Genomic DNA, 57,671 nt, shown 5'->3' on the forward strand with positions numbered 1-57,671 from the left:
TGCCGGGGAAGAGCACCATCACTTCCGAGAGCACATCCTGCAAGAAGCCGAAAGTCTTGTCGGTCGGGCAAAACACGTCGCTGAAGACTCCCCAGCGGGTGGCCAGGGCGTAGGCTTTGGCCGGTTCGCAGCCCAGTTCGGGGTAGGCCGTGAGGGCGGCAAGGGCATGGCCGGGCAGTTCAATTTCGGGCACAATGGTCACGTGCCGGGCGGCGGCGTAGCGCACCACGTCTTTGATCTGCTCCTGCGTATAGTAGCCGTCGGTGGGTTTGCCGTCGTACTGCTGCGGGTAGTTTTCGGCGTAATGGCCAATGATGGTTTCGGGCCGTTTGGCCCCCACCTGCGTCAGTTTGGGGTATTTTTTGATCTCGATCCGCCAGCCCTGATCGTCGGTGAGGTGCCAGTGGAAGGTGTTCATCTTGTGCAAGGCCAGCAGGTCGATGGTTTTTTTGACGAACGACACCGGCATGAAATGGCGGCACACGTCGAGCATCAGGCCACGGTAGGCAAAGCGGGGCCGGTCCAGGATGTCGCAGGCGGGCATCGACCAGTTGGCTGCGGGCGCGGCGGTGGTGCCATATACTTCGGTGGGCAGCAGTTGCAGCAGCGTCTGCACGGCGTAGAAATAGCCTTTGGGGGTTTCGGCTTCCACCCGCACGCCGTCGGGCGAAACGCGCAGCACGTACCCCTCCGGCCCGCACCGGCCCGCCGTATGCCTGTCGAACACGATGGCCTTCGTTTTCAGCAACGCCGCACTAGCCGGGGCTATGCTGATGGGTAGTCCGCTAGTTGTCTTCAGCTGACCAACAAGCAGTTGCGCCGCTGCGGTCTGGGCGGGGTCCTTGCCCGTGGTCAGGATTTTGGTAGTCCCCGTTAGCACAAACCGCCCCGCCCCACCCGAAAATTTGGCTGGGAACGGGATAATGTTGTAGTCGTTTTCAGTGGTTTGGGCAAGGACGTTGGTGAGGCTTGAGAACAGCAGTAGACCGACGAGAAGGGTACGAAGCATGAGGGGGTAGGAGTGAAAAACGGGTAAGCTTCTGGATGAAGACGTGACATGTTACCAACCGCCAAATATAAAGCTACCCGATTTCAATGACCCAATCGTCCTGCTCAACGGTGGTGTTTTCTTTGAGGAGGACCTGTTTGACGGTGCCGGGCTGCTGGGCGGCTACGATGCTTTCCATCTTCATGGCCTCGATCACAAACAGGGGCTGATTCTTCTTCACCACGTCGCCGGGCTTCACCATGATTTTGGTTAAACGGCCCTGTAATGGTGCCCCCACGTCGCCGGGCTTGCCGATTTTCTGATTGCGCGCTTTCTCTACTTTCAGGGCTTTGTCACGCACACGTACCTGCCGGCTTTGGCCGTTCAGTTCAAACGTGATCGTGCGCATGCCGTACTCGTCGGCTTCGGCCATGAAGAGCAGGCGCACCAGGATGTTTTTGCCCTCGGCAATGGGCACAAGAATCTCCTCGTTGGGCTTGAGGCCGTAGAAAAACGCGGGCGTGGGAATGATGCTCACGTCGCCGTACTGCTCCACCGCCTTGTAATATTCCTCGTAGACTTTGGGGTACATTTTGTACGACAAATAGTCGAGGAAGCCGTCGCCCAGGGGGAAAGCGGCCTGAAACTGGGCCACGTCGGCGTCGAAGTCGATAGGGGCGAGGTGCTCGTTGGGGCGGCCCGTGATGGGTGCCTCGCCTTTCAACACGGCCTTCTGAATATCTTCGGGGAAACCGCCGTAGGGCTGGCCCAGAATGCCCTTCATCAGTTCCTTCACCGATTCGGGAAACGACAGCCCCTCGCCGCGCTCCAGCACATCCTCGGCCGTAAGGTTGTTGGCGGTCATAAAAATGGCCATGTCGCCCACCACTTTCGAGGAGGGCGTTACCTTCACGATGTTACCAAAGAGTTGATTGGCAACGGAATAATTCTTCTTCAGCAACTCGAACTTGTCGCCGAGGCCGGTGGCGATGGCCTGCGGTTTCAGGTTGGAATATTGCCCGCCGGGAATCTCGTTTTCGTAGACCTCCGCGCTGCCCGCCTTCATACCACTCTCGAACGGATAATAGTACTCGCGCACGTCTTCCCAATAATTGGAATACGCGTTTAGCGACGGCAGATTGACCGGGCATTCGCGCTCGTGCCCCTGCATCATGGCCACCACCGAGTTGAAGTTCGGCTGCGACGTCAGGCCCGACAACGCACCCAGCGCGCAATCGACAATATCCACGCCCGCGTCGATGGCTTTCAGATACGTGGCCGCCTGAATGCCTGCCGTGTCGTGGGTGTGCAGGTGAACCGGAATGCTGATCGCCTTTTTCAGTTCACTTACCAACAGACTGGCTTCCAGCGGCTTAAGTAAGCCCGCCATGTCTTTGATGCACAGCAGGTGTGAGCCCTCGTCTTCCAATTGACGAGCCATGTCGAGGTAATACTGGAGCGTATACTTCTCGTCGATACCGGTGTAGCAGATGGCGGCTTCGGCAATGGCGTTGGTGCGTTCACGGACGGCCCGGATGCTTACTTTCATGGCCTCGACCCAGTTGAGCGAGTCGAAAATGCGGAATACGTCGATGCCCGTTTCGGCCGATTTCTCCACGAATTTCTCGATCAGATTATCCGGATAAGCCGAGTAGCCTACGGCATTAGACCCCCGGAAAAGCATCTGCAACAGCATATTAGGCATGGCTTCGCGCAGGGCCTGTAGCCGTTTCCAGGGACTTTCGTACAAAAACCGCATCGAGACGTCGAAGGTAGCGCCGCCCCAAACTTCCATCGAAAACAGTTCAGGATGGGCCTTGGCGAAGCCTTCAGCTACGCGTTGCAAGTCCTGCGTCCGTACCCGCGTGGCGAGCAACGACTGGTGGCCGTCGCGGAAGGTGGTATCGGTGTAAAGTACTTGCTTTTGCTCCTTTACCCAGCCTGCAAAACCCTCGCGGCCCAGGTCGCTCAGGCGGTCGCGGTTGCCGTAGGGGTAGGGGCCGTATTGCTCATAGATAGGTACCACGGGTGTGCGGAACACCTTGCTGTCATCGCGTTTCTTCACCTCTGGGTTGCCGTTCACAATCACCTCGCCGAGGTAGCGCAGCACCTTCGTAGACCGGTCCTGCGGCTTGCGGAGTTTAAGCAGTTCGGGGTGGCTTTCAATAAACGACACCCGTGCCTCGCCCCGCTGAAACACGGGGTGGTCAATGACATTCATCAAAAACGGGATGTTGGTTTTCACGCCCCGAATTCGAAACTCGACCAAGGCCCGCTGCAACCGCTGCGTAGCCCCTCGCAACGTCCGCCCCCGCGCCGACACCTTCACGATCATGGAGTCGAAGTAGGGCGAGATTTTCACGCTGGGGTAGCTGCTGCCTTCGTCGAGGCGGATACCGAAACCGGCGGCGTTGCGGTAGGCGATAATGGTGCCAAAATCGGGTTTAAAGCCGTTGGCGGGGTCTTCGGTGGTGATCCGGCACTGTATGGCATAGCCGTTGAGGGGCACCTCGTCCTGGTGGTTGATGTAGATGCCGTTGTCGGAGAGTTTATAGCCCATCGCCACCAGAATCTGCGTCCGCACCAGGTCAATGCCCGTCACTTCCTCCGTAATCGTATGCTCTACCTGAATGCGTGGATTTACCTCAATGAAGTAGATGTTTTCTTCTTTGTCGACCAGAAACTCCACCGTGCCCGCGTTGCTGTAGCCCGCCGCTTTGCCAATTTTTAGCGCGTAGGCATAGAGTTGTTCGCGGGTTTCCTGTTTCAGCCCAAAGGAGGGGGCCACTTCCACCACTTTCTGGAACCGCCGCTGCACCGAACAGTCGCGTTCGTAGAGGTGAATCAGGTTACCGTGGGTGTCGCCAAGTAGCTGAACCTCAATGTGTTTGGGATTCTCTACGAACTTTTCGAGAAAGATCGTATCGTCGCCGAACGCGTTTTTGGCTTCGTTTTTGGCTTCGGTAAAGGCTTTCTCAAACTCGGCGGCTTCACGCACCACGCGCATGCCCCGTCCACCGCCGCCTGCTGCTGCTTTCACCATGACGGGAAAACCAATCCGGGCCGCTTCCTCCGCCGCAAATTCGGGCGACATGTTCTCCTCCCGCGAGTCGGGAATAAGGGGTACGCCCGCTTTGGTAGCCAGGTTTTTAGCCCGCACTTTGTCGCCCAGTGCCTCCATGGCCTCGGGCGTGGGGCCTACGAAAATGATGTTTTCCTCGCGGCAGCGGCGGGCCAGGGTTACGTTTTCGGAGAGGAAGCCGTAGCCCGGATGGATCGCGTCGATCTTTTTGCTTTTGGCCAGCAAAATAAGCCCTTCTACATCCAGATATGGCTTCAGCGGCTCATCGTCGCGCCCGATCTGATAGGCTTCGTCGGCTTTGTAGCGGTGCAGCGAATAGCGGTCTTCGTAGGTGTAGACGGCCACGGTGGTGATGCCCAGTTCGGTGGCGGCCCGCATGATACGGATGGCGATTTCGCCGCGGTTTGCCACCAGCAGGCGTTGGATGGGACGGATGTAGTCTTTCATAATTGGCAACGGAAGCTGCGTAAGGTTGTGAGACGGGCAACGACAGGGCAAAAATGTTGAAAAATAGGCAAAGCGTTTGGGTAAAACAGCCTAATAACTAGCCAATCGCCATTATTCATCCCGCAGTATTGCATTATTTCAATAAATTCGTTTGTTAAAAAAGCAGGCTTATTGTTTGTTGATTATACCCAGAAAGTCGCAACATCAAACTCCTGATACGCACTGATGCCATCGCTTGGAGCGATGGCATCAGTGAGAAGGGCGCTACCGGCTGGTAAGCTAGTAAGCCACACTAAGATACTATTACCGAGAATTCAGAGATTACCCTATCGGCTCAGAAATAATAAGGTGCTGAATCAGGGTTATTTACAGCCACTTGATGCCCTAACACATCCGGTTCCAGGTGAGATGGGTGGAGCAGATACACTTACCAACCAGCCGTCAATTCGCGCAGATCTGGATAAATTTCCAGGGTCCCCAGGTGTCGGTTTGGTCGGGAACCTGACCGGGGTTGATGTACCATTTGCTTTCGAATAGCTTACCGTTATATACCACGCGGGTGCCTGCGGTGGGGTAGGCCTTGGTTGCATCATAGGCCGGTGCATTGCAGCCGGTGGGGTTGGGTGGCGGCGTGGGTGTATACACAGTCACGGCTACAGACGCGGCTGAGGTACCCGCCGATGTTTGTAGCTTGAACGTATAGCTGCCTGCTGTAGTAGGCGTGTAGCTCCACGTGGTACCGGCAAGTTGCTGTGTAGTTAGTTGAACACCGCTGATCAGCACCAGCAGCGTACCTGCCGAGGTCGCGCTGCCCGTAATGGTCGTACCCACCGCTACAGAGGTCGACGTAGGCGTGGGGGCAGGGGGCAGACCGGGTGTTGGTGGCCCACCCGCACAATCCTGAATATATTTCCAGGCACCCCACGGGTCGTTCGGGTTGGGGACATCACCGGGGTTGATCCACCATTTGCTCTCGTAAATTTTCTGGTTGTAGTAGACGCGGGTGCCCGCTGTTGGGTATGACTTGGTCGCGTCGTAGGCTGCATAGCCGCAACCACCGCCACTACCCGCCGTGACCGTCACCGTGGCCGATGCCGCTGAGGTGCCGCCACTTGTCTGAATTCTGAAGCTATAGCCACCCACAGTGGTCGGGGTGTAGCTCCACGACGTACCCGACACAGTTAGCGTAGTGAGTTGAACGCCGTCTTTCAACACCAGCAGCGTACCTGATACCGATGTGCCGATGATGGGGTTGTTGACCACAACGGAGGTACTGGAAACGGTTGGCGGACCAGGTACACCGGGTGGGGGCGTAGTTTGGTAGTCGAAGGCGGCGGCAATGGCGGCGGCGGGCGTGGCTCCGTTCAATACTTTTGCCGCCACGTTCAGGTACGTTACGCCCGTATAATTCGCGTCGGCAGGTAGCGCCGTGCGGGCCAACACCTGCCAGATCATGATGCCATCGCCTTTGCCACCCCGGTTTTCGGCTCCACCATTGCGGATGTATTCGGCTAGAGCGGCGGTGTTCTGCGCTGAATAGGTGTAGTAGGGACCCCAGGGTTCGTTGGGGACGTGGGTACCCGCCGCCAGCCGGAAGCCATATTGGTTGGCATACCAGGCATAGGCATTGAACATCAGGGTCCGGTCTTTGGCTGCTCCGGTGTTATAGCCCTGAAAAGCCACAATGTCGAGGTTGCTGCCTGCCGCCTTGAACACCGGAATCATGTGGCCCGTGGATGAGAAGCCGAAGAGTGAGATACTGTGCAGGGCATCGCTGAACGAGTACAGGTACGTATCAGGCTCACCCGTGATCTGGTTTCGTTTGGCATAGGCGTACTTGGCGGCGGGGTCGTCGTTATTGAGGCCGCCCAACGCCCCGGCACCAGACGGCGCACAGGCGATCAGATACCCTGCCGATTTGGGCATCAGCTGGCGCGACGAGTTGATAAACTGAATAAACCGCGCTACGTTGGCGGGACTGCCAATCTGGTCAAACGACCCGTCGGGTTCAAAATCCCAGTCGATGCCCGCAAAGCCCATGTCATCCACTAAGTCTTTGATCTGCTGGTAGTTGATGCTATAGGCATCTGGTGTGGCCCAGTAGGTCTCGCCGCCAAGCGATAAGATGACTTTAATGCCTTTTTGCGCTACAATAGCAAGGGCCGTTCGGAGCGTTTGGCCGTTGTAGGGCACCTCTATACCCGTTTGTGAGAGGTCATACGAGCCTTTTACATAACGCAGATTTGGTTTGGCAAACGCGAAAAAGAGGTGCGTCACGTGAGCGGGGACGGCCGTAAGCTGACTACTGCTGTTTACCAACTGCGTTTCGCTCCACGACGGAAAATAACCCAGCACAATAGGGGCCGTTGTTGTTGCCGCCAGCCGTGCCCCATTTAGGGTTGTCGGATTACGCTCAATAGCTGGCTGACAGGCCAACAAGGCAGCCAGCAGGCTAATCAGGCAAATAGGTAGCAGCCCAAAATGGCGGCGGTAAGCGTTGGCTATGTTCGATGAACCTGTCATAATGACTTATGATAAAGCAATACCTAACCAGCGCAAGATGTGTTGTTTTGCGAAAAACGTACTGTATTGTTAGTGGATGGATACTAAGGTTTGCTCAAAACACCCGGCTCCAGGCGAAGCGGATGATGATCAGCAGGGCTACGAATCCGAAGACGACATAGCTGAAGGGGACGTAGGTGAACGCCACAAGCTTCAGCCTGTCAACGAACCAAAGAATGCCGATGAGTGCGGCAATAAGGGTCATGAACCCCGACAACCGGCCAAAACCGGGGATGTATTTAAACGGCATTTTCCGCTTGATGAGCATCAACGTGGCCATCATCGTCAAGATAGGCAGTACTTGCAAAGCCAGGTTCATAGTCCACAGGCTTTGCCGTTCAAATAGAAACAGGTAGATGTTTAGTGTCAGGGCGAAGATGCCGGGGATGCAGGCCGCGTAGACCAAACCCGCATAGACGTACCGCCACCGCCAGATTTCGGCGTCGGTGGTGCCCGCCCACAGGTTTATCAGAAAGGCTAACGCGGGCACCGCCAGCAGCAACAGAGCTACAACACCCGGTTGGGCAGCAGCAAAATCGAAGAGGTCGCGGAAGGTCATAAAGAGAGTGGTAAGTGCTGAGCGGTAAGTGGTGAGTTTGCTTCCGCAAGTGTAGTTACTTATGCGGAAGCAAACTCACCACTTACCGCTCAGCACTTACCACTTCTTATCTACTTCAAGCTCAAAAGGTACCCAATCGTGAAGTTGGCGTCCCAGTCGAAGACGAACTGCTGGCAACCAGTGGCGTCGGCAACGGCCTTATAGATGTTGAGGCCCGCCTTTTGCTTGGCATTCTCGCTCTTGTAGTCGGCGGGCATTTTTAGTACGGTGTAGCGTTCTTTGCCGTTGCGCACCTGCTTGGCCAGCTCGAAAGGAATGCCGCCGATGATGAAGCACGTTTTGCGGTGGCTGCTGGGTACGCCCTTGGCTTTGCTTTTCACTTCGTCGTAGACCTTGCTGTCGTCGTCGCCGTTCTGGAAATATTTGGCCCCGAACGTCTCCACGGCCGACACGTCGCTGCCGTTTTTCCACGAGATCTTGGTGTTACCCGAGCCAATATCCACCACAAAGGCGTTGTCGTCAAATTCCGGGGGCAGCACCGACCGCAGACCAAGCCGGCCTTCCTGTTCGGGCGTTACGGTGTTGACTACATAGTTCAGTGCCTTCAGGTTCTTGATGATCTTCTGGGTCGTTTCGGCCTTCAGGGCACCTGAGCTAACCACAAACTGGATCTCGCGGCCATTCACGCCGAAATTGAGCATGTTGGCAATATACTGTTTCAGGCCTTCGCGAATGTCGAGGTCAGAAGCCATGTTTTCCAGCACGAGGCTGTTGCCAAAATCGGCTTTCTCCAGCTTCCAGCGCTTCTGGTCGTCAACGCGCACGATGAACGAGTTGAAGCCGCTGGCACCCAGTTCTACTACGCCCTTGAGCTTGCCGCCCACGGGTTCAGCCGCCTGAAAATTAAACGCCGGACGAGCACCGCCCGTGCTGGCCTCGCTCGATGCACCCGACGACGCGCCACCCGACGATGCTTCATCAGACGTGGCCGTGGCTTCGCTCGTGGCCTCACTGGTAGCAGACCCGTCGGCGTTGGGGGCCGTATGGTCTTCGTTTGAGGGCAGATTGGACGACGTTGTCTGTTCGGTTTTGTTGCCCGCCCGGAATTTCTGGATCAGGTCAATACCGGCCACATATTTCAAGCCTAAATAAATAAGGCCAATAATCAGGGCCGTAATCAGCAGGCGACCTGCGGTAGTTAATCGTTGCATAAGCGAAAGAGTGAAAGAGATAAAGAGTGAATGGTGAAAGAGCGAATGGCGAAAGAGTGAGTTAAGCGCAATAGGTTCGTATAAAACGCTCTTTCACCATTCACTCTTTCACCCATTAGTCCAACAGGCTCCGATAACCCTCGTCTTTGGGGGGATTGATGACGCGGGCTTCCACGGCGCGGTCGGCGGCAGGGGCGTTTAGCTGCACCAGCGAAAACTCGCCTTTATTGTAGGCCTCCAGCAGCGTCTGCCCTTTGTCCGACAGCATACCGTTCTGGATGTCTACCCCGTTGATGAAGTCCATCGACAGGTCCATGGCCCGCTTCATTTCGCCCAGCTTTTTGCTCATGTCGTCCTGGATATACTCCATCGACTCGTCGAAATAAAACTTCTTGTCGGGGTTGCCTTTGAAGATGCTCACGGCGGTCTTCAGGGCATTCGAGCTTTCTTTAACGATCTGGTATTCAGTCTCTTTTAGCTTTACCTTGATATCGGTTTCCTTGATCAGGTAATCGGCCGATTTGTTTACTTTCTCCATAAACTCCAGCACCAGCTTCATGTTGCGTTGCAGGGGGAACAGTTTCTCGTTCATCTCCTGCAAACCTGCGCCTTCCATGGTGGCCAGGGTGGCGGCTTCTTTCATGCCGGGGCGAGTAGCGGCCAGTTCATTGGCCTTGTTGGCCTCGTTGAATTTGGCTTTGATGCTCTCGTTGTTCTCGTTGATCTTCTTGTTCAGCTTCACGAGTTGCCCGGCCAGCGTGTCGATCTGTCCCTGCATTTTCTCGCGCTTTTCGCGGAGGTCCTGCACGTAGATTTTCATGATGGCAATGGGGTCCAGTTGCACCACCACGCCCGTGAGCTTGCGCATGAATGTTTTGAACAGGAAGAACACCGCCGTGCGCACGTCGCGGCTGGTGAACAGGAACACCAGCAACGCCAGCACCCCCAGCAGACCTGCCAGATAGAGCGTATTTTCGGTAGCGCGGATCAGGAATTCCAGAATCCGGTTGAAATAGACCAGGCCAAGTGCGCCCAGCCCACCCAGGGCCAGCATACCCGCAATGCCCTCGGGACGGCTCCAGAAGGAGCCTTTGCTGGCACCCTCCGATGAGTTGCCGCCAGCCAGTTGTGAAAAATCAGGAGAAGCCATGTGTTTAGTTTAAGGAGTAGGGATTTACGAATTACGATGTACGAATTACGATTTGTTGCTGACGCATGGGGTTACTCTACAGCATAGGAGCGCGTCAGCAATAAATCGTAAATCGTAATTCGTACATCGTAAATCATTTTAGGTAAGAGCCGATTTTACTCACGTCGGCTTTGATTTGTTCGGTGAAATTGGTGTAGGTAGCTTCGAAGTTGGCCCGGTTCTGGTTGATCTTGGTACTCTGCTCTACCACTTCGCCGCCAATTTGTGCCAGCCGGTCATTGTTCTTGCCCAACCGTTGTTGCAGTTCCGCAATTTGCTTGCCAATAGCCTCATTGTCGGCCTGTAGCTTTTTTTGCTCAGCCTGCAACCCGCCCACGCGGTCCTGAATAGCTGATTCTACGCTCTTCAGAAACGACTCCCGGTCGGCGGTCAGGGCAGCCAGGTATTGGTTGGCCGCCGTCGATAGCGTTTGGGGGTCTGCCGTGCCGGCCATAGCTTTGAAGCTGGCCCACGCCGCCTGAAACTGCTTATCTTCGGGCAGGCCCAGGCTACTGAGGTTGCGCAGAATCTCGCGAAACTCGAAATAGTCCGGTCCGGGCAGGTTGGCTTTGCCAAGCACCGCTGCAAAGTGGTCGACAAACTTGGTATCTATGCTGCCCGGTCCGGCGGCCACGCTACCCCCTGTGGGCGGCGTATAGCTCGAAACAGGTTGGCTCGCAGGTGCTGACTGCCCCTGCCCGGCGGCGGGCGCAGCCCCGCCCGAATTGCCTTGCGGCGCACTGGAGTCTTCTTTAATGAAAAACCCCATTAACTTTTCACCTAGACTTTTGTCTGTGTCTGCCATACCGATTTGTGGGTGATTGACGGGGCAATACTACAATACTACCCGTAATCTACAACCGCCATCTCTGATAAACGGTTATAGAACCACCCCAATGTGCATGGGAGTAGATGGACGAAAAAACCGTGTTTCAGGCATCAGGTACGATCTATCTCCACACGCCTTTTTACCACATAAAGCTCCACTGACCTTGATTGTTTCTGTTATATCTACTGCCCCCGCCCGAATTTGCCTCTTCGGCGACGATCAGGATTACCTGGGACTGCCTGTGCTGACGGCTTCGCTCACCCTGCGCACCAAACTGACCGCTTGGCACCACGGCCAGCCCGGTTTTCGGTTTCGGTTTGCCCACCCCGGACGGCGCCTGAGCGTTGCCTTCGATGGTATACCGCTCGCTTACGAGACTGACCATGACTACCTCCAGGCCTGTATTAACGTACTGTTGCGCGAGGGATTTACGTTCAGCCGGGGTATCGAAGGCGACATCCAGGACGAGTTTCCGGCCGGCATCGGGGCATCGTCGGCGCTGGTGATAAACTGGCTCAACGCCCTGGCTCAGCTTGCCGATCAGCCCGCCCGGCTTACAGCCGCGCAATTGGCTCAACTGACCTACGCGGCAGAGGTGCTTGAGTTTGGCCATTCGTCTAGCCACATCGACCAGCAGACTACGGCCCTGGGTGGGTTACTTTATTTTCCTCAGGGTGTCGCTGGCACTGCTCAGTCGCTGCCAGTGCCGCTGGGTAGTTTCATGCTGGTCGAATGGCGGGATGCTGTACTGGAAACGGTGGGCACAGCTGACTACCCTCATCAGCGGTCATTATCGGGCGACGTACTGGAGCGTATTGGTCGGGTCAATCCGGGGTTTTCGGTACAGACGGCTATCCCGCCCGAAGCCACGGAATATAAGGATCAGCTGAGCAAGGATGATTACGTATTGCTGAAAGCTACCCTGGCCTGCCGCGACCTCACCACCGACGCCCTGGCACTACTGCACGCGCCCCACCTTAACCACGCCCGGCTAGGTCAGCTACTTACCCAGCTCCATACCTACCTGCGCGATGCCTACCAACTGTCGTCGCCCCAGGCCGACCGGCTGCTCGACGTGGCCCTGCGGGCAGGAGCGCTGGGTGGTAAGGTCATTGCCGGCAGCCGGGCGGGGGCGTTGCTCGTCTATGCGCCCGACAACAGCCGACAGGTTGCTGAGGCCATTGAACGAGCAGGCGGACGGGCCACCGTAGTGCGGCTGGGTGCGGGCGTAGCCTAATTGAAACAGGCTTGCAGACGAATGTGTTACCTTTGTGGCGCTAGATACTGCCACGCTCATGCTCGATTTTCTGACCAATGCCTTTACCGGCGACAAAGCCAAAGCGCCCGCGCTGTATGCCCCCTCGCTAACCGAATACCGCCGCCGCCAGACCATCACGGTCAACATCGGCGATGTGCCGATGGGGTCCGATTACCCCATCCGGGTGCAGTCGATGACCACCATCGACACCATGGATACGAAAGGGTCGGTGGAGCAGAGCATCCGCATGATCGAGGCGGGCTGTGAATACGTGCGCATTACGGCACCCAGCGTGAAAGAGGCGCAGAACCTGGAGAACATCCGCAAGGAACTTCGGGCGCGGGGCTACACCACGCCACTGGTGGCCGACATCCACTTCACGCCCAACGCCGCCGAATTGGCCGCCCGCGTGGTGGAAAAAGTGCGCATTAACCCCGGTAACTACGCCGACCGGAAGCGGTTTGAACACATCGACTACACCGATGCCGGTTACGCCGCTGAGCTGGACCGGATTCGCGAAAAATTTCTGCCCCTGGTTCGTATTTGTAAGGAGTACGGCACGGCTATGCGCATCGGCACCAACCACGGCTCGTTGTCTGACCGCATTCTGAGCCGCTACGGCGACACGCCCGTGGGCATGGTGGAGTCGGCGCTGGAGTTTCTGCGGATCTGCGAGGAAGAAAATTATTACAACACGGTGCTCTCCATGAAGTCGAGCAACCCGCAGGTGATGGTGCAGGCGTACCGGATGCTGGTGCAACGCCTTGACGAAGAGGGACTTAAACCGTACCCGCTGCACCTGGGCGTAACCGAAGCAGGCGAGGCCGAAGACGGACGGATCAAGTCGGCGCTGGGTATTGGCACCCTGCTGGAAGACGGCTTGGGCGATACCGTGCGGGTGTCGCTGACGGAAGACCCGGAGTTTGAGGCCCCCGTAGCCCGCGCCCTAATTGACCGGTATACGCACCGCGCCGAAACGGCCAAACCTATTCCGGCCCTGACCGAACTACCCTACGACCCGTTTCAGTACACCCGTCGGCAGACGCACGAGGTGGCCAACTTTGGGGGGAGCAACGTGCCCCGCGTGCTGGCCGATTATAGCCAGACGCCCGTGCAGGAAGTAGACGTGCTGAAGGCAGTGGGTCATTTTTACCTGCCCCTGCCCGACAAGTGGCGTATGAACGACCTGGGGGCCGATTATCTTTATACGGGTGCTCAAACGGCTGGTTTCATGCTGCCCAACGGCCTGAAAGAAGTGGTCGACTACAGCATCTGGCGCAGTCATCCCGATGTGCTGAACGTGCTGCCCATGCTGACGGCCAGTCAATACCTGTTGGCCCGACAGCAGCAGCAAGGCCTGCACATCCGGCTCAATTTTGTGCGCTTTACCCTCGCCGACCTGACCGATGAACTGGCCAATGCGCTGAACAACGACCGCAACGTGGTAGGGTTGGTGTATAGCGACAACAGCCACGCTATGCCCGAACTCCGGCGGCTGTTCGTTGACCTCACCGAGCGCGGGCTGACCCTGCCGGTGGTAATCCAACGCCGCTACGAAGGCGTACCCACCGCCGAATTGCCCCTCTACGCCGCTACCGACGTGGGTGGCCTGCTCATCGACGGCTTTGGCGATGGTATCCTGCTGGAAGCCACCCGCCCATCCGACCACGATGAACACAAGCAACTGAACGGCCTGGCGTTTGGCATTTTGCAGGCAGCCCGGACGCGCATCACCAAAACCGAATACATCTCCTGCCCCTCGTGTGGCCGTACCCTGTTCGATTTACAGGAAACCACGGCTCACATCCGGCAGCGGACTGAACACCTGAAGGGCGTGAAAATCGGTATCATGGGTTGCATCGTGAACGGCCCCGGCGAAATGGCCGACGCCGACTACGGCTATGTGGGCATTGGCCGCGACAAAATTTCGTTATACCGTGGCCAGCAGGTAATCAAAAAATCAGTCTCGGCAGCCAACGCGGTCGATGAATTGATCGAGTTGATCCGCGAAGATGGCCGCTGGATTGAGCCGGGAATTGAGGTAGATGAATAAGGAAAAATACGCCAGAAACAGGCCATTTCGTAAACCTTTTCGGCCTACAAATGGCTATACTAGAGAAGGGGTTTCCCTCTTCCTTCACACGTCAAAACAACTTTATTGTGAGCCGTTTAGCTGATTATTTCAAAATTGGGCCTGTGTTTAGCTACTTCATCAATGTATTTCGCAAGCCAGACCCCAACAAACCGAGCAACGTGAACCTGCGCATGATGCACGGAATCAACCGGATTTCGATTGTCATGTTCCTGATCTGTTTGCTGGTGATGATCTACCGAGCCTTTATTCGATGACCTTCGACGACCTGCGTACGTATTGCCTGAGCAAACCCGCCACCACCGAATCATTACCGTTCGACGAAACGACGCTGGTGTTTAAGGTGGCTGGCAAAATGTTCGCCCTCAGCGATATGGACGCTCGTCCGGTGCGGGTAAGCCTGAAATGTGATCCTGAACGGGCCGCTCAACTGCGTGAAGAATACGATGCTATCGAGGCTGCTTTTCATATGAGCAAGCGGCACTGGAACACCGTCACCTTCGATGGCTCTCTGCGCAATGCCATGCTCCGCGAACTTATTGATCATTCGTATGAACTGGTGGCAAGCGGGTTGCCCAAGGCTATCCGGGCCACGCTGAATCAGTTGCCCGCCGAATCGTAGCCAGTGGTCGATTGGTTGAGCCGGAATTCGTAAATTAGCTTTCAAAAACGACGCATCAACAGTATGGAAGTCGCAGCGCTGGGATTCCTTTTTATCATCTACCTGATTCTACGCTATTACCTGATCGACCACGAGACGGCAACGGATAAGGATATGCGGCGGTTTCAAGCTGGCATTCAGCAGGTTACGGCCCGGCAGTATAATGAGGCTTTTGATTATTTCAACGATGCCGTAAAGCAGCACCCCAACTCGGCGGTGGCCTATGCGTTTCGGGGCAAGTGTCAGTTGATGCTCGAAAACCATTATTCGGCCATTTATGATCTCACCCAGGCCCTCAACCGCGACAACACCATTGCCGATTGTTACCTGGACCGGGGCGTGGCTCATTACAACGTCGAGCAATACACTGAAGCCTTTCGCGAGTTTGACAAAGCCGTCTGGCACATCCGCGACGAGCGCCCCGACGCTTACCGTTGGCGTGCCCGCGCTCGCATTGAGCTTCGTCAGCTAAGCCAGGCAGAAAACGACCTCCGCCGCGCCGTAATGCTCGGCGATGAAGACGCCTTCCAACTTTTGCGCCAACCGCCCTTCACCAGGCCCCTGCCCGTGGCGAAGCGCCGGTAAGGCGAAGAGTGTTTCGAGTTTTCAGTTTATAAACAGCAAAAGCCCTTCGTGTGAAGGGCTTTTGCTGTTTTAAGGGGGATGTGGTTGGCTTTGCACTCCGATTTGCTGTTGCATGAGGCTACGCGCTCTAAGCCGGAACGCCGGACCGCCTTAGAGCGCGTAGCCTCATGCAACAGTACAACTACATCTTCTCCCCCTTACAACGCCAATTCCTTCGCCGACACAATAGTCAGTACCTCGGTGTCTTTGAGGCGGGCGGCGAGGCCCAGGGTCTTGGGCACCTCGTAGTGGAAGAAGAACTTCATGGTGTGGAGCTTGCCTTCGTAAAAAGCCAGTTCGTCGCCTTGCGGGTTTTGGGTCAGCATGGCCTGCTTGGCTACAATAGCTTGCTTCAGCCACTGCCAGGCAATCACCACAATACCCATTTGCTCCAAAAACAGGGTAGCATCGCTCAGGTAGCGTTCGTAGTCACCAGCACCGGCATGGGGCATTATGGCCTGCAATACTTCCTGAATACGGCCCAGTTCGGTTTTTAGCATCCCAGCATAGGGTTTTAGCTCGTCGTGGGTGGCGGCTTCGGCGATGGTCTTGCCTATTTCGCCCATCAGAATCTGGGCTGCTTTACCCCCCTTCATGGTCATTTTCCGACCCAGCAAATCCTGCGCCTGAATGCCCGTGGTACCTTCGTAGATGGGCGTAATCCGGATGTCGCGGTAGAGCTGTTCCACCGGAAAGTCTTCCGTGAAGCCGTATCCGCCAAACGTTTGCAAACTCTGACTCACCGACTGCACTCCCATCTCTGACGGGTACGTTTTGGCCATCGGCATCAGGATTTCGACCAGCAGGTGGGCATTCTCTTTTTCCTCGCCTTCCGCCACGCGTGAGATGTCATAGGCACGGGCTGCTTCCAATAGAAGTGACAGCGAACCTTCGGTTACGGCTTTTTGGAACAACAACATCCGCCGCACGTCGGGGTGATTGATAATGGCCGTTTGGGGCGTGTCGAGGGCATTTTTCTCGTTTAGTCGGCGGCTTTGAGGCCGTTCGCGGGCATATTGCAGGGCGGCGTGGTAGGCGGCAGTGGCAATGCCGGCGGCGGTCATGCCCACGCCGATGCGGGCACCGTTCATCATCTGAAACATGTAGGGTAACCCCTGATGCGGCTGGCCCACAAGGTAGCCAATACAGTCGTCGGCTTCGCCCATGGTGAGGTGCATGGCGGGTACGCCCTTCTGACCCAGCTTATGATACACGCCCGTGGAGGTAACGTCGTTGCGGACTTTTCCCGCTTCGGTAATGCGGTATTTGGGCACGACAAACAGCGAAATGCCCTTCGTGCCTTTGGGCGCTCCGTCGATGCGGGCCAGCATGAGGTGAATGATGTTGTCGGCTACATCGTGATCACCCGCCGAGATAAACACCTTCTGCCCTTTGATCTTATACGTACCGTCGGGCTGGGGTGTGGCCGACGTAGTCACGTCAGAGAGCGACGAACCCGCCTGTGGCTCCGTGAGGGCCATGGTGCCCTGCCATTTGCCCGACAGCATATTGGGTACAAACTCTTCGGCCAACTCGGGTGAGCCAAACGACACGATCAGATCAGCCGCGCCAGAGGTCAGGCCGGTGTACATCATGCCGTTGTTGGCCGCCATCAGGATGAAGCCAATGCTCGACGTAATGAGTTCGGGGAGTTGCTGTCCGCCATGCTCAAAGGAGAAGCCGGCGCCAATCAGTCCGGCATCGCCCACGGCTTTGATGTACGCCTTAATGCTGGGGTGCACCGTTACCTGACCGTCTTTCAGTTCGGGCTGGTTACGGTCTACATCGCGCACGTGGGGGTACATGAGCGTGTCGGCAATGTGCGTAGCCGAATCAATCGCCATGTCAAATGTACCCCGGTCGTGGTCGGCGAAGTGGGGGTACTGCGTCAGGTCTTCGGCACGAAATACGTCGTGCAGCAGGAAATTGAGGTTGCGTTTGCTGAAATAAGCGGACATGGGAGAGCCTGGAGTAAGTGGAGGATGTATTGATTTACGATGTACGAATTACGAATTACGATTTGTTGCTGACGCGCTCCTATGCTGTAGAGTAACCCCATGCGTCAGCAACAAATCGTAATTCGTAATTCGTACATCGTAAATCAACAGTATGCATGCATACTATTTATGTAAAAGTAGGAAAAAGTTGGATGCAATGGAGACGATGGGTAGAAAACCATATTGGAATGGCTTGCGTTTACGTTTTAATACTGAATCACTAACTAACCAACTCATTCATGAACCACATGAAACGTTCTGTATCATTGCTGCTCGTTGTTCTACTGGCCTTCGCGTCGGCGGCCGTAGCCCAAAATCGGAAGAGTCCGCACACCACCGTCGAAAGTCCCGACAAGAGCATTAAGGTCGTTTACGGCCAACCGTCGAAGAAAGGACGGGTCACGTTTGGCCCTGAAGGCAGCACCAGCATGGAGAAATTTGGTAAGCCCTGGCGCACCGGTGCCGACGAAGCCACCGAAGTGACGTTTAAAAACGACGTGATGTTTGGCGGCAAAATGGTGAAGGCCGGCACCTATACGCTGGTTACGTTTCCCGACCCCAAAGAGTGGGGCGTGGTGCTCAACAGCCAGCTAGGCCAGTGGGGTGCTTATGACTACGACAAGTTCAAGGAGAAAAACGTGGTAGAGGTGAAAGTGCCCGTGTCGGCCAATAAGACGCCCATTGAAACCCTGACCATTACGCCCTCAAACAAGAGCATCGCCATTGCCTGGGACAACATGACCGTGTCGGTTCCCGTTATGGCCCACGGCGCGAGTAATTAGTGACATGGTGGTCATTCAGTGGTCATTATATGACAGCGAAGCGAATGACAGCCAATGACTATTGAATGACAGCGAAGTGAATGACAATTAATGACCAATGACCAAAAAACCCCGATTCTGATTCAGAATCGGGGTTTTTGCTTTTATGTCAATCGGCCAGAAGGTCGATCAGCCGTTGGTTGACGTAGTAGGTAGTGCGGCCAATGGGGTTGGGCGTAAGGATGCCCGCAGCGGCTAATTTTTTCAGGTATGTCGAAGCTGTTTGGCGCGTAGCCAGACCCCGACGCTGGAGCAAATCAATTTTCAAATAAGGGAGCGTAAAAAGTAGTTTGAGCAAAGCGTGGTCATAACTGCTGCCTAAGGCTTGTCGGGTTATTGGCTCTAACTCGTCCATAAGTTGTAACATCCGGCGAATTTTACTCGTGGATAGCTGAGCGGTATCCCGGATACCATTCAACATAAAGACAATCCATTCGGTCCAGTTTTGCCCTTCAGTTACCTGCCGCAACAGCCGGTAATAATCGCTTTTATATACGTTGATATACCGGCTCAGATAAAGAACGGGTTGGGGTAACAGATTTTGCTGAACTAGATATAATACGTTCAAAATTCGTCCGGTGCGGCCATTACCGTCCATAAATGGGTGAATGGCTTCAAATTGATGATGGATCAGTGCCATCTTGATGAGCGGGTCTGTTCCATCAGGTTGATCTTCATTGATAAACCGCTCCAGGGCAGCCAATTTCTGCCGTAGTACGTCTTCACAACAGGGAGGGGTATATACAACGCTATTGCTGCTTGCATTACGCAAGGCTGTTCCAGGTGTATTGCGTACACCGGCACCGTTTTGCTTAAGTGTTTGGACAATGTCTACAAAAAGATTGGTTACCAGCAGGTTATGTTGTTTCTGCATCTTATGTAGGCCCACATAAAGCGCTTCCCGGTAGTTCAATACTTCTTTGGCCATTGCTGAGGTAGCTGCATCATCGGCAATGGCACGGTATAATTCGTCTTGTGTCGTTACGATGTTTTCAATAGCCGAACTGTCTTTGCTTTCCTGTACAACCAGCGTGTTGAGCAATATGGCCGGGTCTGGTAACGAGGCACATAAGCCATTTAGCTCGCCTAAATAGCGTGATGCTTCTGCTAAAGCTCGAAGAATAACGGGATCATCAAGGTCCGTGGCGGGTGGTAGGTCTGGCAGGTCATTATAAGGTAGCAGCGGATCGTAGGCCATGAGTCATGTTAGGTTTCAGGTGCAAATCTAACATAATGGGCTGTTGATGTTAAGCACCTTAACATCAACAGCCCATTATGTTAGAAAAACGACCTCTTTCTAACATCAACCCTCACATCACTTCACCAGCTTATAATTCTTCCACTCGCCGAAGCGGTGCTTGAGGCGGTCTTCGATGGCGTAGATGATTTTGTCTTTCAGGCTCTGCACGTGGTGAATCTTGGTGGGGTCGAAATCATTCGGGGCGGCGGCAATGTAGGGTTGCATCACGGCGGGGTGAGTACCCTCGAAGCGTTTGATGCGGAAGATGTCGTAATAGTCGTACACCTTCGACGGTGCCGCGGGGGCGGGTTTGGTTTCGGTCTGAGCCAGCGTATGCAGGGCGGGTTCATCCATATCGCGACCATAGAACGTACGGAAATAAGCCCATTTCTGAAACATCTGCTCGGCGGGGCGCACGAAGCTGTAATGATGCACCGGCACGGGCACGTACGTCACGCGGAGCTTGGTGCCTTTTTCACCCGCTTCATACGCCGCAAACGAGCTGTATTTCCGAAACCCCTGCGAGTCGCGGTAGGCGTAGGCGTTGATGCCGTTGCGGAACACGCGAATCTCTTTTTTGTGCTGCTTGCGGGTGTTGTTGAGGTAGTCGTAGCTGCCGTGGAAGTTCAGGAAGTCGAACAGCAGCCCGTCGATGTCGGGGCGGTCATTAACGGACTCGATGGCGGCGCGGATGGTAGGCAGGTCCTGCTCGTGCATCACCTCGTCGGCCTGAATATGGAATAGCCAGTCGCCGGTGCAGGCGTTGAGGGCAATGTTGGCCTGCTGGGCGAAGATCTTGCCGTTTCCGCGCATGGTCTCATCCCAAACGGTGTCGATAATCCTGATTTTGGGGTCGTTGAGAGCCACCAGCGCGCCGCGGGTTTCGTCGCTGGAATTACCTACGGCAATGCAAAATTCATCGCAGAGAGGCAAAATCGACTGGATAGCGGCCAGGTATGGATACTGGTAGGTAAAGCCGTTGCGGATATACGAAAAGCCGCTGATTTTCATGTTGCTGTAATTAAGAGGCAGCAAAAGTAAGCAGGTTTTTCTCAGAAGGGGTACCCCACCGCAATGTTAAGCACCAGGTTGTCGCGCCGCCAGTCGCGGTCGCGGAAGTTGATTTTGTTCAGCACCCAGCGTTGCCCTTCGGGCAGGTAGGGAATGCTGAACGGCGTGGCCAGGTCGGCGCGGACCAGGAAATAGGAGAGGTCGATGCGCAGCCCAATGCCGCCCCCAATAGCCAGTTGTTTGGCAAAATCTTTCGTAAACTCCGCTCCCGGACCGTACGTGCTTACCCGTGCGTAACTCCAGACGTTACCCGCATCGACAAAAGCGGCGAGTTGAAGTAACGACGTCAGTTTAGCCCGAAGTTCGGTGTTCACTTCCAGCTTAATATCGCCACCTCCATCCTGGAATAGTGTGCCTTTTGCAGGGGTGTATGTACCCGGCCCAGCCGCTCGAGGACGGAAAGCGCGAACACTGTTGGCTCCGCCTATAAAATATTGACGAATAAAGGGCATCTCGTTACTGTTGCCATATGGAATGCCGACACCTCCGAAAAAGCGATTCGCCCAAGTCAGTTTTGGACTAAGCTGGAAGTAGTGCCGCGTGTCGAGGTCGAACCGGAAGAACTGCGCAAAAGGCAAGCCAGCAATGTTTTTGTATCCCGTATCGTCTGGCTTGATCAGCAAACCTGCCAAATTCCCGGCTGGCTCCATGTTGATAGTGAGGCGGTTCGTGTATCGACGGCGCGTTTGTGGGTCCGAATTGTAATTAAAAGTGTATAGCGCACTCAAAATAAACTGGGCCTTCAGCAAACGGGCATACGTCGGACCGGTCAAGGTGTCAAGCAGTCCAGCAATGAACTTCGGCTGTTCAAAATTGTAGATGTTGACGTAATTGACATAGAAAGGCGAAAACGAATGCTCGACCCTATTGCTTGTACGGAATGCATAGCCAAACGAGGCCCTTGCCGAGCTAAGATTATAGAGCGAGTCGCGCTGAAGAATTTCGTACCCAACCGTCAGGTTTGTTTTGGGCAGAATGGATCGCCGGTCGTAACGGATCTTGAAAGGCGACACCAGCCGGGGGAAACTTAGCGTGGCATCGATACCGTAGCGGTAGTTGGTCACCCCCCGCCCCGCCGCGCCTATTTGCAGGTCTATACCAGCTGTAGCGTTAACCTGCAATTGTTCAGCCCGGCGTAGAAAATTGCGATCTATGTAGCTGGCTGTCAACAGTGTGCCCGCCAGATTGTTCGACCGCGAGTTGCCCGATACCTCCAGTCGGACCGACCGTTTGGGTAGGGGTGTGAGGTAGTAGTTGGCATCCATCAGGGCCGAGTCGCGGCCGTAGCGGCCCACCGGCTCGAACCGGTTGCGGATGTATTTGAAGGTGCCCAGGTTCACCAGCCGCGACAGCGAGAGGTCCTGCGCCCGGCTGTTATAACGCCGCCCCGGCCGGATACTGATCACGTCTTCAAACAACACCGGATTGTACACCCGCGACGAATCGACGATGTAGAATTTGCCGGGCGGGGCCGTCTTGCCCGAATCGGCCGCCGTGGGAATAGGGGCCTGATAGGCCAGCGTGCGGTTGGTGTCGGTGCGGGCCGTGGCCAGAGTGTAATTGGGGAAAATATAGATGTTGCGCAGGAAATAAGGCACTTTGGCCGCCGCCGGAATGTCGGGTTTGATGGCCAGGTAGAACCGCACCCTGTGGTTGCCCACGGCGGTGTCGGTCAGCACGGTCACGTAATCGGGTAGGAAGTAGAAAAATCCCCGCTGCTTAATGGCCGACCCGATCCGCTCTTTTTCGGCCTTGACTACGTCAAGCACAAAGGGGTTGCCTGCTTTCAGAAACGACTGGGGCGAGGCGTTGAACATGGCCCGCGCCACTAGCGTAGAGTCGCCGATAAACGAGACCGAGTCGATTAGGTAGCGCTGTGGCACCTGAATGGTGTAGCGGGCTTTGGTCTGGTAGCCGTTCACGTCGACAAAGTCGCCCTGGAGGCTAGTGCCAAAATAGCCTTCGTTCTCCAGCGTGTTGCCCATGAGCTGCCCGTTGGCGGCCAGTCCCCGCGCCGAGGCCAGTACGGGTGCTTCGCCAAACTTCCGCCGCAGCCCCGCCCGGAAGCCTTTTTCTTTTTTCGGCTCGCCCACGAAATAGTAGAAGGCCACCTTGTACGGAAACCCAAATATGCGCGAGTTGGGCCGTGGCCGCGCCAGCGCCTGCAACTCGGTCACAAGCCGTTCCTTCTCTTTCTTAGCAATGGTCGAATCGGTCTTCAGCACGAAATCGGCTCCGACATATAGTTTCTCTCCTGTCGGCAAATGCTTGGCCACGTTACAGGATTGGAGTATTGTAATGTATAATGTACAATGAATAATCGGTCCGCCGATGCAGTACAATGACCTTCGCATCAACCTACGGATGTGAACTGCCTGACTGGGTGAATGGTATGGTGTACTCGTTGATTTCATTTCGTTGTGTTCACTCGTGTACAATGGTGGTCCCGCGTCTGGGGATACGCGAGCGTCAGCCCAGACGCGGGACCGCCATTGTACATTGTACATTATTCATTGTACATTTTCTTTCTCCTCCTTCCTCCGCCGCACCAGGTCGGCCAGGGTGTTGAAATCGACGGTGATGACGAAGCCCACGCCGGTTTCGATCACGAAGCCCTCCAGGATGGTGCGGTCACTGTTGGACCGGCGGTAGGCCCGGAGTGCATAGCGACCGTCGCGGGTGATATTGTAGTTGAGCGACAGGTTGTCGAACACGGCGCTGTTGTTCTGAGCCTGCTTGATGTCTTCAGAGCCTTGCACCAGAAAATTCTTGCCTACGGCCACCGTGAGTCGTCCCTGCAAAAAGCTGCGCGAGAGGCCAATGTTCAGGTCGGTGCGGCTACCGGTGGCGCTACCCGTCTGGGCCTCGCCCGCCTGCGAATTGAGGTTTACGTCCAGATCGACTCCCTTAATCAGGCCCGACGCGAACTGCTGCAACTGCTGCGAAATGATCTTGCTCACGCTACTTCGGGCCAGGTCGGTAGCCGTGGCCCCCACGTTGAAGCCAGAGCCGGAATTAGTCGACGATTCGGCAATGAAGTTGCCCAGGATGAGCAAACCAAACACCTGCTTGTTCATATCGTTGGGGTTGGCGCGGAGGGCATCGAGCTTGCGGCTCACGTCGTCGCCTACCTGACCGAGGCGGCTGATGGTTTCTGAGGGGGCAATAATGTCGAAGCCAATGGTGGGTGCCGCCAGGTTACCGCTCAGCGTCAGGGCCACGTTGTAGGGCACCTGAATCTTAGCCAGCGGCTGGGTACTGCCCGACGTTTCGCTCGAAATCAGGGCATCGGATGTGGTGCGGGTCTGGTAGATGGCCGTCAGGTTCAGGTCGGCCTTGAGGGGGTCGCCGGTGAAGTTGATGTAGCCGCCTTTTTGCAGGGTAAATTCCCGTTGCAACACCTGGTAGGTGAGCGAATAACGGCCCTCCGTGACCTCGTAGCGCCCCAGAACGGACAACTCGCCGCTGGGCGACACGTTTACGGCCAGCCGCGCATTGCCCCGCGCCCGCAGGTTGTCGCCGTTCAGCTCGTCCACAATAATGGTGATCTCCGACTTCTCGTCGGCCTCCAGCGTCAAGTTAATGTTGGAGTTATTAAGCTGGTCGAACTGGAGGGGCGCAGCCACGGTGTCTTTGCGGGGGCGCAGGTATTTGGCCAGGGCCAGGGTGTCTTTGTGGTTAATAAACGTCACCGTCTGGCGGGCATCGTTCAGGCTGGCCTCGTCGCTGGGGAGCACCGTGGTCACTTTGGAGCCATCTTCCAGCCGCACGTTGCCATCTACCGACGGTGAGCCGCCTTTGCCCACAATGTGCAGGTTGGCCGACACCGACGCCTGCCCGTACAAAAAACCGTTGTCTTTGCGGGCGGCGTTCAGGGCCAGAAAATTCTGCGCCCGCATCCGCATATCGTACGACACGTCGGGGATGTTGCTTAGCACCACGCGTCCGTCGATGTTCAGGGCACGGCCCAGGGTGTCGCGCAGGTTGAAATCGGTAAACGTGATGGTCTGCCCCGACAACCGGATGCGCTCCTGGTCAATACGGTAGGTGGCGTTTAGCTGCTTCACGTTGAAGGCCACGGAGTCAAGCGAGATGCCGCCGTTGAGTTGGGGTGAGGTAGTACTGCCCAGAATATCGGCTTCACCGTGCAGCGTTCCCTTTGCCCGGCGCAGTTCGCCAAAGCTGAATGCCTCGATGGTGCGGGCATCGAGCCGGTTTAGCTTCAGCAAAAAATCGAGGGCGTCTTTGGGGTTGTTGGGGTTATAATAGCCCGATAGCCGGGCGTCATTGTCGCGACTTAACAGGCTGACATCCACCGAAATACGTCCATTAGATGCGTTGGCGAATTTGCCGTTTATGTTACCAATGGGTTTGTCCATTACCCGCAGGCTGTCTACGGTCAGATCGCCGGTGAAACTAAGGGGTTCGCCGCCCGGCTTCGAGAGGTAGTTGCTCACGACCACATTGCTGTTGAGCGTACCCGCCGCCAGGGCTGTATCCTGGTTGGCCACCGCCGCCAGGTCGCGTAGGTTCAGGTTGCGGGCTTCCACGCGCAGGGGCGCATTGGGAGTTGGGGTAGTGCTGTTGAGGCTAAGCGTCTGTTTACCCTGACTCAGCAGAAAGCCCTTGGCAATCACCCCGGCATCGCCATATTGCAGGTAGCCCGTGCTGTCGGAGGTCCAGGTGCGGTAGTTGGTCAGCAGGCCGCGCTGACCTATTTGCAAGCGGTAATCGTTGCCCGCCAAAGACACCAGCCCAGCCAGCCCATGCCGGTCTTTATTGAGCGAATCTTTGCTGATTAGCCCAAATGAAAACCGGTTGTTGGCGGCACTACCGGTAAGCTGAGTCGTATAGAATTTAAGGGAGTTGGTCTGCAACGAATTGAGCTGCCCCGCCACTGCCAGCTGATTATTGTAGGCAAGCAACCCCAATGACGACCCCTTTACCACGATAGTGTCGTAGTCGATAAGGCCCGTTTTCACGGTCATGGCCAAAGTAGTGTCGCGGGTATTGTCGATGTAAGCATTGAGCGACACGGGGTCTAGTTTGCGCAGGGCGGGCACAAACGCCTGCAACAGCGGGTGCTGCCGCACGTTGCCCGTGATGTAGAAGCTGTAGGGTGGCTGAATGGGTTTGTAGACCAAGCCCGGAATCTTGAAATACCGCCCAAACTCTGAGGCGATGATGTCGTAGAGGCGGGTGTATTCAAACTGTCCGCTCAACCCTAACTGCCCGAAGGGTAGACCCACCAACAGCGTTTTCCGGTCGGGATTCACCGTCCCGGCTTTCAGGTACAGCGTGTCGATGGGGTAGGTTTTGCCCTTCAGCGACACCACGGCGTTTTGCGCGTTCACGGTGCCTTCAGGCCGTCTGGGGTCCGTCGAGGTCATGTTTAGCTGAATAGCTCCTTTAATAGACAGTGGATCAGCGTAGAGTTTCAGCTTGTCGAGGTTCAGTTCGGTAATGTTTATGGCCCCGGTTATACTGGGGAAAGCCGTTTTCAGGCCCACGCGGGTGTCCAGTGCCAGGCGCACGTTGGGGTCGTTGATACCGCCTTTCACGGTCAGGATACCGTTGGTGAGCGTACCGTTAACATCGGCGTTTTTGTACGAATAGCCGTTCAACCCCGCCTCGTCGACCACCGCCCGGAAATTAGTCGACAGGGTTTTCGTGTCCAGCCCGCGCCCGTTGAAGCCCGCTCGTGCCGTGATCGTGCCAAACTGTTTGGGGTTCATGAGCCACTTGCCCGCCTCGAACTTTGTCAGCGACGCCCGGCCTTCGTACGCCTGGTTTTTGCCCGTATAAAAATTGCGCAACGTACCGTCGAAGGTGGCGTTGCCCCAGTTGGTGGCCAGTTTAGCATCGGCAGTGAGCGCGTCGAGCCTACCGCGAACGCGTCCGGTCAGCTTCAGGTTTGGGGCCAGAGCCAGCGAGTCGGGCAGGGTGCCTTTGGGAGCCAGCTTTTTCAAATCGGCGCGGGTGGTACGGGCATCGATCAGATTTATATCCAGGCCTAGTCGGTTGGGCGTGGTGACATTGGTAAAGCGCCCATTCATTTTTAGCACGGTGCCACCCAGCATGGTAAAATCGGCTATGGGAATGCGCAAGTCGGCCAGCGTGCCGCGCAGTTGCAGGTTAGCCCGTACCAACTCGCGGGCATTACCCGCCAGCGGGGGCGTAGTGGCCAGAAACGGGGCCAGCTGAATGACGTCGGCAAAGGCCAGCTGACTTTGGCGGAGGTTCAGGTACACCTTCACCCGGTTCAGGTTTCGGCCCTCGGTAGCACGCGACAACTGCCCGATAGAATCATACCTGATTTCGAGCCGGTCGCGCAAGAGTGACCCCGGCTGCCCCGGCGCACCCGTGCGGATAAACAGGTTCGAGAGTAGCGTTTGCTTGGCCCCGTACTGCGCATCGACGTCGACGTGTTGCAACACAAACCCCGACTTGTCGCTGAACCGTCCGCGCCGCAATTGCCCCGAAATCAGGTTCGGGCTGTAGAGCAGATTACGTCCTTCTATGCCCAGCCCTTTTAGGTCGAGGTGGCCATAGTCCAGCCCGCGTGGTTGCCGGGGTGCCGTCTGATCGTCGAACTGAATACGGTTGTTGGCAAACTGCACCCGCCCCAACCGAGCCACCCAGCCAGCGGGTTGCTGCGGCCCCGTTTTGACAGGCGGAGCAGTCGATGCCGGACCTGTTTTGGCGATGGCCACTCGTGCTTCTGGCGACCGCGCAAGGGCCTTGGGACGCTGTGGACGCAATAACGTAGCCGATACTTCCGAATTTAATAGCTGTAATGACTGAATGCCTACGTTTTCGCCGGTGAGGTAAAAATGGTCGCTCTCCATAGCCAGCTTACCCACTTTTCCGGTGGTGGCAAAGTCGGCAGTTTCCACGCGCACGTTCCAGAGCGCCCGCGTCAGCGCCCATTTACCCAGGCCCAGCGTCAGCGTATCGCCTGGTTCCGACGCCGCTGATGGGGGCGAAGGAATGCCTTCGTAGATGCGGCTTTTTACGTTCAGCCCGTCGGCGGTGAGGTCGCGGATGAGGTAGCGCGATTTAGCCACGTCGACATCCTGAAAATTCACTCGTAGGCTGTCTACATAGGCATTTACGTCTGCCCCGGCCATGTCGTCTTCGTAGCGGATCAGCACCTTGCGCATACTAGCCCCCGATAGGCTAATGGCTAACGGCGAGGCCGTGGTGTCGGTGGCGGGTTCGGCTACGGGCTTGGGAGCCAGCGAATCGACGGGGTTGAACGCGTCGACAATATATTGAAAGTTGAAGGGGGCAGTTGTGTCGCCTGGCTGGGCCAATTTCCTGGTAACGTGCAATTTAACCCCTTCTAATTGCACATCGTTGAGGCTCACTTTACTCTGCAATAAGGCCAGCATGTCTAGATCTACCCGCATATGGCGACCACTTAGCAGGGTGTCGCCTTGGGGTGTTTTGAAGAAAACATCGTCCATCTCGATCCAGTCGGGGATCCGATACCGGATGCTGCCAATGCGAAACGGGGCCTTTATTTTTTTGCCAAGGTAGCTGTTAACCTGCTGTGTAACAAAGCGTTGACCCCAGGACGTGGTGACCACAAGCGTAGCAAAACCAACCACCAGTAGCACGATGGCAAGTATGACAAGGCCGGTTGTCAGGAAAAAGCGTTTCACGAAGTGCGTTGAGTGTGTGAACTATCTACTCAAGGTATAACGCAGAAAGGGGGTGGGGTGTTATCGGTGGTGGTAAGTGATAAACGGTGAGCGGTGAGTTTACACTTATCACTTACCGTTTATCACTTACCACTAAACTTCACCCTATGCTCCACGCCTGCGCCACGGTGCCTGTGGGGAATAGGCTTTCATGGGGGGGGAGTTCAACAAAAGCGTCGGCGGCGGTGAGGTTTGTGAAGTCAGCCGAGCCGCTGCCGGGGAGGGGGTAAGCTAGCAGTTGGCCGTTTGGCGAATCTTCGATCCGGGCGGGGATGAAGTACGTCAGTTCAGGTTTGAACGTGACCGGCCCGGCCAGTTGTACAAACAGCGGCGGATCGGCGGGGCCACCCATGGCACGCTGCAAATAGGGCCTCACATAGCGGTAGAAGCACATGGTGGTAGAAACGGGATTGCCGGGCAGGGCAAACACCACTCGTTCGTTGCCCGCGCTGCTGCCAAACCACATTGGCCTACCGGGCCGCTGTTCGATCTTATGGAAATGACGATGGATGCCCAGACCGCTCAGGATATCGGGTACAAAATCGGCCTTGCCCGCCGACACGCCACCTGTGCTGATAAGTACGTCGTGAGTACTCAGCAGGGTGGAAATGCCCGTGGTGATGGTCGTAATGTCGTCGACAAACAGGTACACACCCGCGTCGATGCCCAGATCGCGGAGGGCGGCCTGCAACAGATATGCGTTCGACTGCCTGATCTGATGGGGTAGGGGTGTCTGGTGTATGTCTACCAGCTCGTCGCCGGTTGAGATGACCGCCACCCGTGGTCGCCGCCGCACCGAGACGCTCGTTTGCCCCACAGATGCCACGACCGCCAGATCGACCGGCCGCAACTGTACCCCCGCCGACAGCAGCACGTCGAGGGGTCGGCGGTCGGTGCCTTGCGGGTGCACGTTCAGGCCGCGTTGCACCTCGTCGTGGGCCGTCAGCGTGGCTGTGCCGTCTACAATAGAAAGGTCTTCGTACCGGATTACGGTGTCGGCACCAGGGGGCAAGATGGCCCCGGTCATCACTTCCAGGCAGGCTACAGGGTCGGGGAGGGGTTGTGCTGGTTCGCCCGCCCGTTGCGTACCCAGTATCGTAAACGCCGTTTTTCCGTCGGCCAGGGCATCGTAGTTAATAGCAATACCGTCCATGGCTACCCGGTCGAAGGGCGGAAAGTCGCGGTCGGCCACGATGGTTTCGGCCAAAATACGGCCCAGCGCTTTATCGAAGGGTACCGTTTCGGTTGTGAGGGTGAGGGGGTATCTGGCCAGAATAATATCGGCGTCGGCAGCAGCGAGCATGGGCGTTGGGAGAAAGGCCAAAAATAGAACAATATATATACAGGTAGTTGTGGGCTAAACGAGGGCCGTCAACTCAGGAATATGGAGCCGAAACAGGGTTCCCCGCGAGTGGTCAGCAACCAGGTTACTTGGCTGGATTGTCTCCATCCGCGTTGCAGTGGCCGATACCCTGACTAGTTCGGGACGAGCGTTTTCTACGGTAAGCGTTCCACCGAGCTGCTCACTGAGGCCCTTGATCAGTCGCTTGCCAAACGACGATGTGGGCTGATGCCAGAGGTCAAGGTCAATACCCGGCCCATTGTCGGCCAGTTGTAGCATTAGTCCACCGGCCTCCTTCATCAGCGAAATCGTCAGACTCGGTTTTGGCACGTGCGGGATGGCGTATTTAAAACAGTTCGTAAGAAACTCGTTGATAATGAGACTAATAGGAACGGCGGTGTCAATGTCGAGTACATCGACGTTGCTGGTGATGTGGAGATCCAGCGATTTCGAGGAATAGCCATAGGCTTGCATGGTGCTGGCCGTTAGCTCTTCTACAAACTTACCCATGTTGATGCTCGTTAGCTCCTCCGACTGGTAGAGTCGCTGGTGAATAAGGGCGATGGCGTCGATACGGCGCTGCCCTTCCTGAAACGCCTTGATGGCCTGTTTGTCTTCCAGCCGGTTCAGTTGAAGGCTCAACAACCCCGACACGATGGCGAGGTTATTTTTCACCCGGTGGTGCAGTTCGCGCATCACCGTCTGTAGCTGCGCCGCCTGTTCTTCAATGCGAGCCTTGTCGGCCAGAAGTTCAGCGGTACGGTCGACTACTTGTTCTTCCAGCGTTTGGGCGTAGCGGGTCAGTTCGGCGCGGGCGTCGTGTAGCGAACAGGTCATTTGGTTGAACTGCTGGGTGAGTATGCCAACCTCGTCCTGGGTGGTCTGTACAACCTGAACATTTAAGTCTCCGGCGTTGATGCGCTGCACCCCGTCGAGCAACCGTAATACGGGCTGGGTAAGGGTGGCGTGGATGAGGCGGGGTAGCAGGAGAAAATTAACCGCTGCCGTGCCGATGATAAGCAACGAAAGTTTCAGCAGGCTGTCTTGCTGTAGCAGCCGGGCGGGCAGATTCAGGATGTCTATAGGGGGGCAAAATACCAGCATAACCGTGAGCAGGATGGTGGCCACAATGATTTGTGCAAAGCCTATCTGCTTGATTTTAAGGCTGGTAGGGATAGCCGAGAAGTTGAGGTACACAAAGATTTCGGCCAGGTTGCCCGACCAGAGCAGCGTAGAGTACATCCAATAGCCCACGGTTGAATAGAAACCAACCGCCAGCACTACGAGGCACATAAATACGAACACACCGTTGACGGCTACCATCCAGCGAAGGCCTCTGGCGGTCTCTGCATCCTGGTGTCGTAGCCGAAACGCTTTCCGGGCACAAACGGTCAAGGCCCATACGTTGGTAAGGGAGCCATAGAGAAACCCGGCGGTGTTAAGCTGATCGATATTGCTGTTATTGAAAAACTCATTCCAGACTGTAAACAGGCAAAGTACAGCCCCAAGCCCAAACGAAATCACCCGCACTACGCGTCGCTCTTTGGAAAAGGTGTCGTCGAGAAAGAGGTAGTTGAACTGAATAAACGAAATCTCGACAAGCGCCAGGGCCGGAAACGTCCAGCAGGAGAGCAATATTTTGTAGGGTAGGCTACCGATATAGGTCGGGTGAACGGCGTAGTGAAAAATCTCGCTGGTTTGCCAGATGAACTGGAAAAAGTAGAAGATCAACAACCACCGGCGGCTCAGGCTTCGGCTGGGCGCATTCAGCACAAAGAGCCACATGTTGCCCACCACGAGGGCCAGGCTGAGGGCCATCAGGGAATTGGTATGGAGTAAAAAATAGGGCATAGAACGACAGAGGCTAGGTAGCACCGAAAAGTCACTGATAATCACAGGCTTTTCAGGAAGCAATATCTCCCTATTTTACGAAAATGTAACTCCGCATCGGGGCAGGGCTTAACACTTTCGTAACAAGCGAAACAGCCTTGTATTCAGGCTCATCTGCCAATTTGCATCCTTGATCTAAACGCAGCTTTTTTTGACAAGGACCATCCTGCGCCGCACCGACTTCGGGCCTGACTTTGTCTGGGGTACGGCTACCGCCGCGTTTCAGATCGAAGGAGCCACCATTTCTCACGGGCGGGGGCCATCGGTCTGGGACACGTTCACCCAAAAGAAAGGAGCTATCAAAACCGGCGAAAACGCGACGATGGCCTGCGATTTCTACCATCGCTACCCCACCGACCTAGCCCTGAACGGACAAATGGGGTTCAACGCCTTCCGGTTTTCCATTGCCTGGTCGCGCATATTGCCGCAGGGAGCAGGGCGCGTGAACGAAGCGGGGCTGGCCTACTACGACCGCCTTATCGACGAATGCCTCCGGCAGGGGCAAACGCCCTGGGTGACACTCTTTCACTGGGATTTACCCCAGGCACTGGAAGATCGCGGCGGCTGGATGAACCGCGAAATAGTGACCTGGTTTGCCGAGTACGTAGCCGTGGTGGTGAAAGCCTTTGGGCACAAAGTGAAGCACTGGCTGGTGCTCAACGAACCCTCGGCCTTTACGTTGCTGGGCTACCTGGTGGGGATGCATGCTCCCGGTCGGCGAAACTTTCGGGCTATTCCGGCGGTGATTCACCATGCCGCGCTGGCGCAGGCCGAGGGCGGGCGGGTGGTACGCAGCCTGGTGCCGGGTGCGGTGGTGGGCACTACCTTTTCGTGCTCTCCTGTCGAGCCGATGAATCCCGCCTCCAAGCGCGACCAACAGGCCGCCCGCCGCGCCGATGCCCTGCTCAACCGCCTCTTTGTAGAACCCACCCTGGGCCTAGGCTACCCCACCGCCGAGTTGTCGTTTCTCTCGTCTATGAAGCGCTTCATCCGCCCCGGCGATATGGAACAACTGGCGTTTAATTTCGACCTGATTGGGCTGCAGCATTATTTTCCCGTAGTGGCCGAATATTCCATGCTGGTGCCGTACCTGTGGGCCAAAGAAGTGTCACCCAACCGCCGTCAGGTGCCGGTCATTACCGAAATGGGCTGGGAGGTGCATGAGCAGAGTTTACTGCGTATTGTGCGGCAGTTTAGCCAGTATCCTGGTGATCATCAGCTCTTTATCGCCGAAAGTGGCTCGGCGTTTTATGACCGGGTAGAACAGGGGCAAGTAATTGATACCCAGCGTGCTGCCTACCACGTGCAGTGTCTGCAACAGGTCCGCCAGGCCCAGGCCGAGGGCATTCCCCTAGCTGGTTATTTTGTCTGGACGCTGCTCGACAATTTCGAGTGGGCCGAGGGCTACCGTCCCCGTTTCGGCCTTGTGTACGTAGACCACCGCACCCAGCACCGCATCATCAAAGCCTCCGGCCAGTGGTTTCGGAGTTTATTGTGTGGCGATTGATTAAGGGCTGGAACGTATTCGTAGCTAGATCACCAAGGGTATAAAGTAGTTGTAACTCCCATCCCTGCCCCATCGGGGCAACACAGCGCAGCGTTGGTAGCCTAGATCGCCACCCCACCACGTACCAAGTCCCGTTAGGGACGAAATAGCGTAGCGTCGGTTTGGGAACGCCTGGTATTGTCGCGTCCCTAACAGGACTTGGTTCGTATTGGGGGTGACTTCTATGCTACTCACGCTGCGCTATGTTGCCCCGATGGGGCAGTAAGGGGAGTTATCGCTGCCTTTCGCCTTTGTCTGAAAATTCTATCACACAAATTGACAATGACAACCAACCAAGACCGCCCAAATCTCTTCGCCTACGCCACAAGCGAACTCTCACAAGATGCCTTCATCTGCTGGCTCGCCGAATGGGCTGACCCTAGCTACAGGAACGCAGATCAAGCGCTACATCAAGCGGGGCAAGAGTTTATTGTTTCGATGGTAAGAAAAGTAAAAGCTGATTTTGAAATCAATGACATTGAGTCAGTTGATATAGTGCCACAGTTTCAAAAATTAGATATTTTAATCAAAATAAATAAAAATTCCCCTGATAAAATGGCTATTTTGGTCGAGGATAAAACGCATACCAGTAATCATTCAGGACAATTAGAGCGGTATCTTAAAGTAGTTGAAGAAGCTGGTTATCAGAAAGATCAAATGATCCCGCTCTATTTTAAAACGGGTTACCAGTCCAAGTTTGACACAATTGGTATATACAAAACATACTTACGCAATGATTTTCTGGCTGTGCTTCAAAAAGGAAAACGGCATGGCGTAGTCAATGCGATTTATGATGACTTTCTTGTCCACCTAACTGAAATCGACGCGCTTATAAAACATTTTTCAACCAAACCAACTGACAAATGGGAATACCACGACTGGGTTGGTTTCTTCACGGTTCTGTACGATCAACATTCCGCGTTAGGCAACTCGTCAGAGGATGATGGAGCCAACTGGGGGTACGTAGCCAACCCTGCGGGTGGTTTTGTTGGGTATTGGTGGTACTTCAAACAATTAGATGGTAGAGGCTTCTCTCCCTACTTGCAATTAGAAGAAGGAGAGTTGTGCTTTAAAATTATGGTTGATGAGCAGACAGACAGATCAGCGGTTCGCGAGGAGGCGTTTCAGGCAATAGTGGCGAATGCTCCCCATAGTAGCCCTACAGACTTGCGCCCAAAACGGATGGGTAACGGAAAATACATGACTGTAGCCCGCCTGGAAGATTATCGTGTCAAGGATTCCGATGGCTTGATAAAAATGGATGCCACGCTTGAAAACTTGCGAGAGGCGCAAGATATTTTAGATGCTGCTTTCCCAACTACTTGACATACTCAATACAGTATCACTTATAATAAGTAGGATTGAACCTAGTATTGCCGCATTCGCTCAACAATCCAGTCGAAAATACCCAATAATGTACCTGGTTGATTCAAATAATAACGCTTTGTATCAATAGTTACAATTTGATCTTCTAATGTCAGAAATTGCCAGTCTTCACCTGTGGTTACACAGCCATAAATAATTGGTATTGGATGGTCTTCTTTTATGTTAAATAACCTAGCACCCAGCATTTGGGCAACACATTGGCCTAAACCCAATTCGATGTTATCATTCTTAGCTTCGACCAATGAAAAAATGGGGGCCTGAACAACGTATGACGGATGAAAACTGATGAGGAAGTCACATTCACCATTCAGATCATTATCAGCATCAACGTTAAGATTATAGCCGGAGTAGATCTCGAATGTATTGGCATGACGTTCCTTAGCCTCGAAGAGAATAGGAGACACAATCCGCTCTGACTTAGCTTTTTCAGTTAGCATGACCGACTGATTGGCGATTTCTAAAGAGTGCGTAAGCCAGCTACTGAGGGTAACCGATTCAACATCAGGGAATAAGCGTTCGCGGCGCTCTTTGAGCTGAAATTGGCGGTACACTTTTGCCAGCGTAAAATTGGAATAGGCCATCAGAATGCGCGGTTTTTCATCAAATTTACAGGTAAATCCGCTTACCCTATGCAGTTCTCCCACCTCCATTGCCACACCCAGTACGCGCTGGCCGATGGTGGACAGCCTGAGATATAAACCAGTACCCTATGCAGTTCTCCCACCTCCATTGCCACACCCAGTACTCCCTGCTCGACGGGCAGGCTGATATTAAGAAGCTCATTAAGAAGGCGAAAGCCGATAATATGCCCGCCGTGGCCATCACCGACCACGGCAATATGTTTGGCGTGTTTGAGTTTGTGGCCGAAGCCGCCAAGCAGGGCATCAAACCCATTGTGGGCTGTGAATTTTATGTGGTCGAAGACCACACGATCAAGCAGTTTACGAAGGAGAAAAAAGACGTACGGTACCATCAGCTGCTACTGGCCAAAAATGCGCAGGGGTATAAGAACCTGGCCAAATTGTGCTCATTGGGCTACATGGAGGGGCTTTACGGCAAATACCCCCGCATCACTAAAGCCATGATCGAGCAGTATAAGGAAGGGCTGATTGCCTCCACCTGCTGCATCGGGGCCATGGTGCCCAAGACGATTTTGAAGAAGGGCGAAGAAGCCGGTGAGATCGAATTCAAGTGGTGGCTCGACCGGTTTGGTGAAGACTATTACGTAGAACTGCAACGCCACGAGATTCCCGATCAGATCAAGGCCAATCAGGTGCTGGTGAAGTTCGCCCGGAAGTACAACGTGAAGATTATCGCCTCCAACGATTCGCACTATGTGGATCAGGACGATTGGGTGGCCCACGATATTCTGCTGTGCGTGAACACCGGCGAGAAGCAGAGTACGCCCAGCATGAAGGAGTTCAGCGACGACGAGGCCATGCCCAAAAACACGCGCTTCGCCTTCTTCTCCGACCAGTTCTATTTCAAGAACACGCAGGAGATGACCACGCTCTTCCACGACCTGCCCGAAGCCATCGACAACACCAACGAGATTGTGGGCAAGGTGGAGACGCTGAAGCTGAAGCGCGACATCATGCTGCCCAACTTCCCCATCCCGAAGGAGTTTCAGCAGCACGCCGACGACGTGATGAATCAGTGGGAGTACCTCAAGCACCTGACCTACGAAGGAGCCAAAAAACGCTACGTCGATATTTCGCAGGAGGTGCAGGAACGACTTGACTTTGAGCTGTTTACCATCCGTACGATGGGCTTTGCTGGCTACTTCCTCATCGTGGCCGACTTCATTCAGGCGGGGCGAGACATTGGCGTGATGGTTGGTCCGGGCCGGGGTTCGGCGGCGGGGAGCGCGGTGGCGTACTGCATCGGTATCACCAACATCGACCCCATTAAATACAACCTACTGTTCGAGCGGTTCCTCAACCCCGACCGGAAATCCATGCCCGATATCGACACTGATTTTGACGATGAAGGTCGGCAGAAGGTGATCGATTACGTGGTTGATAAGTACGGCAAGCAGCAGGTAGCGGCTATTGTGACGTATGGTACGATGGCGGCGAAATCGGCCATCAAAGACGTGTCGCGGGTGATGGATTTGCCCCTCAACGACGCCAACGCCCTGGCCAAGCTCGTGCCCGACAAGCCGACCTACAACATGACCCTGAAACGGATTTTTGAAGATCCGATTGACGGGCCGGGGGGCCTAAGCAACATCATCTCGCCCGACGAAGTCGAAAACGTGCGGAAGATGCGGGCGCTGGAATCGGGCGATCAGAACACGGGTCGGATCATGAAGCTGATCGACACCGAGAAGGTGCAGAACGTACTGCAACAGGCGCGGCGGCTGGAGGGCACGGTGCGTAACACAGGCGTTCACGCGGCAGGCATCATCATTGCGCCAAGTGATCTCTCGGACATCGTGCCGGTGTCGACCTCGAAAGATACCAACCTGATTATCACGCAGTATGAGGGTAAGGTGATTGAAGATGCAGGGGTGATTAAGATGGACTTTCTGGGGTTGCGCAACCTCACCATCATCAAAGAATGCCTGCGGCTGATCAAACAAAATCACGGGCGCGAGATCGAGATCGACGATATTCCGCTCGACGACCCCGAACCGTACAAGCTGTTTCAGCGGGGGGAGACAAACGCCATTTTCCAGTTTGAATCCGACGGCATGAAGAAGTACATGAAGGACCTGAAGCCCGACCGGTTTGAGGACCTCATTGCCATGAACGCCCTCTACCGCCCCGGCCCGATCCAGTACATTCCCAACTTCATCAACCGGAAACACGGGCGCGAAGACGTGACCTACGATTTGCCGGAAATGGAGGAGTATCTGTCTGATACCTACGGCATCACGGTGTATCAGGAGCAGTTGATGCTGCTGTCGCAGAAGCTCGGCAACTTTACCAAAGGCGATGCCGACGTGCTGCGGAAGGCGATGGGTAAGAAAGACCGCGCCACGCTGGATAAGATGAAGGGTAAGTTTATGGACGGGTGCGCCGCCAACAAACTACCCGCCAAAGCCTGCGCCAAAGTCTGGACCGACTGGGAGGCCTTCGCCGCTTATGCCTTCAACAAATCGCACTCCACCTGCTATGCCTTCGTAGCTTACCAAACGGCCTGGCTCAAAGCCCATTACAAGGCCGAATACATGGCGGCGGTGTTGACCAGCTGCCTGGGCAACATCGAGAAAATTACCTTCTTCCTGGAAGAATGTAAGAACATCAACATTCCGGTACTTGGTCCCGACGTGAATGAATCGGAGCGGGTGTTTGGCGTAAACAAGAAAGGCGAGATACGGTTTGGGCTGGGGGCCATCAAAGGTTCTGGCGACGCAGCGGTAGAAAACATCATTGCTGAACGGACCGAAAACGGCCCCTTCCAGGACATCTACGACTTTATCACCCGCGTGAACCTGCGGACGGTGAACAAGAAAACCATTGAATCGCTGGCCTACGCCGGTGGGTTCGACGCCCTGGACCCCGACATCCACCGGGCGCAGTATTTCGAAATCGTGCCGGGCGACAATGCCACGTTTATTGAAAAGATCATTCGCTACGCCAACACCCACCATGCTGAGAAGGCTGCCTCGCAACAGTCGCTCTTTGGCGGTGGCGCGGGCAACGACGTGGCCATGCCGCGCCCAAAACCCGCCGTGGTCACGCCCTGGAATCAGATCGAGAAGCTCAAGTACGAAAAGGACGTGGTAGGCTTTTACATCACCGGCCACCCGCTCGACGAGTTTCAGGTGGAGCTGGAAGGGTTCTGTAACTGTACACTCGACAAAGTCTACGAAACCAACGCGCCCGATCTGCGTATTGGCGGCATCGTATCGGCGGTGCAGACGCGGATTGCCAAGAACGGCAACCCCTTCATGATCTTTAAATTGGAAGATTACCAGGGGTCGATGGAAATGACCCTCTTCGGTGACGACTACGCCCGCATGGCGCAGTATGTGGAAGTAGGCCTGTTTTTGCACGTGACGGGCAAAACCCAAAACCGATGGAACTCGGACCAACTCGAGTTCAAGCCGGTCAGTATCCGTTACCTGAGCGAGATCCGGGAGAAACTGTGCAAGGAACTCCTCATCACGCTCGACCTTGCCTGCCTGAGTGAATCACTGGTGGCGCAGGTGAACGAACTGCTGAAAGCACATCCCGGCACCTGTAGCCTGTCTATGAAAGTAGTAGACCCCACCGATGGGATTGCCATAAACCTACAGTCGCGCACGTTACGCGTATCGCCAGCCAACACATTGCTGAATGCCCTTCGGTCTATGGAAGGAATTCAATGTAAAGTAGCCTAAACTAGTTATTGTTGACTAAGTAAAAGAACCTGCCTATGCAGGTTTTTTTGTGTCATGACTGTAGAAATAGCATTAAAAAACTATTAGATATAAAGAAAACGTCAACCAAATAATATTTGGTATTTTTGCGATATGACAAAACAATACAAACGTTTGAAAAATCAGCCTATTCTTATTCATTTACCAAAATATTATGTAAATTTTCTATGAATATTCGTTTTTTGACTTGATATGTGCCCGTTTACACAGGAGAAAAGTTGCAAAGAATATTTTGATGGGTAAAATTTGTGCAATTCATTACTACAACTAAGGTCGAGACAGACAAAACAAAAAGGATGAAAAAACAACTTTTACTTGCATTTTCAGTAAGTGCCGCTTTCGCCGCTCAGGCTGGTGATACCACCGACGTTGCCAAGGCTAAAACTGTTGCTGCCGTGGCTACTGTTGCCCCCAAGGAAGGCGAAGACACGGGTAAATTTACCTTTTCGGGCTACCTCGACTTTTATTATTTCGGCAACTTCAACAACCCACAAGACCGACTCAATACTGGTGTCTTCGGCGCAGCACGGGCGTTCGATCAGCGGGCCGGGCAGTTTCAGCTGGGTATTGTGCAGGCCAAAGCATCATACACGTCTGAGAAGGTCGACGCGGTAATGGACCTGGCTTTCGGTAACAACGCCGACCTGGGCAACTATGGTAACACGATATCGTTGAATACAGGTGCCGCTACCTCCACGGCCCTGGCCATTAAGCAGGCGTATCTGACCCTGAAAGCCACCCCGAAACTGAGCTTTACGGCTGGTCAGTTTGGTACGCACATTGGCTATGAGGTCATCGACGCGCCGGTCAACTACAACTACTCGCTATCGAACCTCTTCAACAACGGTCCCTTCTATCACCTCGGTGTGAAGGCGCAATATGCGTTTAGCGACAAGGCATATCTGATGCTCGGCCTGGTTAACAACATCGACCGTAACTTCGATAATAATCGCGCCAAGGGGTTCATTGCCCAACTGTTTTTTGCCCCCGTCAGCGGCTGGAACGTCTATTTGAACACCGCTATTTCCAACGAAGCCAACGTGCGCAGTAAGCCCGATAAGAATGTCGGCACCGACACCACAGGTACCTACTCTATCTTCGATCTGACCACGACTTACCAGATCACGCCTAAATTTTTCCTGGGCCTGAACGCTGCTTATGGTTCGCAAACCGGTGGCTATCAGCAGCTTAACGCGTACGCCACGGGTACATATGTCGACAAGGCCACGAGTTGGGGCGGGGTAGCGGTATACACCAACTACGCTGTGTCAGACAAATTCGGTCTGGGTGCCCGCTACGAAGTCTTCGATAATACGGGTGGTGCCCGCGCGCTTACTGCCGCAGATGGCAGCGGTGTGTCGGTGAGTTCGATCACCATCACTGGCAATGTCACTACAGGTGGTGGGCACGTATTGCTGAAACCTGAATTCCGGGTTGACTCCTACAGCAAAAACAAGTTCATCGACGGCGACGGCAAGCTCACCACGAGTCAGGCCACGCTGGGTATGGCGGCGATCTTTAAATTTTAACCTCTACAACAAAACCAATATACTGTCATGCAAAAACCTGCTCTAATTCCTCTGCTCCTTCTGTTAGCGATCAGCGTCTGGGCTGTACTTAGTCCATCTGTTCCCACGCAAATTGTGACGGAAGGCATCAACACCGGCGACACCGCCTGGATGCTGATGGCCACGGCCCTGGTGCTGTTGATGACCCCCGGCCTTGCCTATTTCTACGGCGGGATGGTGAACAACAAAAACGTGATCTCTACCATGCTGCAAAGCTTTGTGGCCATGGGTGTTATCAGCATTTTGTGGGTGGTGGTTGGCTTCAGCTTGGCCTTCGGTGACTCAATCGGTGGCATTATCGGCGATCCCCGTACGTTCTTGATGTTCAAGGGCGTACTCGACGGTAAGCCCTGGTCGCTGGCAGCCACTATTCCGCTGGCCGTATTTGCATTCTTCCAGTTGAAGTTCGCTGTAATCACCCCCGCGCTTATCACCGGCTCGATGGCCGAGCGGATCAATTTCCGGTCGTACGTACTGTTTATGATCCTCTTCAGTTTGTTCGTCTACGCTCCGTTGGCGCACTGGACCTGGCACCCAAGTGGCTTCCTCTTCAAGCTGGGCGTGCTTGACTTTGCTGGTGGCACCGTGGTACACATGTCGGCGGGTTGGGCTGCCCTGGCGGGTGCCTTGTACCTGAAACGTCGTCAGTCGCACGTAGAAGCCGCTATTTTGCCACCTGCCAACATTCCGTACGTGCTGTTGGGCACGGGTTTGCTGTGGTTCGGTTGGTTTGGTTTCAACGCTGGTTCGGCAGTAGGTGCGTCACCACTGGCGGCCACGGCCTTTGCTACGACAAACACAGCAGCCGCTGCGGCGGGTCTGGGCTGGGTACTGTTCGACGCCGCCCGTGGTAAGAAAGTATCGGCACTGGGTTTCTGTATTGGTGCGGTGGTGGGCCTGGTGGCTATTACGCCGGCGGCTGGTTTTGTGACGGTGCCGACAGCCATTTTCGTGGGTACGATTGCCTCGATGGTGTCGAACTACGTGGCTCACCTGCGGTCTAAATCAACGCTTGATGATACGCTCGACGTGTTCCCCTGCCACGGTGTTGGTGGTATGGTGGGTATGCTGATGACGGGCATCTTCGCCAGCAAAGGCGTTAACTCGGCCGTAACGGTAGAGGGCCTTGCCTTCGGCGAAACGGGCTTGTTCACAACACACCTGATTGCTCTGGTAGTGGTATCGGCCTTTGCGTTTGGCATGTCGTTGCTACTCCTGAAAGTAACCGACATGATCCTGCCCCTGCGCGTAACCGAAGCCGACGAAAAAGAAGGCCTCGACATCAGTCAGCACGACGAGTTCTTGATTGATGCGTAGAGGAAGTTCAAGGTTCAATGTCTAACGTTTAACGTTGCTTCGCGTTCGGCGTAACAGCGCGAAGCAACGTTAAACGTTAGACATTGAACTTTGAACCAAAATATAACAGCAGACCCACAGGCTTAGGTGGTGTCGCCAACTCCGGTTGTGTGCACATCGAACTGTGGTTTTGTTGTACTCGTTGAAGGTATCTACCTCTGGTGGATACCTTCTTTGTGTTTAGGCTGCTGCTCGCCGGAGGCGGTCGTTGATGGCGCGGCCAAGGCCCTGGTTGGGTGCGAGTTGTACGTAGAGGTGCGACACGGGCATGGTGTCGAGCAGGCGCAGGTAGGCGAAGAGGTTTTTGGCTGCTTCACCCAGATCACCAGCAGGCGACAGGCGCAATTGACTAGACGCGGGAATACCCGGCAGCCAGTTGCTGAAGACGAGCGCGCCAGCCTGATTGCTGGGCGTGGGTAGTTGGTCCGGCAACAGCAGCGTGACGGGTTTGCGGGGGGCGTAGTGGCTGCTGAGCATACCTGGTGCGGCGGGATTCGAGCTGGAATGGTCACGCACGGGCAACGGTCCCGTCACGGCTTCGATCTGCTCCAGGGCCATGCCACCAAGCCGGAACACGGTGGGTTGTTCGGCTTCATCAAAACCAATAATCGTCGATTCCAGCCCAATTTGGCAGGGTCCGCCGTCAAGTATATACGGTACCTGGTTGCCAAGTTGGTCGGCCACGTGCCCGGCGGTGGTGGGACTGATGTAGCCAAACGGATTGGCGCTGGGTGCCGCCAGCGGAAAATCGAGTTGTTTCAGCAAACTCAACGTCAGCGGGTGATTGGGTATCCGCACCGCCACGCGCGGCAACCCCGACGTGGTCAAATCGGGCACGTGTGGTTGTTTCGGCAGCAGCAGCGTAAGGGGACCGGGCCAGAAGGCGCTGGCGAGTTTTTCGGCCAGTGGCGGTAGATTCAGCACCAGCCCGCGCACTTTTTCGGGCGAATCGGTATGTACAATAAGGGGGTCAAACGCGGGTCGGTTTTTCACCCGGAAAATGGTCAGCACCGCGTTGGAGTCAAGGGCATTAGCGGCCAGGCCATACACCGTTTCGGTTGGTATGCCCACCACGTCTCCCGCCTCCAAAAAGCGCTTGGCCGTAAATATGTCCGTGCCGATCATGTGAAAGCGTGGTAGTGCCGTGCAGTCAGATCCCCGACCTGACTGGCAAGGGTCCCCTGACCCGGCGTTTGAATAAAGGTTGCTAGTTTCACTACACCGGGTCGGGGCTGATGCGGCATTCCGACCCGGCTTCCGTCAGGTCGGGGACCTGACTGCACGCCCAATCACTCATTCACTCATTAAATAGATCCCGTCATCCTTCAGGTCAATCCGGCGTTCGCGGTAAAGTGCCCCTACGGCCTGTTTGAAGGTCTTTTTACTCATGGCTAGCGCCCGATAAATCACCTGCGGGTCCGATTTGTCAGTGAGGGGGAGAAAGCCGTTGCCTGCTTTGAGCTTGTCGAGAATGGCCTGGGCGTTGGGTTCCACTTTGGCGTAACCCGCCGGTTGCAGACTTAAGTCCACGCGCTTATCGTCGCGGATGCGCTTCACGTAGGCCCGCACTTTATCGCCGTTACGGAGGGGCTTGAAGAGTTCATTGGCGTAGAAAAGACCCCGAAATCCGTTGTTCACGATGGCGTTGAGGCCCAGGTCGGTACGCTCATATATTTGCGCAATTACTTCATCACCTTCCTTCAGATCGTCCGGTGCATCGTCGTCAATCAGCGAGTTGATCTTGGTTGACCCAATCAGCCGCCCCGACTGCGAATCGTAGCCGCAGTAGACTACATACCAGCGCCCTACCACCATTGGCTCTGCCTGCTCCTGGAGGGGAACGAGCAAGTCTTTTTCCAGTCCCCAGTCCATAAAAGTCCCAAATGGCGCTGTAGCCACGCATTGCAGGGCACCAAATTCGTCACGAATCACGGTAGGCTGAAGGGTAGTTGCAATGGGTCGGTCTTCCGAATCGGTATAGACGAACACCTCGATATCGTCGCCTTCGCGGAGGGTGTCGGGTACGTATTTATTAGGCAGCAAAATGTCGTTGTCGTCTTCATCGCCCAAAAACATGCCCACGCTGGTCATCCGCAGGGCCGTCAACCGGTTTTTCCGTCCAATCTCAATCATAAGGGCAAAGGTAGGGGGAAGGGATAATGTACAATGAATAATGTACAATGAACAATGCGGTCCGACGGGTCGGCTTCTCACTCGAAATACGCTTGCGAAGCCATTGTACATTGTTCATTGTACATTGCTTTCCCTCCCCATCGCCAGTCCCGACAAAAAGGCCCCCTCCACGTTGCCGTTGCCGAAGCCGTCGCCGCCGAAGAGAAGGGGGGCGTGGGCTTGTGCGGCCAGGAACGGGTCAGGGTGGCGTTTGATGGCATTGCTGTAGCGCCAGCGGTGAATTTGGCGGTCTACGATAGCGTCTTGGGGAACGTACCGTGTAACGTCGGCGATGAGCAGGGGGATTAGGGCCTGCTGGTCGGGGTCGTCGAGGTGCTGTTGACTGAACGCGTGGCTGGCGTGGAGGGTAATGGTGGTTTGGTTGGGCGAAATGCCTTTTTGTTCGTTGTCGGCCAGCCAGGCAACGGGGCTGTGCTGATCATCGCCGTCGGTCTGTTTCAGGCCACCCGGTTTTGGTAGCTGGCTTGGCCGGTCTAGTTGTAGCATGACGGCCATGCAGGGGGCATACTCAATAGCCATTAGGGCAGCTTTGTCGGCCTCGGTAAGCACCAAACCTGACGCGGCGCACAAGGCCAGCGCCTGCGGGGCGGGGATGGTGATGATCAGCACGTCGGCGCTGAATGTCAGGGTATTATCGGCTTCGCTGGCCGTAATTGTCCAGCCCGTTTCGTTGGTAGTAATGCGCGTTACGGTGCAACCCGTGCGCACGTCGAGACCTCGGGCAAGGTATTTGGCCATGCCGTTCATACCCTCCGACCCAACCCAGCGCGGGTGCTTAAAGTCCGCCGGGTCTGACTGCTCCAGGTGCCATTCGTGAACAATACCTGCCTGCGCCATTTTCTGCGTAAGGCTTTGGAAGTCCGGCGATTGTGCCGAAAAATACTGCGCGCCGTGGTCAGCACGGCCGTTGCCGAGTCGGCGGGTTGCCAGACGACCACCCACACCCCGACCTTTGTCGAGCACGGTGACAGTATGGCCCTGGCGGGTGAGTTCGCGGGCGGCGGTCAGGCCAGAGAGACCCGCGCCGATGAGTAGGATAGTGGGCATAGGGTTGAAACCGTAAAGCCCTGTCCATTGTTGAACCCGTCATGCGTTGGTCTGTTTTGCTACGGTGGTCTTTATCGCTCCTGATTGCCCTGCCGCTGGCAGCCCTGCTGCTGTTCCCGTCGCTCTGGCGCTGCCTCACCATTCGGTATGCTTCCGGCTTTACAGCACAGACCGAGGCCAACCGCACCCTCTACATCAGTCAGGATGCCTCGCCCCGGCAGCGCGAGGTACTGCTGGCCCATTTCGATCAGGCCAGCGACCGGATCAACCAGTTTTGGGGGAAATCGGCTGGGCGGGCGTTGCTTATATACTGCCCCACGCAGGCGCAATATGCCCAGTACTGTTCGGGTGGCGAAGGGGCTGGGTGCAGCCTCGGCATGCCCTGGGGAGCTTCGTTCCTCGTGCTAGGCCCCGATGGTAACAACGTCGACGTGATGGCCCACGAACTTTGCCACGACGAATTGTTTGCCCGGCTGGGGTGGTTTACCATCAAACGAGAGGTGCCGCAGTGGTTCAACGAGGGCCTGGCGCTCATGGTCGATTACCGATTCACCACCGCCACCAACAGTGCTGCCGTGCGTTTTCTGGAGTACGACGCCCAGTGGAACTACCGCGCTCATGGCCCGGCGGGACTGTCCCCGCAGTTTGTACCAGAACTATCGTCACTGGAGACCACGCGCGATTTTTTTTACGGCGACTACAGCCGGGTCATGCTGGCCTACCTCACCGCTGGCCGTGAGGTGTCGCGGTGGATGGCCACGGCCGGCTCAGACGCGCTGACGCGGTTACTGGCTGACCTTGAGACGGGTAAGTCGTTTGCCGATGCCTACCAGTATGCCCACAAGAAAAAATCTCCTGCGCAGCCCCCTGCCGGGCCAAAAACGGTTCATTAAAAAAGTTCTCCTGCCAGCAGGCCAAGCGCATAGCCCGGTTGTTATCTTTGTCTATACGCCTCATAGTATTCTGTAATGACTAAAAAGTACGTCAGCGCCACTTCCCGCGACCCGGGTACCACCACCGTGAAGGAGGCGTTCGATAAGCTGCTGCAGGTCTATAAGTTACGGGGCCGGTTCAACGAGACCTACCTCGAAACGTTCTGGGGCAAAATGATGGGGCCTATGATTGCCTCCCGCACCACCCGCCTCTACGTCCGCGACCGCACCCTCTACATCGAACTGTCGTCGGCCCCCCTCCGCAACGAACTGGTCAACGCCAAGCAAAAGCTCATTCAGGTCGTCAACAAAGAAGTCGGCGCCGATGTGATTGATGATGTAGTGTTTACGTAGAGAGCGTTTCCGCAAACTCACCCATCGTGGCGTAGTCGCCGTGCTGACGGAGGAAACGGAGCAGGGTTTCTACGCGGTCGAGGAGTTCGTGGTTTGAATGACGCTTTACGTAAGCCGGAATTTTATCGAAGGCCGCGAGGTCGGTGAACTCCCAGGGGTGGACGTACAGGTTTACGTAGCCATCGGCGCGGAGCGTTTCCAGGCACAGCTGCTTGTAGAAGGCGAAGGGAAAGTTTTTCAGACTAAGCCAGAACAGGGGCAACCGCAGCCGGGGCGTCACCGAAGCCGGAATCTGCCAGACCGACAGTTCTTTAAACGGTAAGCGTGGCTCTCCCCAATGATTATACCGACCCGGAATAAACGTGGGATGCAGCGACGAATTGTAGATATAGCCCGCCTCGGCTACCTCCTGGGGGTTAGTGTCGCCCATGCGTGCCCGCCGGAATCCGCGAACGGGCTTACCCAGTAGTGTTTCCAGTGCCTGTTTCGATTTGGCCAGGTCGCCGGGTTCAAACGTGGTATGGTAGTAGCCGTGCGAGGCAATCTCGTGGCGCTGGGCCAGCTGGTTTATTAGTGCTGGTTCGTGCAGGGCGTAGTTGGCCGTGGTGAATAGGGTGGTGCGGGCGTTGAGGGCCTCAAACCGCTCGGCCAGCAGACGCAGGCCTTTGGTCGAAACGGCAATCTGGTCTAAGAGCGACAGGTCGTGGCCGTATTCGAGGGCCGTATCAAATTCTTCTACGTCAACGGTGAAGAGTATGCGCGGGGGGCTGGTGCTTGCCATGTAATGACTTCCTCAATCTCGCTCGTGTCGCCAATAATGTAGGGTGGGCGCTGTTTTACTTCCACGAACGTTTTGCCCAAATATACGCCGATAATACCGATGACGATAAATTGGGCACCCCCGATCAGCAGCGTCAGGAGCACCACGGTGGTATAGCCGGAGACAATGCCGTCCATGAAAAAGTACTCATACAGCACCTCCAGGCCGAAAAGTACCGAGAACAGGGCCATCACTAACCCCAGCACCACCGAGGCATAGAGTGGCTTGGTGGTGAACGACGTAATGCCCATCACCGCCAGCTGAATCATCTTCTTAAACGAGTATTTGGTGGTGCCGGCAAAGCGCGCAGCGGGTTCATACTCGATCCGGCACTGCCGAAAGCCCACCCACGAAATCATGCCCCGCAGAAACAGATCGTTCTCTTTGAAGGTCTTTAGTGTATCGATCACCTTCCGGTCGAGCAGGCGGAAATCGGCGGCACCGTCTTCCAGGTCCAGGTCAGAGGCCGCCCGTAGCAGCTTGTAAAAGTTGCGCGACGTAAAGCGTTTGCGCCATGAAAGCGTAGGGTCGGGCTTGCGCACGGTGTAGACCACCTCGAAGCCTTCACGCCATTTCTGTACCAGGGTCGGGATCAGTTCAGGTGGGTGCTGCAAATCGGCGTCGAGGCTGATGGCGCAGACGCCCCGGGCGTGTTCATAGCCCGCCCGCAGGGCCATCTGATGCCCGAAGTTTCGTGAAAAAGAAATAAACCGGACCTGCTCATGCACCTGACTCAACCGACGTAACACTGCTTTGGTCTGATCGGTGCTGCCGTCGTCAATGATCAGAATTTCATAAGGCCCCAGTGGCTCCATCACCTCGTGTAGCCGTTCTACCAGCACCGGCAGGTTCTCTTCTTCATTGAAGGCGGGAACAACAAGGCTGATAAGGTTGGGCGTAACTGGGACGTTCATGAAGAATAGCTAACAGACCCACAAATATACGGGAAACGGCTGTTAGGGCAGTTTTGGCCAATTCACAGCCAGTCACCTAATCGGTTTAGTACGTCCTGCTCGGTGGCGTTGCCGGAGATGATGATGTCGGCTTGTTGGTAGATGGGCAGGCGCGACTGGTATTTCAGGCGGAGGTTGGTGAGCAGTTCAGTATCGTTTGCTCTAAACAGGGGGCGTTCGGCCTGTTCGTTGGGATGCTGTTCGGCGTGGAGCAACATCCGTTCCCAGATAAATTCGGGTGGCACGTCCAGAAACACCGACACGCCCGTGGCTTTGATATAGGCCATGTTGTCGTGGTAGATGGGCATACCGCCCCCCGTGGCCACTACCAGGTTGGCACCGGGTTTAATGGTACGTAGCACACGGGCTTCTAACTCCCGGAAATGGTCTTCGCCAAATTTCTCGAAAAGCTGCGCCACGGTCAGCCCTTCTTCGCGCTGAATAACCCGGTCAGTATCTGTAAAGTGGTAATGTAGTTCGCGGGCCAGCCGCTTCCCCAGCGTCGTCTTCCCCGACGAAGGCATACCGATCAGGAAGATGTTCTTCATGAGTGAAAGAGTGATTGGTGAAAGAGTGAAGGAGTGAAAGAGTGGTTGCTGTTGCGCACTACGCTGGAGCAACCACTCTTTCACTCCTTCACTCTTTCACCAACCCCACTACTTCCGCCTTGTCCGGGGTGCGGTTGTGGTGCCACTTGCCTTTTACGACGCCGTTGCTGAGGAGCCAGGTGCCGGGGTCGGTGCGCATGATGGTTTTCAGGACGGTAGCGTCGCCTTTGTAGGTGGGCAACACCAGTTGGAATTCTTTTTTGAAGGCGTTGATGTCCTCATCAGAGGCCGAGGTGAGGAGAATAGGTATCACGGCCGTGCCTTTGAGGCTGTTGACCAGCGACCGGATGGCGGGCATGGCCCCGGCGTCGACGTGCTTCACGTCTTTTACGATCACAAACAGCTTGTTACCCTCGAACGTCTGCGGTGTGAAATCACCCTCGGCATCGTTCCAAACCCGGTAGTCGGTGATCTTGGGCTTGGCCGATTCGTTGAGCAACACCATTTCCTTGAACTTGTAGGTGGTATCGGTAGGATATTTGTCGAGTCGTTCGGTCTTGCCGTTTTTGGTCATAACATACTCATACCGAAGCGGTTCTGACGGCTTCATCTGCGCCGGAATGCTCTTACCCACGGCATACGGCAGCATATCCCAGGGTGGCAGATACTGAATGGCGTAGACACCCAACCCCACCGAGAGCACCAGGGCCACGAAGACCAGCCAGCCCGTTTTGCGGGACTTCATGCGGTTGCGGTGGCCGATGATGTAGAGAATGAGCACCATCAGCACTACGTCTTTGGTAAATGACGTCCAGGGCTTTAGTTTCAGCGCCTCACCAAAACAACCACAGTCGGTGACGCGGTTGAGGTAGGCCGAATAGAAGGTGAGGAACGTGAAAAAACTAACCAGCAGGAGTAGCAGCCAGGTGGTTAGTTTGGGCCGGTAAGACGCCAGCAGGGCCACGCCCAGCACCACTTCTGCCACGCACATGAACACCGAAATGAAAAGCATGTATGGTAGGGTGGCGGTAAACAGCGGCGCCAGCACGGGCAGATCCTGAGCAAATACCTCGAAATATTCGTCCATCTTGATCTGCGTACCCACGGGGTCGTTGAGTTTGATGAGACCGGATATCACAAACAGAATACCCACCGCAAAACGGGCAATACGGGCGGCAATCAGCGTTTTCGAGATCCGCGCCTTCATCGGGGGCTGTGGTGTGGTGGTGTTCATAGGGTCAGTTTGATGAGGCAGAAAACGGCGTAATTAATCATGTCCATATAGTTGGCTTCTACACCTTCCGACACCAGCGTAGCTCCTTGATTATCTTCAATTTGCTTAGTGCGCAGCAGCTTCATCAAAATAATGTCGGTCATAGAGCTAACGCGCATGTCGCGCCAGGCCTCGCCGTAATCGTGGTTTTTGGCGAAGAGTAGGTCCATCACCTGGTTCATCTGCCCGTCGTAGAGGCGTTCCAGTTCGTCGGTAGGAATGTCGGTGCGGGTGTCGGTGGCAAGTTGTAACTGGATCAGGGCCATCACGCAATAATTGATGATACCCACAAACTCAGGTTCGATGCCCTCGCCCACCTTGCTCACGCCTTTTTCCTGCAACGTGCGGATGCGCTGGGCCTTAATAAAAATCTGGTCGGTAATGCTCGACAGCCGGAGAATGCGCCAGGCCGTGCCGTAGTCCTGGTTTTTTTTCAGAAATAAGTCCTTGCAGCGCTGAATTACCTGCCGATATTGGGATTCTGTTGACAAAATAAGTTTAAAGTCTAAGGTTCAATGTTTAACGTGTATAGCCCAAGGCAGCTAGCCTTTGAGGTCTAACGTTTACTGTCGGCAGAGGTGTAGACATTGAACAGTAAACGTTAAACATTGAACTGTTTTCAATGGCCGAAATTACGAAAAAAACGCTCAGTTGCCGGGGTCGAACTCTTGACCTGACCGTACCGAAGGTGATGGGAATCATCAACAGCACCCCCGATTCATTCTATGTCGGCAGCCGGCTGGACCTGGGGCGCGAGGTAGCAACGGCCGCCGTAGCGACGGCCGCCCGGATGCTGGAGGAAGGGGCTACGTTTCTCGACGTGGGTGGCTACTCGACCAGGCCTGGCGCGACAGACATTAGCCCCGCCGAAGAGGCCGACCGCGTGCTACCCGTGATTGAAGCCATCCTCGACAGCTTCCCCGACGCGCTGATCTCTGTAGACACGTTCCGGGCCGAGGTGGCGCGGCAGGCCGTGGAGCAGGGCGCAGTACTCATTAACGACGTATCGGGCGGAACGCTGGACGGGGACATGTTTGCCACGGTGGCCGCACTGGGCGTTCCCTATGTGCTGATGCACCTTCGCGGCACGCCACAGACCATGCAGTCGTTGACGCAGTATGGCGATCTGGTGCCCGACGTGGTGGCCGAGTTGGGTGAACAGTTAGCCAAATTACGGGCACACGGACCGGTGCAGGCCATCATCGACCCTGGATTTGGGTTTGCCAAAACGGCTGATCAAAATTTTTTGCTCCTCCGCGAACTGGCTGCTTTCAACGTTTTCGATGCTCCCATTCTAGTGGGCCTTTCGCGGAAGGCTACGATCTATAAGACGCTGAATACCAGCGCCGAATTCGCCTTGAATGGCACGACGATACTGAACACCGTGGCCCTGCTGGGTGGGGCGTCTATCCTGCGCGTTCACGACGTGCGCGAGGCCGTTGAGGTGGTGATGCTGACCGAGAGATTAAAAAAAGTTTGACACCCGGCTTGCGATCCCAAACGGGAAACCCTACTTTTGCAGTCCCAAAACGGTACTAACAGCGCTGTAGGGAACGATCTGGTAGCTCAGCTGGTAGAGCAATACACTTTTAATGTATGGGTCCTGGGTTCGAATCCCAGCCGGATCACGAGGGTATAAAAGAGGGGCGGTAAGCAAAATGCTTACTGCCCCTCTTTTAATGTTTAAAGTCCAAAGTTGCGTCGCGAAACAGAGTACCGCATGCGAAGCAACCTTGGACTTTAGACATTGAATCTTACACTCAATTCCCCCCAAACTTCATCGTTGTGCCGATCAAGAAACCGGTGCCGAGGTAGTTGCCGCCCTGGAAACGGCCTACCACTTCGACGCGGAAGAAGGGGAAGCCGGGAATGAGGCCGTCGAGGCCGTAGCCTGCTTCGGTGTAGTTTCGGCTGGCGGGTGTGGCCAGGTAATGGACGAAGAGGTTTTCTTTGAAGCCCAGCAGCCGTACCAGTGTGACCTGCGTGAGCAGCAGTTGGCGGTACTCCATCATCACGTGGGCTTCGGCAAAGCGGCTGCGGGTACTGTATTGGTAGTAGGGTAAAAACCGGAATGCGCTGACCGGATCACCCAGCTGAAGGAAGAATTCGTTGCCCTGAAAGTGCTTGAAATCAGGGAAATACACCGCGTTGCTGGTCAGAAAACTACCCGCCGACAGCTGGTAGGCCAGTCGGCTGCGGATGCCCGTTTCCACCGAATGCCGCCACGTAAGCTGCGCAAAATCGTAGTCGGTGTCCGAACTGCCTACGCCCGCGATGCCCTTGCGGTAGTTGAACGTGACCAGCGGGGCCTCGCTGTTGGTGAGTTGAATGCGCTTGCCGTTGCGGATGCGGTAGCGCAGTTCGCCCAGGCGGAGGGAGGCGTTCAGGTTCAGCGTCAGGGCCTGGTGTACCGGAAAGCCCGCGGTCTCGACCTCGCTGGTGGTGGGGCGGTTGGGCGTGTAACTGAAGTGTTCCCAGTTAATCAGCGGCTTGATGTTCTCTTTGTAGTTGCCCAATTCGGTGCGCTCGGCATATTCTAGGCTACCCCCCAACCGGAAACGGCCTTCGTTAGGCTGCGTCACCAGGCTCAGCTTCAGGTAATCCTTCTGGTAAAGTTTCATCAGATTCCGCTCGAACAGCACCGTCGTCAGTGTGTTCAGCACCGGCTCGACGGGGTTGTTTTCGTTTAGCTGCGACACAAACCGCCCGCCCGACAGCTCGACGGCAGTGGTTTTATGGGTATACGTAGCCAAGCCGTAGCCCATAAACTGCTGCCGTCCCGTCTGGTAACGAGCCACGCCGGCGAGCGACATCCGGTTCTGTTTGAGGCTGTCGAGGCGGCGGTTAAAACGCAACGAGGCCGTGATGGGAAAACCCTCTACCGTGTTAAAATAGCCACTTTCTGGCCCAAGGGGCCCACTCCAGTTCCAGGTGGTGCGGCGGGATGGGTTCCAGGTCTGCTGTCCAAATAAGAGGTTGATGGGGCTATTGGCCTTGCGTTTTTTGGCGGCGGCCTGCGCTTTTTTCAGGCTGTCGGTAGGGGCGGTGCCAAGTTTGATCACCCGTAGGCTGTCGCTTTTCTGGTAGCTGACCACTTCGGCTTTGGTGAGCGGCACGGTGCGGAGCGAATCCCAGAAGGCGTTGCTGCGTTTGCGGGCCAGCGAGTCGATCACCGTCGAGTCGTTGCGGACCACGGCCACGTCTTCTTTGCGGGACTTGCGGGCTTTATATTCCGCTTTCTCGTACTCCTTCACCAGTTGCTTCAGGTTTTTGGTCGAAAACTCCTTTTGTTTCGCCACGGCCTCGGCAAAGGGCTGGGCTTTCACGTCGGCCTTGCTCAGGGTGCGGGCCGGGGCGTTAAAGCGTTCGTCCACCACCTTCACATCTTCCACAAAACCGGGGTTAACCACAAAGTCACGGAAAGTCTGGCTCCGCACCGCCTGCGCCGAGAACGTAGCCCCCATAAACGATCCGTCTACGTCGAACTGCTGACTGACGGGCATCCAAACCGACTGAATGGGGCTGCACGTAGTCTTGAGCTTAATGGTGAAGCCCTGCTCGTTAATCGTCTCAAGCTGAGCACTATATATCGCCCAGGTGTCTTCAATAATATAGAGCGTACCCCGCACCACGCCGTCGCCATACTGCCGGGGAATGACCTTGATCTTCGACACGTCGACGCCCTGTTCGTGGAAGGTGCCTTCATACTCGAACCTGTAATAGCCAAAGGCGTTGGGGGCCAGGGGCGAGACGGCTCCAAGTAGTTTAGGCGTGTAGAGGTTGGCGTTGTAGTAAGCGTTTACCTGCACAAACTGGTTGTCTACCTGCGAGTTACGGCTGGCCACGATGCGCTGCTTAACCGTATTGGGCAGCTTGAATTCTACCTCGGCCACGTTCTCGTTCAGCACCGGCCGACCAATCTTGATGTTCGATTCTTTTTCCAGCTCCTTCAGCTTATCCTGATACAGAAAGGTCATGGGCAGCTTATGCACAATAAACGACGACTTGGTGTAGACCCGCGCCTTGAACTGTTGCACCTGAAGCTGGTGAAAGCGGGCTTTGGCAATGGCCCGACGCATGATGCTCACCGCCGGGTCTTCGGTGTTCTTGCCAATTTTTACGTCCTGCAACTGAATGGACTGCTCGGCCATTGTGATGTCAATAGTCTGGTAGTCAGTGGCTATGGTTACCTGCTTAATGGCGGCTTTGTAGCCCAGAAACTGAAACACGATTTCGTACTGACCAGGTTTTAGTGGCAGTTCGTAGCGGCCTTCTTCGTTGGCAATAGTGCCCAGGGTGGTGCCTTTGGCGGCTATCGTGGCAAACGACATGGGCTGGCCGGTGCTGGCCTTCACCATGCCCCTGATACCCTGCGCCTGGCAAACAAAGGAGCCGGTCAGCAGGAGAATAAGGGCAACAAAGGGGTTAAGTAGCGAGTGGTGCATACAGGTACCTATACGTTTAGGGTAGCAAACAAATAACGAATGGCCTTGGTCAAATTGGCACCTGTTTCGTGCGAACAAGGTCATTTTTCGGTTAAACAACGGGTATGGCCGGACAAGCGGTACCAACCCTGAGATGTGTTGCCGGCCCAAAGCGTTGCTTCGTTCACGTTTTTTAACGTGAATTAAACGGCACACAGATTTGTACTAGTGGCAGATACCCATCTGACGTATGGTTAAAAAAACAACCACTGGTTTTCGCCCAGAGCAAGCCTCGTTAACCGCTGACACCACCCGTGATGATCAGCGCCTTGCCGACCGCAAGCAGGGCAACAGCTCACTGGTAGAGCAGGAGGTAAAACGGGAAGACCTCGGTTTCGGCACCAAAATAAATGACGCCTCGTCGCGGCTGGTGAACAAAGATGGGTCGTTTAATGTGGTCCGGGCGCACCAGGATTTCTGGAATCACCTCAATCTCTACCACCGGCTCATCACCATGCGGTGGCCCAAGTTTCTGTCGCTGGTTGTTGGGTTCTACGTGTCTTCCAACGCGGTCTTTGCGCTGCTCTACGGCTTGCTGGGCTACGAAAACCTGAAAGGCATTGCCGAAGTAACCCCCGATACCACGTTTGGGCGGTTTATGGGTGCTTTTTTCTTTAGCTCGCAGACCCTCACTACCGTTGGCTACGGCCACATTAGCCCCATGGGTTACTGGACAAGTGCGCTGGCAGCGGTCGAGTCGATGTTTGGTTTGTTGATGTTTGCGCTGGCTACGGGTTTGTTCTACGGCCGATTCTCGCGACCCGTGGCCAACATCCGCTACTCGAAAACCGCACTCTTCGGCCCCTACCTCGACATCAATGGCTGGATGTTTCGGATTATCAATCAGCGCACCAATCAACTCATCGACGTACAGGTCGAAGTGTCGATGTCGCGGCTGGAGAAGAAGGCCGATGGCACCACCAACCGCCGCTATTACGCCCTGAAACTGGAACGCAGCAAGGTTAACTTCTTCCCCGCCAACTGGACTATCGTGCACCCCATTACGGAAGACAGTCCCCTGTACAATTGCACTGAAGAGCAACTGGCCGAAAGCGATGCCGAGTTCCTGATCTTGCTGCGTGCCACCGAAGACACCTTCAACCAAACCGTACACAGCCGTTTTTCTTACCGTTACGACGAGATCGACTGGGGGCGCAAGTTTACCATCATGTCGCAATCAACCACCAAAGGCAGCCGCGGCACCCTCGTCGACCTGGATCAACTAGATGAAACAGTGGTGGCAGGGTTGAATTAAAGGATGTACGATTTACGACTTACGATGTACGATTTTTGCTCACGCCAGTAGGCTAAAGCGAGCGTACACTGGCGTGAGCAAAAATCGTACATCGTAAGTCGTAAATCGTACATCAACATGATCTTCCCCCCCTCACTCCGCCCTGGCGATACAGTGGCCATTATTGCCCCCGCCAGCCCATTTGCCTACGCCGACTTGCGGCCTGCTTTAGACATCATGCGCAACCAGTGGCAGCTCAACATTTGGGAAGGCAAAACCCTGCAACTTAGTACCGGGGCCTTTGCCGGTTCTGACGCCGAACGCGCCGACGATCTGCAGGAGGCTATCAACAACCCGGCCATCAAAGCCATTTTTGCGGCAAGGGGCGGCTACGGCGCTTATCGGCTTGTGGAACAGGTTAATTTCAAGCCGCTCCTGAAGCAACCCAAATGGCTGGTGGGTTTCAGCGATATTACCGTCCTGCTCAGCCACTGTCAGCGCATGGGTCTAGGCACGCTGCACGCCATTATGCCCCGTGGGTTTAGACTGCCTCATACCGAACAGGATATTGAAACGCTGCGCCAATGGCTGTTTGGCGAAAAAGTGGCCCCCTACACAGCACCTGTCCATGAACTGAACCGTACGGGCCGGGCGAGCGGCCAGTTGGCCGGCGGAAACCTGTCGCTCCTGATGCATATTCTGGACACCCCCTCGGAGGTAGACTGGGCGGGTAAGCTGGTGTTTATCGAAGACATCGACGAGACGCTTTTTTCCCTCGACCGGATGCTGATTCAACTGCGGCGGTCGGGCAAACTGGCCAACCTGGCGGGCCTGCTGGTGGGTCATTTCTCTGATATGCGCGACAACACGACAACACCGCTGGGCAAAACGCCGGAACAACTCGTTGCCGACGCCGTAGCGGATTATACTTACCCCGTGGCGTTTAACGTGCCCATCGGGCATGTTAGCCCAAATCTGGCTATGCCTGTTGGCATGGTGGCCTCATTGAGCGCAACAAAAAATGGGATGATGCTCTCATTTTAAAGCATTTCGGCTTGAATAAGTCAAAACAGTTTGGGGTTATGGTCAGTTGAGGTAATGGCTCCTGCCTGTTCCTTACACCGTAACCCAATGAGCGAAACTACTTACGATATTGCCGTGGTCGGTGCAGGCTGCGCAGGCTACCAGTTATTGTATCAACTGGCCCAACAACCAGCCTGGTCATCGTGGCGGGTGTTGCTGCTCTCAGATGGCATACCCCTGCAACGTTCGTGGTGTTTTTGGGCTACAGATAACCATCCACTGCAACACCTTGTCACCAAATCGTGGACCGATATCGAGTTTCAATCGCCTGATTTTGGGCAGACGCAGGCCGTGGCTCCGTATAGCTATCACTACATTGCCGGCGATACATTTTTTCGCTATTTCGAAGACGTGTTTCTTTTGCAAAATTCTAATATTCAAGTAGTTACTACTAACGTATGCAGCCTGACAAATACCAGTGGGCAATTTGCTATCACGACTACTGCCGGTGTTTTCAGGGCCAGCCAGGTATACAGCAGTCGGCATGAGACTCCGCCCAACCCGGGTTACTGGAATTTGTCCCAACATTTTCGGGGTTGGTTTATACGCACCGACAGACCCGTTTTTCAGGAGCAGGTAGCCACACTGATGGACTTCCGCGTACCGCAACAGGACGCAGTGCAGTTTGCCTATGTGCTGCCTTTTTCCCCTACCCAGGCGTTGGTTGAACTAACGGCTTTTTCCAGCGCAACAGCGTATGCGCCAGCTCGATACGACGCTATGCTCACCAGCTACCTGGCACAACGCTATCCGGGCGTGGCCGTTACGGTAGAGGCCACCGAGCAGGGCCAAATACCCATGACCGACCACTCGTTTACCCGGTTTGGCCGGGCTGGCGAACTACTGCTGGGTACGGCGGCGGGCATGGTGAAACCCACTACGGGCTATGCGTTCAGGCGTATTGGCCGCGACTGTGCCCAACTCGCCCACGCTTTTAGCACGGGTAACCCCGCCCA

41 protein-coding genes and 1 tRNA gene (2 of these 42 cut by a window edge) are annotated in these 57,671 nt (G+C 55.3%); 18 read left to right on the forward strand and 24 right to left on the reverse strand.

Annotated features, from left to right (window positions below; genetic code table 11):
- The 7 genes from J2I48_RS00475 to J2I48_RS00505 all read right to left on the reverse strand — a co-directional run.
- Positions 1–1,009: the beginning of a glycoside hydrolase family 20 protein gene (locus J2I48_RS00475; RefSeq protein WP_207333416.1), read on the reverse strand. Its footprint begins 1,346 nt before the window's first position; 1,009 of the gene's 2,355 nt are visible here — the first part of the coding sequence; it begins with the start codon at positions 1,007–1,009; its stop codon lies off the left edge, out of view.
- Positions 1,010–1,082: 73 nt separating this feature from the next.
- Positions 1,083–4,517 (reverse strand): pyruvate carboxylase, encoded by a 3,435-nt coding sequence (locus tag J2I48_RS00480; protein WP_207333417.1) that lies wholly within the window; start codon positions 4,515–4,517, stop codon positions 1,083–1,085.
- Positions 4,518–4,958: 441 nt separating this feature from the next.
- Positions 4,959–7,040, reverse strand: coding sequence for a glycosyl hydrolase family 18 protein (locus J2I48_RS00485; RefSeq protein ID WP_207333418.1), 2,082 nt, complete (start codon positions 7,038–7,040; stop codon positions 4,959–4,961).
- A gap of 94 nt (positions 7,041–7,134) precedes the next feature.
- Positions 7,135–7,638, reverse strand: coding sequence for a hypothetical protein (locus J2I48_RS00490; protein ID WP_207333419.1), 504 nt, complete (start codon positions 7,636–7,638; stop codon positions 7,135–7,137).
- 110 nt (positions 7,639–7,748) lie between these two features.
- Positions 7,749–8,849, reverse strand: coding sequence for an acetate and sugar kinases/Hsc70/actin family protein (locus J2I48_RS00495; RefSeq protein ID WP_207333420.1), 1,101 nt, complete (start codon positions 8,847–8,849; stop codon positions 7,749–7,751).
- Positions 8,850–8,964: 115 nt separating this feature from the next.
- Positions 8,965–9,999: a hypothetical protein gene (locus tag J2I48_RS00500; RefSeq protein ID WP_207333421.1), complete on the reverse strand. Its 1,035-nt coding sequence runs from the start codon at positions 9,997–9,999 to the stop codon at positions 8,965–8,967.
- Positions 10,000–10,132: 133 nt separating this feature from the next.
- Positions 10,133–10,843 (reverse strand): hypothetical protein, encoded by a 711-nt coding sequence (locus J2I48_RS00505; protein ID WP_207333422.1) that lies wholly within the window; start codon positions 10,841–10,843, stop codon positions 10,133–10,135.
- Positions 10,844–11,030: 187 nt separating this feature from the next.
- Between J2I48_RS00505 and J2I48_RS00510 the strand changes: the two genes are divergently transcribed.
- The 5 genes from J2I48_RS00510 (at position 11,031) to J2I48_RS00530 (ending at position 15,463) form a co-directional block, all read left to right on the forward strand.
- The gene (locus J2I48_RS00510; RefSeq protein ID WP_207333423.1) at positions 11,031–12,104 is read left to right on the forward strand and encodes a GHMP family kinase ATP-binding protein; all 1,074 of its coding nucleotides are present in this window, start codon (positions 11,031–11,033) and stop codon (positions 12,102–12,104) included.
- Positions 12,105–12,162: 58 nt separating this feature from the next.
- Positions 12,163–14,178, forward strand: coding sequence for a (E)-4-hydroxy-3-methylbut-2-enyl-diphosphate synthase (ispG, locus tag J2I48_RS00515; protein WP_207333750.1), 2,016 nt, complete (start codon positions 12,163–12,165; stop codon positions 14,176–14,178).
- Positions 14,179–14,285: 107 nt separating this feature from the next.
- Positions 14,286–14,474 carry a DUF6728 family protein gene (locus J2I48_RS00520; protein WP_207333424.1) on the forward strand — a complete coding sequence of 63 codons (189 nt, stop codon included), beginning with the start codon at positions 14,286–14,288 and terminating at the stop codon, positions 14,472–14,474.
- Positions 14,471–14,839, forward strand: coding sequence for an MmcQ/YjbR family DNA-binding protein (locus J2I48_RS00525; RefSeq protein WP_207333425.1), 369 nt, complete (start codon positions 14,471–14,473; stop codon positions 14,837–14,839). Before J2I48_RS00520 ends, J2I48_RS00525 begins: the two co-directional genes overlap by 4 nt.
- Before the next feature lie 63 nt (positions 14,840–14,902).
- A complete protein-coding gene (locus tag J2I48_RS00530; protein ID WP_207333426.1) occupies positions 14,903–15,463 on the forward strand; it encodes a tetratricopeptide repeat protein in 561 nt (186 codons plus the stop codon).
- Between the two features lie 197 nt (positions 15,464–15,660).
- Here the strand turns inward: J2I48_RS00530 and J2I48_RS00535 are convergent, their stop codons facing one another.
- Positions 15,661–17,460, reverse strand: a complete 1,800-nt coding sequence (locus J2I48_RS00535) for an acyl-CoA dehydrogenase (RefSeq protein WP_207333427.1) — start codon at positions 17,458–17,460, stop codon at positions 15,661–15,663.
- A 287-nt stretch (positions 17,461–17,747) separates the two neighbouring features.
- Here J2I48_RS00535 and J2I48_RS00540 point away from each other — a divergent pair, with 287 nt between their 5' ends.
- Positions 17,748–18,281, forward strand: a complete 534-nt coding sequence (locus tag J2I48_RS00540) for a DUF2911 domain-containing protein (protein ID WP_207333751.1) — start codon at positions 17,748–17,750, stop codon at positions 18,279–18,281.
- A gap of 148 nt (positions 18,282–18,429) precedes the next feature.
- On the opposite strand, the gene J2I48_RS00545 is transcribed toward J2I48_RS00540, so the two are convergent.
- From J2I48_RS00545 to J2I48_RS00570, 6 genes are all read right to left on the reverse strand, one after another.
- Complete coding sequence (locus tag J2I48_RS00545) at positions 18,430–19,518, reverse strand: Fic family protein (RefSeq protein WP_207333428.1); 1,089 nt, start codon at positions 19,516–19,518, stop codon at positions 18,430–18,432.
- Between the two features lie 117 nt (positions 19,519–19,635).
- Positions 19,636–20,571 (reverse strand): glycosyltransferase family protein, encoded by a 936-nt coding sequence (locus J2I48_RS00550; RefSeq protein ID WP_207333429.1) that lies wholly within the window; start codon positions 20,569–20,571, stop codon positions 19,636–19,638.
- A gap of 41 nt (positions 20,572–20,612) precedes the next feature.
- On the reverse strand, positions 20,613–23,045 hold the full coding sequence (gene tamL / locus J2I48_RS00555) for a translocation and assembly module lipoprotein TamL (RefSeq protein ID WP_445451880.1): 2,433 nt from the start codon (positions 23,043–23,045) through the stop codon (positions 20,613–20,615).
- A gap of 96 nt (positions 23,046–23,141) precedes the next feature.
- The gene (locus J2I48_RS00560; RefSeq protein ID WP_207333431.1) at positions 23,142–28,298 is read right to left on the reverse strand and encodes a translocation/assembly module TamB domain-containing protein; all 5,157 of its coding nucleotides are present in this window, start codon (positions 28,296–28,298) and stop codon (positions 23,142–23,144) included.
- Between the two features lie 139 nt (positions 28,299–28,437).
- On the reverse strand, positions 28,438–29,640 hold the full coding sequence (locus tag J2I48_RS00565) for a molybdopterin molybdotransferase MoeA (RefSeq protein ID WP_207333432.1): 1,203 nt from the start codon (positions 29,638–29,640) through the stop codon (positions 28,438–28,440).
- Between the two features lie 54 nt (positions 29,641–29,694).
- The gene (locus tag J2I48_RS00570) at positions 29,695–31,530 is read right to left on the reverse strand and encodes a sensor histidine kinase (RefSeq protein ID WP_207333433.1); all 1,836 of its coding nucleotides are present in this window, start codon (positions 31,528–31,530) and stop codon (positions 29,695–29,697) included.
- Positions 31,531–31,720: 190 nt separating this feature from the next.
- On the opposite strand from J2I48_RS00570, the gene J2I48_RS00575 reads away from it, so the two are divergent.
- Positions 31,721–33,076: a GH1 family beta-glucosidase gene (locus J2I48_RS00575; RefSeq protein ID WP_207333434.1), complete on the forward strand. Its 1,356-nt coding sequence runs from the start codon at positions 31,721–31,723 to the stop codon at positions 33,074–33,076.
- 321 nt (positions 33,077–33,397) lie between these two features.
- Positions 33,398–34,441, forward strand: coding sequence for a PD-(D/E)XK nuclease family protein (locus J2I48_RS00580; protein ID WP_207333435.1), 1,044 nt, complete (start codon positions 33,398–33,400; stop codon positions 34,439–34,441).
- A gap of 41 nt (positions 34,442–34,482) precedes the next feature.
- Here J2I48_RS00580 and J2I48_RS00585 read toward each other — a convergent pair whose 3' ends face one another.
- Positions 34,483–35,082: a hypothetical protein gene (locus J2I48_RS00585; RefSeq protein WP_207333436.1), complete on the reverse strand. Its 600-nt coding sequence runs from the start codon at positions 35,080–35,082 to the stop codon at positions 34,483–34,485.
- Between the two features lie 128 nt (positions 35,083–35,210).
- On the opposite strand from J2I48_RS00585, the gene dnaE reads away from it, so the two are divergent.
- The 3 genes from dnaE to J2I48_RS00600 all read left to right on the forward strand — a co-directional run bounded on the left by dnaE (position 35,211) and on the right by J2I48_RS00600 (position 41,755).
- Positions 35,211–38,831 (forward strand): DNA polymerase III subunit alpha, encoded by a 3,621-nt coding sequence (dnaE, locus tag J2I48_RS00590; protein ID WP_207333437.1) that lies wholly within the window; start codon positions 35,211–35,213, stop codon positions 38,829–38,831.
- 335 nt (positions 38,832–39,166) lie between these two features.
- Complete coding sequence (locus J2I48_RS00595; RefSeq protein WP_207333438.1) at positions 39,167–40,399, forward strand: porin; 1,233 nt, start codon at positions 39,167–39,169, stop codon at positions 40,397–40,399.
- Between the two features lie 27 nt (positions 40,400–40,426).
- Positions 40,427–41,755 carry an ammonium transporter gene (locus J2I48_RS00600; protein WP_207333439.1) on the forward strand — a complete coding sequence of 443 codons (1,329 nt, stop codon included), beginning with the start codon at positions 40,427–40,429 and terminating at the stop codon, positions 41,753–41,755.
- Between the two features lie 219 nt (positions 41,756–41,974).
- Here J2I48_RS00600 and J2I48_RS00605 read toward each other — a convergent pair whose 3' ends face one another.
- The 3 genes from J2I48_RS00605 to J2I48_RS00615 all read right to left on the reverse strand — a co-directional run bounded on the left by J2I48_RS00605 (position 41,975) and on the right by J2I48_RS00615 (position 45,034).
- Positions 41,975–42,919 (reverse strand): L-threonylcarbamoyladenylate synthase, encoded by a 945-nt coding sequence (locus J2I48_RS00605; protein WP_207333440.1) that lies wholly within the window; start codon positions 42,917–42,919, stop codon positions 41,975–41,977.
- A gap of 168 nt (positions 42,920–43,087) precedes the next feature.
- On the reverse strand, positions 43,088–43,927 hold the full coding sequence (locus J2I48_RS00610; RefSeq protein WP_207333441.1) for a CvfB family protein: 840 nt from the start codon (positions 43,925–43,927) through the stop codon (positions 43,088–43,090).
- A gap of 114 nt (positions 43,928–44,041) precedes the next feature.
- The gene (locus J2I48_RS00615) at positions 44,042–45,034 is read right to left on the reverse strand and encodes an NAD(P)/FAD-dependent oxidoreductase (protein ID WP_207333442.1); all 993 of its coding nucleotides are present in this window, start codon (positions 45,032–45,034) and stop codon (positions 44,042–44,044) included.
- A gap of 41 nt (positions 45,035–45,075) precedes the next feature.
- Between J2I48_RS00615 and J2I48_RS00620 the strand changes: the two genes are divergently transcribed.
- Entirely contained in the window at positions 45,076–45,927 is an 852-nt protein-coding gene (locus J2I48_RS00620) for a hypothetical protein (RefSeq protein WP_207333443.1), read from the forward strand.
- Positions 45,928–46,002: 75 nt separating this feature from the next.
- Positions 46,003–46,320, forward strand: a complete 318-nt coding sequence (locus tag J2I48_RS00625; protein WP_207333444.1) for a DciA family protein — start codon at positions 46,003–46,005, stop codon at positions 46,318–46,320.
- On the opposite strand, the gene J2I48_RS00630 is transcribed toward J2I48_RS00625, so the two are convergent.
- From J2I48_RS00630 to J2I48_RS00650, 5 genes are all read right to left on the reverse strand, one after another.
- Complete coding sequence (locus J2I48_RS00630; protein ID WP_207333445.1) at positions 46,313–47,101, reverse strand: polysaccharide deacetylase family protein; 789 nt, start codon at positions 47,099–47,101, stop codon at positions 46,313–46,315. The two genes, J2I48_RS00625 and J2I48_RS00630, sit on opposite strands and share 8 nt — an antisense overlap.
- The gene (locus tag J2I48_RS00635; protein WP_207333446.1) at positions 47,056–48,054 is read right to left on the reverse strand and encodes a glycosyltransferase family 2 protein; all 999 of its coding nucleotides are present in this window, start codon (positions 48,052–48,054) and stop codon (positions 47,056–47,058) included. Before J2I48_RS00635 ends, J2I48_RS00630 begins: the two co-directional genes overlap by 46 nt.
- A 62-nt stretch (positions 48,055–48,116) precedes the next feature.
- Positions 48,117–48,641, reverse strand: a complete 525-nt coding sequence (locus tag J2I48_RS00640) for a shikimate kinase (RefSeq protein ID WP_207333447.1) — start codon at positions 48,639–48,641, stop codon at positions 48,117–48,119.
- An 88-nt stretch (positions 48,642–48,729) separates the two neighbouring features.
- Complete coding sequence (locus J2I48_RS00645; RefSeq protein ID WP_207333448.1) at positions 48,730–49,875, reverse strand: BT_3928 family protein; 1,146 nt, start codon at positions 49,873–49,875, stop codon at positions 48,730–48,732.
- Positions 49,872–50,408 (reverse strand): DUF1599 domain-containing protein, encoded by a 537-nt coding sequence (locus J2I48_RS00650; RefSeq protein ID WP_207333752.1) that lies wholly within the window; start codon positions 50,406–50,408, stop codon positions 49,872–49,874. Before J2I48_RS00650 ends, J2I48_RS00645 begins: the two co-directional genes overlap by 4 nt.
- Positions 50,409–50,536: 128 nt before the next feature.
- Here J2I48_RS00650 and folP point away from each other — a divergent pair, with 128 nt between their 5' ends.
- Entirely contained in the window at positions 50,537–51,394 is an 858-nt protein-coding gene (gene folP, locus J2I48_RS00655; RefSeq protein ID WP_207333449.1) for a dihydropteroate synthase, read from the forward strand.
- A gap of 75 nt (positions 51,395–51,469) precedes the next feature.
- A tRNA-Lys gene (locus J2I48_RS00660) sits at positions 51,470–51,542 on the forward strand.
- 132 nt (positions 51,543–51,674) lie between these two features.
- On the opposite strand, the gene J2I48_RS00665 is transcribed toward J2I48_RS00660, so the two are convergent.
- Positions 51,675–54,359: a DUF5686 and carboxypeptidase regulatory-like domain-containing protein gene (locus J2I48_RS00665; protein WP_207333450.1), complete on the reverse strand. Its 2,685-nt coding sequence runs from the start codon at positions 54,357–54,359 to the stop codon at positions 51,675–51,677.
- A 229-nt stretch (positions 54,360–54,588) separates the two neighbouring features.
- Here J2I48_RS00665 and J2I48_RS00670 point away from each other — a divergent pair, with 229 nt between their 5' ends.
- The 3 genes from J2I48_RS00670 to J2I48_RS00680 all read left to right on the forward strand — a co-directional run.
- Positions 54,589–55,653 (forward strand): ion channel, encoded by a 1,065-nt coding sequence (locus J2I48_RS00670; protein WP_207333451.1) that lies wholly within the window; start codon positions 54,589–54,591, stop codon positions 55,651–55,653.
- A 117-nt stretch (positions 55,654–55,770) separates the two neighbouring features.
- Positions 55,771–56,676 (forward strand): S66 peptidase family protein, encoded by a 906-nt coding sequence (locus J2I48_RS00675; protein WP_207333452.1) that lies wholly within the window; start codon positions 55,771–55,773, stop codon positions 56,674–56,676.
- 87 nt (positions 56,677–56,763) lie between these two features.
- Positions 56,764–57,671, forward strand: the 5' portion of a protein-coding gene (locus J2I48_RS00680) for a lycopene cyclase family protein (protein ID WP_207333453.1). 235 nt of this gene lie beyond the right edge of the window; 908 of the gene's 1,143 nt are visible here — the first part of the coding sequence; its start codon is at positions 56,764–56,766; the stop codon falls past the right edge of the window.

The organism is Fibrella aquatilis (assembly GCF_017353255.1).
Taxonomy (GTDB): domain Bacteria; phylum Bacteroidota; class Bacteroidia; order Cytophagales; family Spirosomataceae; genus Fibrella; species Fibrella aquatilis.

Coding starts and splice junctions, on each gene's coding strand:
- J2I48_RS00665 (WP_207333450.1), bottom strand. CDS start 54,359: ATGCACCACTCGCTACTTAACCCCTTTGTTGCCCTTATTCTCCTGCTG.
- J2I48_RS00600 (WP_207333439.1), top strand. CDS start 40,427: ATGCAAAAACCTGCTCTAATTCCTCTGCTCCTTCTGTTAGCGATCAGC.
- J2I48_RS00505 (WP_207333422.1), bottom strand. CDS start 10,843: ATGGCAGACACAGACAAAAGTCTAGGTGAAAAGTTAATGGGGTTTTTC.
- J2I48_RS00605 (WP_207333440.1), bottom strand. CDS start 42,919: ATGATCGGCACGGACATATTTACGGCCAAGCGCTTTTTGGAGGCGGGA.
- J2I48_RS00485 (WP_207333418.1), bottom strand. CDS start 7,040: ATGACAGGTTCATCGAACATAGCCAACGCTTACCGCCGCCATTTTGGG.
- J2I48_RS00645 (WP_207333448.1), bottom strand. CDS start 49,875: ATGAACACCACCACACCACAGCCCCCGATGAAGGCGCGGATCTCGAAA.
- J2I48_RS00615 (WP_207333442.1), bottom strand. CDS start 45,034: ATGCCCACTATCCTACTCATCGGCGCGGGTCTCTCTGGCCTGACCGCC.
- J2I48_RS00480 (WP_207333417.1), bottom strand. CDS start 4,517: ATGAAAGACTACATCCGTCCCATCCAACGCCTGCTGGTGGCAAACCGC.
- tamL (WP_445451880.1), bottom strand. CDS start 23,045: ATGAAATCAACGAGTACACCATACCATTCACCCAGTCAGGCAGTTCAC.
- J2I48_RS00500 (WP_207333421.1), bottom strand. CDS start 9,999: ATGGCTTCTCCTGATTTTTCACAACTGGCTGGCGGCAACTCATCGGAG.
- J2I48_RS00540 (WP_207333751.1), top strand. CDS start 17,748: ATGAAACGTTCTGTATCATTGCTGCTCGTTGTTCTACTGGCCTTCGCG.
- J2I48_RS00490 (WP_207333419.1), bottom strand. CDS start 7,638: ATGACCTTCCGCGACCTCTTCGATTTTGCTGCTGCCCAACCGGGTGTT.
- J2I48_RS00610 (WP_207333441.1), bottom strand. CDS start 43,927: ATGATTGAGATTGGACGGAAAAACCGGTTGACGGCCCTGCGGATGACC.
- J2I48_RS00625 (WP_207333444.1), top strand. CDS start 46,003: ATGACTAAAAAGTACGTCAGCGCCACTTCCCGCGACCCGGGTACCACC.
- J2I48_RS00630 (WP_207333445.1), bottom strand. CDS start 47,101: ATGGCAAGCACCAGCCCCCCGCGCATACTCTTCACCGTTGACGTAGAA.
- J2I48_RS00570 (WP_207333433.1), bottom strand. CDS start 31,530: ATGCCCTATTTTTTACTCCATACCAATTCCCTGATGGCCCTCAGCCTG.
- J2I48_RS00585 (WP_207333436.1), bottom strand. CDS start 35,082: ATGGCCTATTCCAATTTTACGCTGGCAAAAGTGTACCGCCAATTTCAG.
- J2I48_RS00535 (WP_207333427.1), bottom strand. CDS start 17,460: ATGTCCGCTTATTTCAGCAAACGCAACCTCAATTTCCTGCTGCACGAC.
- J2I48_RS00635 (WP_207333446.1), bottom strand. CDS start 48,054: ATGAACGTCCCAGTTACGCCCAACCTTATCAGCCTTGTTGTTCCCGCC.
- J2I48_RS00640 (WP_207333447.1), bottom strand. CDS start 48,641: ATGAAGAACATCTTCCTGATCGGTATGCCTTCGTCGGGGAAGACGACG.
- J2I48_RS00545 (WP_207333428.1), bottom strand. CDS start 19,518: ATGGCCTACGATCCGCTGCTACCTTATAATGACCTGCCAGACCTACCA.
- J2I48_RS00530 (WP_207333426.1), top strand. CDS start 14,903: ATGGAAGTCGCAGCGCTGGGATTCCTTTTTATCATCTACCTGATTCTA.
- J2I48_RS00565 (WP_207333432.1), bottom strand. CDS start 29,640: ATGCTCGCTGCTGCCGACGCCGATATTATTCTGGCCAGATACCCCCTC.
- dnaE (WP_207333437.1), top strand. CDS start 35,211: ATGCAGTTCTCCCACCTCCATTGCCACACCCAGTACTCCCTGCTCGAC.
- J2I48_RS00675 (WP_207333452.1), top strand. CDS start 55,771: ATGATCTTCCCCCCCTCACTCCGCCCTGGCGATACAGTGGCCATTATT.
- J2I48_RS00550 (WP_207333429.1), bottom strand. CDS start 20,571: ATGAAAATCAGCGGCTTTTCGTATATCCGCAACGGCTTTACCTACCAG.
- J2I48_RS00670 (WP_207333451.1), top strand. CDS start 54,589: ATGGTTAAAAAAACAACCACTGGTTTTCGCCCAGAGCAAGCCTCGTTA.
- J2I48_RS00495 (WP_207333420.1), bottom strand. CDS start 8,849: ATGCAACGATTAACTACCGCAGGTCGCCTGCTGATTACGGCCCTGATT.
- J2I48_RS00580 (WP_207333435.1), top strand. CDS start 33,398: ATGACAACCAACCAAGACCGCCCAAATCTCTTCGCCTACGCCACAAGC.
- J2I48_RS00595 (WP_207333438.1), top strand. CDS start 39,167: ATGAAAAAACAACTTTTACTTGCATTTTCAGTAAGTGCCGCTTTCGCC.
- folP (WP_207333449.1), top strand. CDS start 50,537: ATGGCCGAAATTACGAAAAAAACGCTCAGTTGCCGGGGTCGAACTCTT.
- J2I48_RS00525 (WP_207333425.1), top strand. CDS start 14,471: ATGACCTTCGACGACCTGCGTACGTATTGCCTGAGCAAACCCGCCACC.
- J2I48_RS00620 (WP_207333443.1), top strand. CDS start 45,076: ATGCGTTGGTCTGTTTTGCTACGGTGGTCTTTATCGCTCCTGATTGCC.
- ispG (WP_207333750.1), top strand. CDS start 12,163: ATGCTCGATTTTCTGACCAATGCCTTTACCGGCGACAAAGCCAAAGCG.